The organism is Nocardia sp. NPDC059228, from assembly GCF_042754245.1.
Classification (GTDB): Bacteria; Actinomycetota; Actinomycetes; order Mycobacteriales; family Mycobacteriaceae; genus Nocardia.
Genome location: NZ_JBHZAL010000006.1, coordinates 1 through 57,671 on the forward strand (window position 1 = coordinate 1; position 57,671 = coordinate 57,671).

51 protein-coding genes and 1 pseudogene (1 of these 52 running past the window's edge) are annotated in these 57,671 nt (G+C 66.9%); 27 read left to right on the plus strand and 25 right to left on the minus strand.

The genetic code is table 11. From position 1 onward, the window contains the following. A pseudogene (locus tag ACFXKA_RS12185) lies at nt 1-1,069 on the plus strand (IS630 family transposase); the annotation flags it as partial. Between the two features lie 368 nt (nt 1,070-1,437). On the opposite strand, the gene ACFXKA_RS12190 reads toward ACFXKA_RS12185, so the two are convergent. Together ACFXKA_RS12190 and ACFXKA_RS12195 are read right to left on the minus strand one after the other, a co-directional pair. After that, nucleotides 1,438-2,799, minus strand: coding sequence for a Ca2+-dependent phosphoinositide-specific phospholipase C (locus ACFXKA_RS12190; protein WP_379427223.1), 1,362 nt, complete (start codon nt 2,797-2,799; stop codon nt 1,438-1,440). Continuing rightward, nucleotides 2,742-3,923 carry an NADH:flavin oxidoreductase gene (locus tag ACFXKA_RS12195; protein WP_379427224.1) on the minus strand — a complete coding sequence of 394 codons (1,182 nt, stop codon included), beginning with the start codon at nt 3,921-3,923 and terminating at the stop codon, nt 2,742-2,744. The genes ACFXKA_RS12190 and ACFXKA_RS12195 overlap by 58 nt, the downstream gene beginning before the upstream one ends. Before the next feature lie 89 nt (nt 3,924-4,012). Between ACFXKA_RS12195 and ACFXKA_RS12200 the strand changes: the two genes are divergently transcribed. Then, on the plus strand, nt 4,013-4,984 hold the full coding sequence (locus ACFXKA_RS12200) for an IclR family transcriptional regulator (RefSeq protein ID WP_379427225.1): 972 nt from the start codon (nt 4,013-4,015) through the stop codon (nt 4,982-4,984). A 581-nt stretch (nt 4,985-5,565) separates the two neighbouring features. Here ACFXKA_RS12200 and ACFXKA_RS12205 read toward each other — a convergent pair. The 4 genes from ACFXKA_RS12205 to ACFXKA_RS12220 all read right to left on the minus strand — a co-directional run bounded on the left by ACFXKA_RS12205 (nt 5,566) and on the right by ACFXKA_RS12220 (nt 9,254). Then, nucleotides 5,566-6,666, minus strand: coding sequence for an MCE family protein (locus ACFXKA_RS12205; RefSeq protein WP_379427226.1), 1,101 nt, complete (start codon nt 6,664-6,666; stop codon nt 5,566-5,568). A 638-nt stretch (nt 6,667-7,304) separates the two neighbouring features. Then, entirely contained in the window at nt 7,305-8,444 is a 1,140-nt protein-coding gene (locus ACFXKA_RS12210; RefSeq protein WP_379427227.1) for a serine hydrolase domain-containing protein, read from the minus strand. Next, complete coding sequence (locus tag ACFXKA_RS12215; protein ID WP_379427228.1) at nt 8,441-9,037, minus strand: QsdR family transcriptional regulator; 597 nt, start codon at nt 9,035-9,037, stop codon at nt 8,441-8,443. Before ACFXKA_RS12215 ends, ACFXKA_RS12210 begins: the two co-directional genes overlap by 4 nt. A gap of 13 nt (nt 9,038-9,050) precedes the next feature. Further along, nucleotides 9,051-9,254 carry a hypothetical protein gene (locus ACFXKA_RS12220; RefSeq protein WP_379427229.1) on the minus strand — a complete coding sequence of 68 codons (204 nt, stop codon included), beginning with the start codon at nt 9,252-9,254 and terminating at the stop codon, nt 9,051-9,053. 233 nt (nt 9,255-9,487) lie between these two features. Between ACFXKA_RS12220 and ACFXKA_RS12225 the strand changes: the two genes are divergently transcribed. Continuing rightward, nucleotides 9,488-11,125: a long-chain fatty acid--CoA ligase gene (locus ACFXKA_RS12225; RefSeq protein ID WP_379427230.1), complete on the plus strand. Its 1,638-nt coding sequence runs from the start codon at nt 9,488-9,490 to the stop codon at nt 11,123-11,125. A 100-nt stretch (nt 11,126-11,225) separates the two neighbouring features. Here ACFXKA_RS12225 and ACFXKA_RS12230 read toward each other — a convergent pair whose 3' ends face one another. From ACFXKA_RS12230 to ACFXKA_RS12240, 3 genes are all read right to left on the minus strand, one after another. Beyond that, nucleotides 11,226-11,465 (minus strand): hypothetical protein, encoded by a 240-nt coding sequence (locus ACFXKA_RS12230; RefSeq protein WP_379427231.1) that lies wholly within the window; start codon nt 11,463-11,465, stop codon nt 11,226-11,228. Nucleotides 11,466-11,631: 166 nt separating this feature from the next. Further along, the gene (locus ACFXKA_RS12235) at nt 11,632-12,495 is read right to left on the minus strand and encodes an SDR family NAD(P)-dependent oxidoreductase (protein ID WP_379427232.1); all 864 of its coding nucleotides are present in this window, start codon (nt 12,493-12,495) and stop codon (nt 11,632-11,634) included. Between the two features lie 152 nt (nt 12,496-12,647). Beyond that, nucleotides 12,648-13,664 carry an AraC family transcriptional regulator gene (locus tag ACFXKA_RS12240; protein ID WP_379427233.1) on the minus strand — a complete coding sequence of 339 codons (1,017 nt, stop codon included), beginning with the start codon at nt 13,662-13,664 and terminating at the stop codon, nt 12,648-12,650. 422 nt (nt 13,665-14,086) lie between these two features. On the opposite strand from ACFXKA_RS12240, the gene ACFXKA_RS12245 reads away from it, so the two are divergent. Beyond that, complete coding sequence (locus tag ACFXKA_RS12245; RefSeq protein WP_379427234.1) at nt 14,087-14,317, plus strand: hypothetical protein; 231 nt, start codon at nt 14,087-14,089, stop codon at nt 14,315-14,317. A 65-nt stretch (nt 14,318-14,382) separates the two neighbouring features. Here ACFXKA_RS12245 and ACFXKA_RS12250 read toward each other — a convergent pair whose 3' ends face one another. Then, nucleotides 14,383-15,321: a sterol desaturase family protein gene (locus ACFXKA_RS12250; protein WP_379427235.1), complete on the minus strand. Its 939-nt coding sequence runs from the start codon at nt 15,319-15,321 to the stop codon at nt 14,383-14,385. Between the two features lie 1,406 nt (nt 15,322-16,727). Beyond that, on the minus strand, nt 16,728-17,858 hold the full coding sequence (locus ACFXKA_RS12255) for a serine hydrolase domain-containing protein (protein ID WP_379427236.1): 1,131 nt from the start codon (nt 17,856-17,858) through the stop codon (nt 16,728-16,730). Between the two features lie 514 nt (nt 17,859-18,372). Between ACFXKA_RS12255 and ACFXKA_RS12260 the strand changes: the two genes are divergently transcribed. Continuing rightward, on the plus strand, nt 18,373-20,622 hold the full coding sequence (locus tag ACFXKA_RS12260) for a serine/threonine-protein kinase (RefSeq protein WP_379427237.1): 2,250 nt from the start codon (nt 18,373-18,375) through the stop codon (nt 20,620-20,622). On the opposite strand, the gene ACFXKA_RS12265 is transcribed toward ACFXKA_RS12260, so the two are convergent. Further along, on the minus strand, nt 20,588-21,037 hold the full coding sequence (locus ACFXKA_RS12265; RefSeq protein ID WP_379427238.1) for a TetR/AcrR family transcriptional regulator C-terminal domain-containing protein: 450 nt from the start codon (nt 21,035-21,037) through the stop codon (nt 20,588-20,590). The two genes, ACFXKA_RS12260 and ACFXKA_RS12265, sit on opposite strands and share 35 nt — an antisense overlap. Further along, nucleotides 21,034-21,957, minus strand: coding sequence for an alpha/beta fold hydrolase (locus ACFXKA_RS12270; RefSeq protein WP_379427239.1), 924 nt, complete (start codon nt 21,955-21,957; stop codon nt 21,034-21,036). Before ACFXKA_RS12270 ends, ACFXKA_RS12265 begins: the two co-directional genes overlap by 4 nt. 37 nt (nt 21,958-21,994) lie before the next feature. Here ACFXKA_RS12270 and ACFXKA_RS12275 point away from each other — a divergent pair, with 37 nt between their 5' ends. From ACFXKA_RS12275 to ACFXKA_RS12290, 4 genes are all read left to right on the plus strand, one after another. Beyond that, the gene (locus tag ACFXKA_RS12275) at nt 21,995-22,528 is read left to right on the plus strand and encodes a winged helix-turn-helix transcriptional regulator (RefSeq protein ID WP_379427240.1); all 534 of its coding nucleotides are present in this window, start codon (nt 21,995-21,997) and stop codon (nt 22,526-22,528) included. A 134-nt stretch (nt 22,529-22,662) separates the two neighbouring features. After that, complete coding sequence (locus ACFXKA_RS12280) at nt 22,663-23,094, plus strand: CBS domain-containing protein (protein WP_379427241.1); 432 nt, start codon at nt 22,663-22,665, stop codon at nt 23,092-23,094. 263 nt (nt 23,095-23,357) lie between these two features. Next, nucleotides 23,358-24,062, plus strand: a complete 705-nt coding sequence (gene phoU / locus ACFXKA_RS12285; protein WP_379427242.1) for a phosphate signaling complex protein PhoU — start codon at nt 23,358-23,360, stop codon at nt 24,060-24,062. Nucleotides 24,063-24,488: 426 nt separating this feature from the next. Then, nucleotides 24,489-25,850: a flavin monoamine oxidase family protein gene (locus ACFXKA_RS12290; RefSeq protein ID WP_379427243.1), complete on the plus strand. Its 1,362-nt coding sequence runs from the start codon at nt 24,489-24,491 to the stop codon at nt 25,848-25,850. A gap of 150 nt (nt 25,851-26,000) precedes the next feature. Here ACFXKA_RS12290 and ACFXKA_RS12295 read toward each other — a convergent pair whose 3' ends face one another. The 3 genes from ACFXKA_RS12295 to ACFXKA_RS12305 form a co-directional block, all read right to left on the minus strand. Further along, entirely contained in the window at nt 26,001-26,729 is a 729-nt protein-coding gene (locus ACFXKA_RS12295; protein ID WP_379427244.1) for an SDR family oxidoreductase, read from the minus strand. A 94-nt stretch (nt 26,730-26,823) separates the two neighbouring features. Beyond that, nucleotides 26,824-27,267, minus strand: a complete 444-nt coding sequence (locus ACFXKA_RS12300) for a hypothetical protein (RefSeq protein ID WP_379427245.1) — start codon at nt 27,265-27,267, stop codon at nt 26,824-26,826. 113 nt (nt 27,268-27,380) lie between these two features. After that, nucleotides 27,381-27,563 (minus strand): hypothetical protein, encoded by a 183-nt coding sequence (locus tag ACFXKA_RS12305; RefSeq protein ID WP_379427246.1) that lies wholly within the window; start codon nt 27,561-27,563, stop codon nt 27,381-27,383. Nucleotides 27,564-27,711: 148 nt separating this feature from the next. Between ACFXKA_RS12305 and ACFXKA_RS12310 the strand changes: the two genes are divergently transcribed. After that, the gene (locus tag ACFXKA_RS12310) at nt 27,712-28,308 is read left to right on the plus strand and encodes a TetR/AcrR family transcriptional regulator (RefSeq protein ID WP_354833544.1); all 597 of its coding nucleotides are present in this window, start codon (nt 27,712-27,714) and stop codon (nt 28,306-28,308) included. Here the strand turns inward: ACFXKA_RS12310 and ACFXKA_RS12315 are convergent, their stop codons facing one another. Further along, entirely contained in the window at nt 28,309-29,139 is an 831-nt protein-coding gene (locus tag ACFXKA_RS12315; RefSeq protein WP_379427247.1) for a hypothetical protein, read from the minus strand. It lies immediately after the preceding gene. A gap of 153 nt (nt 29,140-29,292) precedes the next feature. On the opposite strand from ACFXKA_RS12315, the gene ACFXKA_RS12320 reads away from it, so the two are divergent. From ACFXKA_RS12320 to ACFXKA_RS12330, 3 genes are all read left to right on the plus strand, one after another. Next, a complete protein-coding gene (locus tag ACFXKA_RS12320) occupies nt 29,293-29,790 on the plus strand; it encodes a nucleoside deaminase (RefSeq protein WP_379427248.1) in 498 nt (165 codons plus the stop codon). Between the two features lie 306 nt (nt 29,791-30,096). Further along, nucleotides 30,097-30,783 (plus strand): GNAT family N-acetyltransferase, encoded by a 687-nt coding sequence (locus tag ACFXKA_RS12325; RefSeq protein WP_379427249.1) that lies wholly within the window; start codon nt 30,097-30,099, stop codon nt 30,781-30,783. Nucleotides 30,784-30,978: 195 nt separating this feature from the next. Then, complete coding sequence (locus ACFXKA_RS12330) at nt 30,979-31,503, plus strand: hypothetical protein (RefSeq protein ID WP_379427250.1); 525 nt, start codon at nt 30,979-30,981, stop codon at nt 31,501-31,503. Between the two features lie 5 nt (nt 31,504-31,508). Here the strand turns inward: ACFXKA_RS12330 and ACFXKA_RS12335 are convergent, their stop codons facing one another. After that, entirely contained in the window at nt 31,509-31,985 is a 477-nt protein-coding gene (locus ACFXKA_RS12335) for a hypothetical protein (RefSeq protein ID WP_354833554.1), read from the minus strand. A gap of 148 nt (nt 31,986-32,133) precedes the next feature. On the opposite strand from ACFXKA_RS12335, the gene ACFXKA_RS12340 reads away from it, so the two are divergent. From ACFXKA_RS12340 to ACFXKA_RS12355, 4 genes are all read left to right on the plus strand, one after another. Continuing rightward, on the plus strand, nt 32,134-35,901 hold the full coding sequence (locus tag ACFXKA_RS12340; RefSeq protein WP_379427252.1) for a BTAD domain-containing putative transcriptional regulator: 3,768 nt from the start codon (nt 32,134-32,136) through the stop codon (nt 35,899-35,901). A 71-nt stretch (nt 35,902-35,972) separates the two neighbouring features. Next, nucleotides 35,973-36,629 carry a CHAP domain-containing protein gene (locus ACFXKA_RS12345; RefSeq protein ID WP_379427254.1) on the plus strand — a complete coding sequence of 219 codons (657 nt, stop codon included), beginning with the start codon at nt 35,973-35,975 and terminating at the stop codon, nt 36,627-36,629. A gap of 156 nt (nt 36,630-36,785) precedes the next feature. After that, a complete protein-coding gene (locus ACFXKA_RS12350; RefSeq protein WP_379427255.1) occupies nt 36,786-38,018 on the plus strand; it encodes a hypothetical protein in 1,233 nt (410 codons plus the stop codon). Nucleotides 38,019-38,313: 295 nt separating this feature from the next. Continuing rightward, entirely contained in the window at nt 38,314-39,039 is a 726-nt protein-coding gene (locus ACFXKA_RS12355; protein ID WP_379427256.1) for a DUF1906 domain-containing protein, read from the plus strand. Here ACFXKA_RS12355 and ACFXKA_RS12360 read toward each other — a convergent pair whose 3' ends face one another. After that, nucleotides 39,040-39,408, minus strand: a complete 369-nt coding sequence (locus ACFXKA_RS12360; protein ID WP_364606939.1) for a hypothetical protein — start codon at nt 39,406-39,408, stop codon at nt 39,040-39,042. Nucleotides 39,409-39,520: 112 nt separating this feature from the next. Beyond that, nucleotides 39,521-40,273: a hypothetical protein gene (locus tag ACFXKA_RS12365; protein ID WP_354833565.1), complete on the minus strand. Its 753-nt coding sequence runs from the start codon at nt 40,271-40,273 to the stop codon at nt 39,521-39,523. Nucleotides 40,274-40,618: 345 nt separating this feature from the next. Here ACFXKA_RS12365 and ACFXKA_RS12370 point away from each other — a divergent pair, with 345 nt between their 5' ends. After that, nucleotides 40,619-41,851, plus strand: coding sequence for a mannosyltransferase (locus ACFXKA_RS12370; protein ID WP_379427448.1), 1,233 nt, complete (start codon nt 40,619-40,621; stop codon nt 41,849-41,851). A gap of 184 nt (nt 41,852-42,035) precedes the next feature. Continuing rightward, nucleotides 42,036-43,256: a mannosyltransferase gene (locus ACFXKA_RS12375; protein WP_379427257.1), complete on the plus strand. Its 1,221-nt coding sequence runs from the start codon at nt 42,036-42,038 to the stop codon at nt 43,254-43,256. On the opposite strand, the gene ACFXKA_RS12380 is transcribed toward ACFXKA_RS12375, so the two are convergent. Further along, nucleotides 43,198-43,491 (minus strand): 4a-hydroxytetrahydrobiopterin dehydratase, encoded by a 294-nt coding sequence (locus tag ACFXKA_RS12380; RefSeq protein ID WP_379427449.1) that lies wholly within the window; start codon nt 43,489-43,491, stop codon nt 43,198-43,200. The two genes, ACFXKA_RS12375 and ACFXKA_RS12380, sit on opposite strands and share 59 nt — an antisense overlap. A 20-nt stretch (nt 43,492-43,511) precedes the next feature. Beyond that, entirely contained in the window at nt 43,512-43,688 is a 177-nt protein-coding gene (locus ACFXKA_RS12385) for a hypothetical protein (RefSeq protein WP_354833569.1), read from the minus strand. A gap of 170 nt (nt 43,689-43,858) precedes the next feature. Here ACFXKA_RS12385 and typA point away from each other — a divergent pair, with 170 nt between their 5' ends. From typA to ACFXKA_RS12415, 6 genes are all read left to right on the plus strand, one after another. Beyond that, nucleotides 43,859-45,754 (plus strand): translational GTPase TypA, encoded by a 1,896-nt coding sequence (gene typA, locus ACFXKA_RS12390; RefSeq protein ID WP_354833570.1) that lies wholly within the window; start codon nt 43,859-43,861, stop codon nt 45,752-45,754. Between the two features lie 257 nt (nt 45,755-46,011). Continuing rightward, nucleotides 46,012-47,754 carry an ABC transporter family substrate-binding protein gene (locus tag ACFXKA_RS12395; protein WP_379427258.1) on the plus strand — a complete coding sequence of 581 codons (1,743 nt, stop codon included), beginning with the start codon at nt 46,012-46,014 and terminating at the stop codon, nt 47,752-47,754. Beyond that, the gene (gene mshB, locus ACFXKA_RS12400; RefSeq protein WP_354833574.1) at nt 47,751-48,644 is read left to right on the plus strand and encodes an N-acetyl-1-D-myo-inositol-2-amino-2-deoxy-alpha-D-glucopyranoside deacetylase; all 894 of its coding nucleotides are present in this window, start codon (nt 47,751-47,753) and stop codon (nt 48,642-48,644) included. Before ACFXKA_RS12395 ends, mshB begins: the two co-directional genes overlap by 4 nt. A gap of 12 nt (nt 48,645-48,656) precedes the next feature. After that, nucleotides 48,657-48,815, plus strand: coding sequence for a hypothetical protein (locus ACFXKA_RS12405; RefSeq protein ID WP_326306468.1), 159 nt, complete (start codon nt 48,657-48,659; stop codon nt 48,813-48,815). After that, nucleotides 48,812-49,309 carry a hypothetical protein gene (locus tag ACFXKA_RS12410; protein WP_354833576.1) on the plus strand — a complete coding sequence of 166 codons (498 nt, stop codon included), beginning with the start codon at nt 48,812-48,814 and terminating at the stop codon, nt 49,307-49,309. The genes ACFXKA_RS12405 and ACFXKA_RS12410 overlap by 4 nt, the downstream gene beginning before the upstream one ends. A gap of 72 nt (nt 49,310-49,381) precedes the next feature. Continuing rightward, nucleotides 49,382-50,722, plus strand: coding sequence for an FAD-binding oxidoreductase (locus tag ACFXKA_RS12415; protein ID WP_379427259.1), 1,341 nt, complete (start codon nt 49,382-49,384; stop codon nt 50,720-50,722). A gap of 55 nt (nt 50,723-50,777) precedes the next feature. Here ACFXKA_RS12415 and ACFXKA_RS12420 read toward each other — a convergent pair whose 3' ends face one another. The 3 genes from ACFXKA_RS12420 to ACFXKA_RS12430 form a co-directional block, all read right to left on the minus strand. After that, entirely contained in the window at nt 50,778-52,277 is a 1,500-nt protein-coding gene (locus ACFXKA_RS12420) for a PH domain-containing protein (RefSeq protein WP_379427450.1), read from the minus strand. A 137-nt stretch (nt 52,278-52,414) separates the two neighbouring features. Further along, entirely contained in the window at nt 52,415-52,921 is a 507-nt protein-coding gene (locus ACFXKA_RS12425) for a PH domain-containing protein (protein WP_354833582.1), read from the minus strand. A gap of 88 nt (nt 52,922-53,009) precedes the next feature. Continuing rightward, nucleotides 53,010-54,494 carry a hypothetical protein gene (locus ACFXKA_RS12430; protein WP_379427260.1) on the minus strand — a complete coding sequence of 495 codons (1,485 nt, stop codon included), beginning with the start codon at nt 54,492-54,494 and terminating at the stop codon, nt 53,010-53,012. A gap of 171 nt (nt 54,495-54,665) precedes the next feature. Here ACFXKA_RS12430 and ACFXKA_RS12435 point away from each other — a divergent pair, with 171 nt between their 5' ends. Further along, nucleotides 54,666-57,371 (plus strand): bifunctional FO biosynthesis protein CofGH, encoded by a 2,706-nt coding sequence (locus ACFXKA_RS12435; protein ID WP_379427261.1) that lies wholly within the window; start codon nt 54,666-54,668, stop codon nt 57,369-57,371. A gap of 234 nt (nt 57,372-57,605) precedes the next feature. Next, nucleotides 57,606-57,671, plus strand: the beginning of a protein-coding gene (gene fdxA, locus ACFXKA_RS12440) for a ferredoxin (RefSeq protein ID WP_040812194.1). It continues 258 nt past the right edge of the window; 66 of the gene's 324 nt are visible here — the first part of the coding sequence; the start codon lies at nt 57,606-57,608; its stop codon lies beyond the right edge, outside the window.

A 57,671-nucleotide genomic window follows, 5' to 3' on the forward strand; every position in this document is an offset into this window, starting at 1 on the left:
TGGCCGAGATCGTGTTGACCGGTGATGAGCGTGAGACGTTGCAGCGGTGGGCGCGTCGGGCGAAGTCGTCGCAGGTGCTCGCGGAACGATGCCGGATCGTATTGGGTTGTGCGGCAGGAAAATCCAATCAGGATGTGGCAGCCGAGTGGGTATCACGGCCCAGACGGTGGGTAAGTGGCGCACGCGTTTCGTGCAGAAACGTCTCGAGGGTCTGTCCGACGAGCCGCGTCCTGGACGGCCGCCGTCGATCCTGCTGGACAGGGTCGAAGAAGTGGTCACGATGACCCTGGAGCAGAAGCCGGCGGGTGCGACGCATTGGTCGCGGACCTCGATGGCCAAGCGAAGTGGCTTGTCGCCGTCGACGATTGGGCGGATCTGGAGCAAGTTCGAGCTGAAACCGCATGTGGCCGATGGCTTCAAACTCTCGACCGATCCGTTGTTCGTGGACAAGGTCGTCGATGTGGTCGGGCTGTATCACAATCCGCCGGAAAAGGCGGTCGTGTTGTGTGTCGACGAGAAGTCGGGTATTCAGGCACTGGACCGCTCACAACCGGTGCTGCCGATGATGCCCGGCATGCCCGAGCGATACTCCCATGACTACGTCCGCCACGGTGTGACCAGCCTGTTCGCGGCGTTCGACATCGCCGACGGAGCGGTGATCTCCAAGCTGTACTCCCGCCGCCGCGCCGCGGAGTTCAAGAAATTCCTCATTGCGATCGACAAGGCCGTGCCCGAGGAACTGGACGTGCACCTGGTCTGCGACAACTTGTCCACCCACAAGACACCGGCGATCAACGCCTGGCTGGCCAAACATCCACGCTTCCATATGCATTTCACCCCGACGGGCTCGTCCTGGCTCAACCAGGTCGAGCGCTGGTTCGGGTTCCTCACCGACCAACTCCTGCGCCGCGGAGTCCACAAAAGCGTTGCGGCACTGGACAAAGACATCACGACCTGGATCGAGCATTGGAACTCCGACCCGAAACCATTCGTCTGGCGAAAGACCGCGGAGGAGATCCTCGAATCACTCGCTAAATATCTTCAACGGATTTCAGGCGCGACACACTAGGTGGTCGTAACAGAACCGTCGTCAGGATTCCTCTTCGTCAAGGGTGCAATGGAGTCCTCTGCGCGGTCCATCTTCTGTCAACGGATTTGCCGTACCCGAATGCCAAGTCTCCGGTGTCCTCCTCGTCCGTGGATACGGTGAATCGCCTGGGAGTTGGTTCCTCCGTGGCCTCATCGGCGGAGGTTGAGGGAGTGCGGCCTGCATTCGGCTCGTGGGTGGCCGCGGTGAGGCTGTAGCGCAGGCCTTCGGCTTCGCCGACCGAGCCGTCGCGCTCGGCTTCGGCGATCCGGTCGGTTGAGGTTGGTCCGGATCTGTTGGAGCCGGCCCCGACCTGATCGGCGGTCAGGTCGGGGCCGGGCTACTCGAGCTCAGCGTCCGGAGTTCGGCTTGCCGCCGTGGGGACTGCCGCCGAGGTTTGAGAGGTGTTCTGGGTTCTCGATGTCGAGGGAGGTGCATTTCGCGGGCGCGTTGACGGGGTTGCAGCGTGCGGGTGTGCCGCCGGGCACGTCGACCTGGAAGGTGGGATCGTAGCGAGGATCCGGTTCGGGGAAGTCTGTGCTGACGATCTGTGCGCCGGATGCGAATGCCGCGTCGCGGCGGGCGATGTCGCCGGTGACGGCGTTTGCGTCGGCGCGGGTGCGAACGATGTAGCCCTGCCGGACGAGATCGGCGATCTTGGCATAGTCCTTGGGGTTTTCGACGCGCACGACCGCGGCATCGGGGTTGCCGGGTTCCGAAGCAGGGAACATGACCCGGCCTTTGAGACTGCCATCCGGGCGCAGGTAGTCGACCCGGTGCCGGTCGTCGACCAGGCAATTGCAGCTGATGAACATGAACTTCCCGCGAGAGTCGGCGAGGGTCGGCCATGCGTTGTCCTTGACGGCGGCTTCGAGCGTCGGGTGCTTGCCCTGGACATCGTCGGGGGTGATGAGTTTGTTGCCCAGCACGGAACGGATCTCCGCATCGAGACGGTTGTAGTCCGCGGGTCCCCACGGGGTCAGGGGCGGGTGGGGTTCTGTGCCCATCACGTCGATGTCCTTGATCTCGACGACGACCATGAACGGCAGGTGGCCCGGGTTCTGATCAGACCATGTCTTGAGCTCGCCGAGGCACTGTCTGAACTTCACACACGAGGTCTGCTGGTCGACCTGCGGGACGTGAAAGACCTTCAGCCCCGGCTCCTTCCAGGCCGGGTCGGCCATGGTGGTGGGTGCTCCCACCTCGGCGAGCATCGGTGCTTCGGCGTAGCGCCCACCGTCCGGATCGGCATAGACGTCGAACACCAGATGCCGGACACCCTGGTTGCCAAGTTGCTCGCGTAGGGGCTTGTGCCGGTAGTCGAGTGCCTTCGTGATCTGCTCGAGGGTGTATCCCGGGAAATTCGCGGTGACAGAGGATGGCAGACCCTGCGGGATCAGACCGGTGTGGTAGCTGTTGTGCGTACCCATGGTCTGCATCTGGTTCATCCGCAGGGTGTTATCGAGCGGGTACGGATTCTGCCCGGCGTTGCCGGTCGGCGCGGCAGTGCCGGTCGGTGTGACGACACTGGCGAACAGCGAGCACATCGCTGCGGCGATGCCGGCTCTGATGGCCCACCTGTATTTCGATGACGGCCGTGGAATGCGCATGGTTCTCCTTGGATCGGGTTGTTTTTGCTGTTGTTTCGGCTGAATCAGGAGGCGCGCTCGACGAGCACGCAGCGGGTACCGGAGAAGATCGTCGGCATGCACTTGTTGCAGTGGATGCACAGCGACTTCGTGCGGGATTCCGCCTGGATCCGGTTGGGCAGGTCGGGCTCGCGCAGCAGGGCGCGCGCCATCGCGACGAACTCGAACCCTTCGGCCATCGCGGTGTCCATGCCGGCCCTGTCCGTGACGCCACCGAGCAGTACCAACGGCATCTTCACCGCGGCACGGATCTGACGGGCCTCCGCGAGCATGAACAGCGGCTTGTAGGGATACGTCTTGATGAACGCCTTGCCGATCATCTGCACACCGAGCTTGACCGGCTGCGGCATCGCGTTCGCGAATTCGCGCACCGGGGCATCGCCTTTGAACAGGTACATCGGGTTCAGCAGCGAGCTGCCCATCGTGAGCTCGAGCGCGTCGAGGCTGCCGTCGACCTCGAGCCATTGGGCCACCTGGATCGCCTCGTCGATCCAAAAGCCGCCCGGTACACCGTCGTTCATGTTCAGCTTGGCGAGGACTGCGATCCGGTCGCCGACCGCCTCACGGACCGCACGCGCCGTCTCGCGCACGATCCGGGCCCGGTTTTCGAGCGATCCGCCGTAGTTGTCGGTGCGCTTGTTCAGCTTGGGGCTGAGGAACGAGCTGGCGAAGTAGTTGTGGCCGAAGTGGATTTCGACGGCGTCGAAGCCCCCCTCGATCGCGAACCTGGCCGCATCGGCGTGCGCCCGGGTTATGCGCGCGATGTCGGCGGCTGACGCCGCGTGAATCTTCTTCATGCTCATGGGGTTGAACGACATCGACGGCGCCAGTGCCGGCAGCCGGTTCGACTTCTCGTTCGCGACCGGACCTGCGTGCCCGATCTGCGCGGACGCGGCCGCCCCCTCGGCGTGGATAGCATCGGTGAGTCTGCGCAGACCCGGCACCACCTCCGGCCGCATCCACAATTGACCGCGCTCGGTGCGTCCCTCGGGCTGCACCGCGCAGTACGCCACGGTGGTCATGCCGACCCCGCCCGCGGCGGGCTGACGGTGGAACTCGATCAACTCATCGGTGACCAGCGCATCGGGGGTCCGTCCTTCGAACGTCGCGGCCTTGATGATGCGGTTACGCACGGTGATCGGGCCCAACTTGGCTGGTTCCAGTACGTCGGGATTGGTGGGGCTCATGATCGTGTTCTCCGGTTGGCGGTGATCGGGCTCGGTCCGTGCCGGAGGTGGATCTGGTTCCCAGCCGGCCGATGTGTTACAAAATATGAATGCAGAATTCCAATAAGGCGGGTGATTCTAAGCACACTTCGCCTACGGACTCAAGGGCCGGCGGCGGCGAATACGGTGCCCGAACCGCTGTCGACCGGAAGTCGCCGCCGACCGAGCGGGTCGTACAGATCCTCAATCTGCTGGCAGACGCGCCGCGTGAAAGGCTCACGCTCACGCAGGTCGCGGCTGCTCTCGGCCTGAACAAACCCACCTGTCTGGGTATCCTCACCGCGCTGACGGAAGCGGAATTCGTCACGCGAGATGACGCGAAGTCGTACGGACTTGGGCCGGCGCTGCTTCGCCTCGGGTCGGCGGCCGAATCCGGCCTTGCCAACCTCGATCTCGTGCGCCCGATCGTCGCCGAGCTGCACGATCGTCTGGGTGTGAGCTGCGTCCTCAGTACCATTCATGACGGCCAGATCGTGATACTCGACAGACTCGGTGCCGCGATGGCCGGCGACCGCCGCGACCTGGTCGGTGAGAGACTGCCCTTGGCTCCGCCACTCGGGCTGGTGAACATCGCCTGGGAGCCCGACATCGTCGTCGACGCATGGCTGGGCCGGCAGCCGCTGATCCCGCTGGAGGCAGGTCACGAGACCGTTCGCGCCATCATCGACGGCGGCCGCCGGCGCGGCTACATCGTCGAGCGCCTACCGACGTCCATCGCGTCGACCGTCGTCCTCGCGACCGTGCTGGCCTCGGGAATGCCACAGCGAATCATCGACGAGCTATGCCGGAATCTTCCCGCGACAGACTGGTCCGAGTACCTCGCGACAATGCCCGCCGACTCGACCGCCACAGTCTCCGTTGCTCACATCAGCGCGCCCATTTTCGATCAGCACCGCGGTCAGCAGTACACCCTGACCCTCGTTCCCGAGCGCACGGACGCAACCCTGACCCAATGCGAGGAATGGGCCACCGCGCTGACGCATGCAGCCCATAAAGCCACCCTGGCCCTCGGGGGGCGCTAGTAACGCTCGGTCACATCGGTGGACCTCGTACCTGCGGAAACCTGCGAAATCGATCGGCAGGGCAGAGTGCGAGGCCACCCTCGATCGATGCCCGAAATGGAGCCGAGTACTGAGCAGGGGGTTATCGGAGGTCGGTCCTGCGAGCGTGTCTGAGGTTATTCGGTTCCGGAACGCGAGTTGAGGTGTGAACAGGGCGTTTGACGTGCGGATATTCGACTGCATCGCGGTCGAATTCCGAAGCGGATTAGCCTCTGCGAAGAAGTAGGGCAGCGCGCGTATCGCTGCTGGTAGAGACTCTGCTGAGCCCCCACCCGGACACCGGATGGGGGCTCAGTCGATTCCGCCGGCTCCGCGGGCTGGCCGGTTCGGTCAGTGCGGTATGCGGCTAGTTGGAGGGTATCCGCCTGACTGCCAAGGACTGGTAATCATGAGGGCGCGAGCGTCGGCGACGATTTCCTCGAATGCATCCGGATGGCTCTGCGCGGGTCGGAGCGAGCCTCGGAATTCTGCAGACCCCTCGGAGGGCACTCGGTTACGACTGACCAGGTGAGTGCATCGAGCTTCTGCGGTCATCCCGTTCGTCAACGGGTCAGTCCGAGCAGTGCTGCGGTGATTCCGAAATCGGGCCCGAAGTCTTCGATGCGGCCGGTGCGGCAGCCGTCGGAACGCATCTGGATGCGTTCGCAGAAGAGGCTGACCATCTCACCGTTCCCGAAAGTGGTGCCGAGCAGGGCGTGGCCGCGGACGTATTGCTGGTCTCGGTTCACGGATCGGTCGATGTTCTGGAAGAGCAGTGGCGTGATATCGACCATCTCGGTCAGGCCGGTGGCGTTTGCGCGTAGTTGGGCAGTGACGGTGGTGAGTGTGGAAAGGGTTCCCGCGAGCTGATCCTGGTACTGGCTGAATGCTCCGCTGGTGTTGCCGAGTGTCGCGTTGAGTCGGTCGAGGGTGGCCTGCAGGCCCGGGGATTGCTGGGCCACTAGCGTCGAGAGCTGCGTCATCTTGTCGCTGAACTCGCGGACTGATTGGTCGTTGTCGGCCAGCATGGCGGTCAGCTCGTTGAGTTTGCCAATGACGCCGGCGATCGCACCGCCGTTGTCTGTGTTGGCTTTCAGTGCCCCGGACAAGGCTGCGAGGGTGTCCCGGATCTTTTCGCCCTGCCCGTTGACCATCGGGTAGAGCACCCGCCCCGAGAGCGGCCCGTCGTCGGTGCCGTTCTCGGGTTTAAGGGCAGCGGCGAATTGATCGATGGTTTTGATCATCGTATCGAGCTCGACGGGAGTGCGTGTCTGTTCAACGGGCAGGTGCGCGTTGTCCGGCAGTGTCGGGCCGCCGGTGTAGCGGGGTGTGAGTTCGACGTGCCGGTTGGTGATGATCGATGGTGAGACCAGTGCTGCCACAACATGTTCGGGCATCTGAACCGAGGGATCGACGCTTATGTGGACTTCGTTGTAGGCGCCGTGTGGGACGATCTTATCCACGGTCCCGACCTCGAGTCCGAGCACGGTGACGGGGTTTCCTTCGAAAATGCCTGCGGTATTGCGGAAGTCGGCGGACAGGTGGTTCGAGGGCCGGATCGGCCGGTCGCGCGCAGAACCCCAGTACAGCAGTGCCGCGGCAGCGACTGCGGCGACGAGGCCGATACGGAGCAGGAGTGTTCGGACTTGGGGCAGTATGGTCATTGCGCGTGAGCCTCTCGCCGGCCACAGCGCGTGTAGAACTCACCAGGGGCCGGCGATGGTCGGTGGGCTGCGGCTCGCATGGTGTTTCTCCGAATGTCGAATCGATCGATGAAGCCGCTGCTGCGAGATACAACAGCAGTTGTGTGAAACCGTCGGGGTGCGAGCAGATTCGGATACTGAGTGCCGTGTCCGGGACGGTTGGTTCAGTAAGCGGACGGCTGGGCGCTACACCGCGGAGCTCTGTGTGCCGGTGCAGGCCAAGCGCGATCGCGGCTCCCCGGATCCGCCTGACCCACTCGCATCTCGGCGCTACCGATCACGGTCCATAGAACAGTCGTTCGCACGGCAGGCGCGGCAGCACAGGACTGTCGGCGATGGTGTCGTGTATCAATCCGATTGTGCACCAATGCTTTCGCCTCCAATCGTGGATCAAGTTGCGTACTGCCGCCGCAGTGGCCGTGTAGTCGAAGACCACGCCGGCCAGCCAGATTCGCACGTGGACATCACCTTCGGGTGAGAACCATTCCTCGGCAGTCACGGCCGATCGCCTTCCCCAGCCATTAGCGTGTCAACCTTTCCGGGCGAAGCACTAGCCCGGCTCTCGAGGAACGGCGGCCGGGCTGGTTACGGCGGCGGGATCAGGCGTTGGTCACCTGGTAGACGGTGCGCAGGTACGCCTCGCTGCGGGGTGAACCGATGAGGCCGGCGCCCATTTTGTTCATCGCGTAGGTGATGGTCATGCGGCGGTCCAGATCCATCACGACCATTGAGCCGCCCCAGCCTCCCCAGAAGCAGATCCGTTCGTCGGGGATGTACGGGACGAGGCGCTTGTGCGGCAGGCCGTACCCGATGCCGAAGCGCAGCGGGACGCCCAGCACCCTGTCGGGTCCGTTGCTCTGTTCTTCGAAGATCAACTCGATCGTGGCGGGGGTCAGCAAGGTGATGTCGTCGACGGTTCCGCCGCGTGGAATGACGGACATGATGCGCGCGAGGGAGCGCGCGTTGCCGTGACCGTTGTACGCGCCCAGGTCCGCGCGCCGCCACGGCGCGGTGTTCGCGGCGTCCGCATCGAGTGGGGGTGTGCCGAGGGTTTTGCGAAGCAGGTTGTCCTCGGGCAGCGCGGTGAGGTCGAACGGAAGCGGCGGCGGGGCAACGACATCGGCGATGCGGGGCCAATCGGTTTCGCGCGCACCGATCTGGAAATCAGCGTCCAGAGGATCGGCGATTTCCTCGGCGACGAACTGCGCGAGGGTCTTGCCCGTGACCCGGCGAACGACTTCTCCGAGCAACTGGCCGAAGTTCTGCGCGTGGTATCCCGACGCGGTTCCCGGCTCCCACCACGGCGCCTGCGCGGCCAGCTGCGCGCTGGCCAGCTCCCAGTCGTAGAGGTCGTCGAGGCCGAAGGGCGGCTCCCAGCCCGAGACACCGGAGGTGTGCGAGAGCAGGTGGCGCAGTTCGATGTGTTTTTTGCCGTTGGCGGCGAATTCGGGCCAGTACTTCGAGACCGGTGCGCGCACGTCGAGTAGCCCGCGGTCCACCAGCATCAGCACTGCCAGGCTGGTGACCGTTTTGGTGCAGGACCATACGTTGGTGATGGTGTCCTTCTCCCAGGGCCGGGTTCGTTGGCTGTCGCTGTAACCGCCCCACAGGTCGACCACGGTCTCGCCGTCGATGTCGATGACGATCGAGGCACCCAGTTCCTCGCCCGAGGCGATGTTCTGCTCGAATGTTGTTCGTAGCTGGTCGAATTGGGGGCTACATTGCCCGGACGCAGTCATGAGTAGATCCCTTTCGGTGTATAGGTCGGATCACCCAGCAGTGCCGCGACCGCGAGGGCGGCTTTGGCTGCGTCGGGGTCGTCTCCGGTGATCAGGTCGGCGTAGATGAACGATTCGCCGATGCGTGCGATCAGGTAGGCCAGGTCGTGCGCGGACATCGGATGGATGAGGTGCCCGCGGTCCAGTTCCTGCTGTACCACGCGCTCGATGGCGTTGACGATTTCGTGCTGGACCGGGCTGTCCTTGGTGGTGAGCAGCCGCAGCGCTCGTTCGGGTTCGCGGCGCAGGAACGTCCGGAAGAACGGCGCGTCGATCAGCGCCTGCCCGAACATTCGCGTCACGTCCGCGATCCGGGCGACGCCGGTTCGGGTCGTCGCCGCCACCGCGGCGCGGTGAGTCGGTTCGGCCAGCGACCACAGGATCGTCGCGAGCAGCTGGTCACGATTGCCGACCCAGCGGAACAGTGTCGACCGGTCGACGCCCAGTTCGGCGGCAAGCTTCTGCATGTCCAGCCGGTCGCCGTCCAGGAATTTGCGCCGCGCGACGGCGACTGCCTGATTGCCGAGAGCTTTGTTGTGACCGAGACCACTCATGAATGCAACATACTCATATCTGATGCAACGAATCAAGTGTTTGTTGCGCGAGGGTTAACCCTGAGGGCGTAATCGCCTGCTGGCGCGTCCGCCAGGCGGCGCGATCGTCGAGAGTGAGACCGGCCTGATCCACGAATGGATCCAGGAGGGTCACTTCCGCCCGGTGACTGCTGTTGTTTCGGGCGCTGTCGCTCAAGGTCAAATTCTTGTCGCGCACAGACAAGTTCTTGTCGCCTGTGCTGCCAAAACTTGGTGCTCATCACCCCGCCGCGAAGTCCGCGGCCGGGAACGGTACCCGCCGGCGTCGGCCTGGCTGGGCGAGGTCCGCCACCAGCATCGGCGAGGGCCAGGAAGGCAACGGCGCGTTCCTGGGCTCGAGCCGAGCACCGGCTCACCCGCCGCACCGCGGACGACGCGACGCGGCCAATGCACGAAGGAGACGCTGTACCGATGTTGAGCACCATGCATGACGAGCCGCTCTCGCTCGCGACGCTGCTGAAATACGCAGCGACAACCCACGGCGAGAGCACCGTGTCCACCTGGACCGGTTCTGGCGTGCGGACCATGACCTACCGCGAGATGGGTTCCGAGGCGGCACGCCTGGCGAATGCACTGCGCCGCTTGGGTATCGGCGTTGGTGACCGGGTCGGCACCTTCATGTGGAACAACAACGAGCACCTGGTCGCGTACATCGCGGTGCCCGCCATGGGCGCGGTGCTGCACGCGCTCAACATCCGCCTGTTCCCCGAGCAGTTGGTGTATGTGGCCAACCATGCCGAGGATCGGGTCGTGATCGTGGACGGCTCGCTGGTGCCGATGTTCGCGCAGTACCTGCCCAACTTGAAGACGGTGCGCCACGTGATCGTCGTCAACGGGGATGCTGCCGCGCTCGCGGCCCTCGAGGGTGTGCAGGTGCATTCCTACACCGACTTGCTCGCCGCCGCGGCCGGAACGTTCGACTACCCGATCCTGGACGAAAAGTCCGCCGCAGCAATGTGTTACACCTCCGGCACGACAGGGGATCCGAAGGGTGTCGTGTATTCGCATCGCTCCAACTGGCTGCACGCGATGCAGGTGTGCTCTCCGATGGGCATGGGCTGCAACGATTCCGATCTCGTGTTGGCGATCGTGCCGATGTTCCACGCCAACGCCTGGGGCCTGCCGTATGCGGCGTTGATGTCGGGCGCGAACCTGCTCATGCCCGACCGCTTCCTGCAACCAGGACCGCTGCTCGAGCTCATTGCCGACCAGAAACCGAATTTCGCGGCGGCCGTACCGACCATCTGGGGTGGTGTGCTGGCCGCGCTGGCGGCCGCGCCGCAGGACATCTCGCACCTGCACAGCGCGGTGGTGGGCGGATCAGCTGTGCCGCCATCGATGATGCGCACCTTCCAGGAACAGCACGGCGTGCGCATCCTGCAGGCCTGGGGCATGACCGAAACCTCACCGCTGGGTAGTGTCGCCCACCCGCCTGCCGAGGCCCGCGGCGAGCGCGAGTGGGAATTCCGCTACACCCAGGGCCGTTTTCCCGCCGGCGTGCAGGCGCGTCTGGTCGGCGACGACGGCACCGTGCTGCCTCATGACGGACAAGCAGTGGGCGAGTTACAGGTTCGCGGACCGTGGATCACCGCGTCCTACTACTCACCCGAGGGCGTGGTCGTCGACGCGGATAAATTCGATGACGGCTGGCTGTGCACCGGCGACGTCGGCACGATCAGCCCCCGCGGGTTCCTCACCTTGGTCGATCGCGCCAAGGACGTGATCAAGTCCGGCGGGGAGTGGATCTCTTCGGTCGACCTGGAAAACGCCGTCATGGCGCACCCGGGCGTCGCCGAGGCCGCGGTCATCGGCGTGCCGGACGACAAATGGGACGAGCGGCCATTGGTCGTGATCGTGCTCGAGGAAAACACCGACGCCACCGCCGAACAACTGCGGGAATTCCTCGCCGACAAGTTCGCCAAGTGGCAGCTCCCCGAGCGATGGACATTCCTGGCCGAGGTTCCCAAGACCAGCGTCGGCAAGTTCGACAAGAAGCGTCTGCGCGCCCAGTACGCCGACGGTGACCTGACTGTCACCACCCTGCCCTGACCCCAGGTCTTCGACCTGCTGACCCCGATCAACCCAAGCTGGTCGGGGTCGAGGGCGAATCCGGCGATCACCCCGACGACTCGCCGGACCCTGCTCGAAATCACCACAGTGAATGGCCCCTGCTCGAAACCACCACGCGCGGAACGGAGTTCACATGTCTCAGGTACACCAGGATCGCGAAGACAACCGGTGCCAGCACAGAAGCGACGTCGAAATCGTCGCTCAGCTCAGCCATCCCGCCCTGCGCCGGCTCGCCGCAGCGGCCGAAGGGCTCTCCGATACCGCGCTCGATCAGATCATCGCGATCGTGGATATCATCCGGGTCATCGAAGGCGTCCATACCTGCGTCTGCGATATCTGACGAACGCGCGGACCATCGCAGGCAATCGGCCACAGCATCGGACCAGTCGCAGCGGCGAGATCACCGCTCAGCGAAACCGCCCGGCCTGCAAGACCATCACGGCGATGATGCCGCTCGTGTCGCGGGCGGCAACATCGCCAGAACTTCAGAGCATTCGTGCGGGGCGGCGTTTGCCTTTGCGTCCGGGGCTCAAGCGTTGCAGCACCGACAGATACGAGGCCGGGAACAGCCTGGCTACGACATCGGCCGTGACGGCGGAGGAAGCGATCAGCACGCGGGGTTTGCGACGCTCGACGCCGTCGAGAATCTGCTCGGCGGCCTTGTCTGCTGGATAGGTGAGGAGTTTGGTGAACGCCGCCCGCCCGGCCCGTATCTGATCGTCGTTGGCTGCTCCGGCGATGCGGGCGGTTTCGGCGATCCGAGTGCGGATTCCGCCGGGATGCACAGTGGTGACGCCGACGTCTTGATTGGCGAGTTCGTGTCGCAGTGCCTCGCTGAACCCGCGCAAGGCGAACTTACTTGCGGCGTAGGCGCTTTGCCCCGGTGGGGCGATGAGCCCGAACAGGCTCGAGACATTGACGATGTGGCTGCCCGGTGCCGCGAGCAGGGTCGGGAGCAGCAGCCGGGTCAAGACGACCGGGGCGCGGAAGTTGATGTCTTGAACCCATTCGAATTCGTCGGCCGCGAGATCTGTGAATCCACCCCCCAATGCCACTCCGGCGTTGTTGATCAACAAGGTGATTCCCCGATGCCGGGCCAGGATCGTCGCGACCATCACCTCCACGCCTTCGCGATCGGCCAGGTCGACCACGTAGGTGTCCACCACCCGGTCCGGGTAGGCCTGCCCGAGCACGTCTTCGACGTCAGCGAGGCGGTCGGCGTCACGGTCGACCAGGACCAGGTTGCTCCCACGTTCGGCCAGCCGGTATGCCATCTGTTCGCCCATGCCGCTCGCGGCGCCGGTGACCAACGCGGTGGCCCCCTCGAATGCGTAGGGGGGAAGAGACATCGGTTCTCCTTCAACAGTGGCGCGAGGGTTGCTTGGCCCCCAGTCTGTTGCGGCGAACCTGCTGTTACTTGATTGGAGATGACAACTATTTAGCCCTGAGCGACAGCACAGGGCTCAGTCTGACCAGCCATAAGAACCGCGATAACGCCAGTTCAGCGTGCTTGAGCGCTGCGGCGCACTTCGCGCGGCGTGGCGTTCCACCATCGTCGGCAGCATCGAGTCAGGGTGGCTTGTTCGGTCAGCCCGACCATGGCGGCCACCTGGCTCATCGGCATATCAGTGGTGGTGAGGTAGCGGCGGGTCTGGTTGCGGCGGACCTCGTCGAGAATGGCGGCGAACGAGGTGTCCTCCGCGGACAGCCGCCGTTGCAGCGTGCGCGGATGCACCGCCAAAACCTTTGCTACGACACCGATCTCTGTCGGCGCGGTGCCCAGCGACTGCTGCAGCACGTGCTGTACCTGTGCCGCGACCGACGGTGCGGGACGGAACGGAGCCTGTTCGGCCAAGAAGGTCAACGCCGAGCGCATCAGTGTCTCGTCCGCACCAGACAGAGGAAGGGTCGTGATGCTGCGCGGCACCCGCAACATGGCCGCCGGACGCGCGATCTGTACCGGTGCGCCGAAGAACCGCTCGTACCGGTCGATCGGTGCGCGCGGCCGATACGGCAGGTCCACCGACCGCAGCCCGTACCGGCCTCCCAGCAGGAATTCGAGGGCGCGATGAACGAAGCCGAGTCCCAGATCCACCCCTTGCACCGAGACGACCCGCTCATCCGGCGCGACCCTGTATCGCAGAGCCAACACCCCTCGTGCCCCGTTCGGATCTGCCTCCGCCGCGATGCTCATTCCCCGGGCATGCAGGAACAGGTACCGCGACGTGCATTCGAGCACGGTGGCGACAGTCGGTGCGTTCCGGATCGCCAAAGCCAGCGGGCCCAGCGATCCCAGATCCTGGCGCATGGCCACCCGCAATCCGAGATCCGGGCAGTCCAGCACCTGTGCGGCGGACTCGAGGACCCTGGCAACGGTGAGGTCCGAGACGAGCACGTCGTCACTGTCGAGAGCGACCGGCGAGAGCCCTGCCCTCGCAGCCAGCTCGTCCGCGTCACCACCAAGCTCGGCCACGGTGGCGCGGAACCCCCGCAGCGCGGCGGAACGGATCGTCGACATGTCGGCCAGTATTAAATCTCAGTCATCACAGGGCAAGGAAGCCAATCTCGGTCAGCATGCAATTGGAGCCATCTCAGTGTGTTGCTGGGTGCCGGCGTCAGCTGCCCGATTGTTTCAAGAGGTTATTCGGCTCCGGAACTCGAGGTACTCCGCTCGTGAACCGGCCCTGCGACGTGGCCATCTACGGAAGATGCTGTGTAACAGCACATTCGAGATGGTGGGTTTCAGATCATGCTGATCATCGATGCACATTTGGGATTCAACGTCAATGGGGTCGAGTTCAGATTCAACGTCTGAGCCTCTGCGAAGAAGTAGGGCGGCGCGTGTATCGCTGCTGGTAGAGACTCTGCTGAGCCCCCGTCCGGTTCCCGGGTGGGGGCTCGGCCGTTCCGTCGGAGCAGGCGTCAGCGCAGGAGAAGGGGATGATCCTCGACGTGACCGCTCTCGGCCGCCACGATCCCCTCGGTGCCGACATCCCGTACGTGCGCGCCACCGACGGCTGGATGTTCGAGCTGCCCGAAGAGTTGCGGGAGTGGGCGAGGTTCGTCATCGGAGGCAATCCGCACAACCTCCAGCCCGGATACTCGTCGGAGTTCCCGTGTCGGATCGAATTCGGGGTGCGCGACGGCCGCATGTACGCCGAGATGCTGTAGCCCGCATGGGGGCCGAAGACCGGGAGACCGGGTGAGAGAGCAGTTCGCCGAGCTCAACGCCATCCTCACGCGCCAGCGCGGGATCCCCGAACAAGAGGACCTGATGGCGGTCTGGGACCGCGTTCATCGCCGCCGGCTCCCGCGCCGACCGCAGGCAACCCAGCCGAGGTGCCGGGCGGGCCGAAGATGGCACGCAGGACGGGGCGGGTGCCGCGGGCCTCGCCGATGTCGGTGAGCATGGCCAGCAATTCGTGGAAGTTGGTTTTGATCGGGTTGAAGGTGTTGATGTTCTTCGTGAGGCCGTAGGTGACGGGCGCGGATTCGTGGGCGTAGGTGCCGAACAGGCGATCCCAGATGATCAGGATCCCGCCGTAGTTCTTGTCCAGGTAGGGGTTGTCGGCGCCGTGATGGACCCGGTGATGGGAGGGGGAGTTGAAGAGGTATTCGACGGGTTCGGGGAGGAAGCCGATGCGTTGGGTGTGCAAGGGCCACTGGAACATCGAGGTGACCATCAGCCAGAACATGATGATCAGCGGGGGGACACCGATCAGGGCGGCGGGGATGTAGGCCGCGTTGTAGAGGAAGGTCGCGAACGGCATCAGCGCCGGCATTCGCACGGCCGTCGACATATTGAACTGCTCGCTGGAATGGTGCACGCTGTGCGCGGTCCAGAGGATGCGGACGCGGTGTTCGGCGCGGTGGCCCCAGTAGTAGCAGAAATCGGTGGCCAGTACACCGATCACCCAAGTCCACCAGCGGTCGACGGGGAGGTGGACCGGGGTCAGCGCGGCGGTGACCAGGAGGAAGGAGAACGGGACGAACAAGTTCTCCAGTGGCACGGTTATTTTGCTGACCAGGCCGATTACCAAGCTGTTCGCGGTATCCGGAGCATAGAACCCACGCTTCCGATCCCCGCCCGCGCTGCGCCGCCAGGCCACCCATTCGACGATCATGGCCAGCAGGTTCACGGGTACCGCGAAGAGGAGAATGCGACTGAAATCCACCGTGAGTCCTAGTCCGAATTCATCTGACAGGGTCGGGGGGTTCGACTATGAGACGCCGCCTCCGTGCAGGTTGCACGCGTTGTATCTCGGGTCCCAGTACATATTTCCGGTGCATCCGTGCAGTAGGTTGGCGAGCCAGCCTGACTCCGCCGACCCAGTTCCCGATCCTGTTGATGTCCCCGGCGTGGCCGTAGTGGTCGCCGCGACTGGTGCGGCGGTGAGGGGTGTGGCAACGGCCGCGCCCTTGGCCACGGCCAGTCCAGCGAAAAGCGCAGCCGCGGCGAGAGATCCGCGAAGCAGTGTTCGATTGTCGTTCTTGGACACCATAAGTCCCCCGATCCTGAAGAGATAACGCCCCGACCCTAGCGATTCCGAATCGCGCATATTTCACATCAGATGCCCCCACTTCCATGGGCAACGCTCGTCGAGCGGCGCAAATTGGAGGCCAAATCGGGCAATCCCGTCCAGGGTGGCGTACCTGACCCCCCTTAAGCTGCCGCCGCGATCGTCGGCCTCCTTGACCGCGAATAGGGGTCATCGAGCTGTGGTTGTAGCACCACACCGCGCGGCGTGGCGCCCCGACCGTGGGCAGGAGTGCACCTACGATGATCAGCGGTTTCCAGGTCGGCCACGTCCTGGTGACCGCTCTGGAGATTGCCCGCCCCGCCCGGTCTGTTCCAGCAGGTCCCTGCCCGGGCGGGCACCCGTGGTGAGAACGCCCGCGGATCATCTCGTCATCGAGATCTACGACAGCCCCGACATCAGGTTCGACGTCAGCAGACAGGCCGATGTTGTCGCTGATCGCGCCGAACGACACGAAGCGATGAGTCCAGGCAGTGCCGTGCTCTTCTGGGTGCATGTCGCGCCAGGTCACGAGTGAAAGCTCCGTCTGCGTGTGACGGCCGGCCTCGCGGGTAGAGAGTGGCAACCTACGCTGCTCCCCGAACTTGATGTGGTTGTCTGACTTCAATGAGGAATCCCAGGTGTCCCTAGAGCCACCCGAACCGGCCGCATCTGACCTCCCGATAGGCCCAAGTTCCAGCGGGTAATTCAGGGCGTTCGTTGTCGGCGACGGGCGTGGCGCCGCAACACGAGAGGTTATTTGGCTTCGGAATGCGACCCACCTTGGAAAGGGCCGCGCTGCTGCTGCGGCTGGGTCGGCTGAAGATGTTGGACAGCATGATGTTTCATGGCCCGGCCAGTATGCGCGGGGCTTGTGTGGGTGGCTGGCGATGCGTATCTCCTCGTGGAGGTCAAGGGGGTCGAGTTCAGATTCAACGTCTGAGCCTCTGCGAAGAAGTAGGGCAGCGCGTGTATCGCTGCTGGTAGAGACTCTGCTGAGCCCCCGTCCGGTTCCCGGGTGGGGGCTCAGCCCTGTCGGCGGTCCGCGCGAAGACCCGGCTCGGTCAGCGGATACCGGGCGTGCGCGGGTCCGGACCGAGGCAGGCTTGAATGACGCAGCCCGGCGCGGTATCCGCGAACGGCGGTGCCAACGGGTAGTTCAGGCAGCTGAAGACATTGCAGCCCGGATATGCCGCGGGCCCGACGCCGAAGACCGCGATCAGCAGATTCGTATCCACGGACGGGCTCGAATCCGCGCGCGGCGGCGGTTCGACATACGGACCGGGATCGGGCACCAGGGGGTCTTGGAATGCCGCGAACAATCTGCGCAAGAATTCGTGCGCCAGCTCCGTGGTGTCCTCCAGAGCCTCCTCGATGCCCTGGCTGCTGACACTTCCGAAGAGTCCGGTCCACACCACCGTCAAATCCAGACTCGGCACGATGAAGATGTTCTGCATGCCGAGTCCGACCATGAAATACACGTCGGCGGGCTTGAAGTCCTGGGACTCTTCGCATCCGAGGCCGATCCAGAGCAGGTAGCCAAAACACTTGTTCGCTGGTGACGGCTGGCGTGCCATGCGCAGATAAGTCTCGGAGACGAGTTGCTGCGTGCCCCAACGCCCGTTATTGCTCATCAGCAGACCGAGCTTCGCGAAATCGTTCGGCGGGATCATCAGATGGGCATAACCGTAGGTGTGCCCGGCGCGATCGCGCGCCCAGTAATAATCACCGCGTTCGATGCCGAGCGGATCGAAAAGCTCACGCTGCGCGAACTGCTGCAATGGCTCGCCCATGGCCAACTCGATGACATAGGCGAGCAGATCGACATCGCGCTCGCTGTAGCTGAATACCGCACCCGGCGGATTGTCCAACGGCACCCCGAGCGCCTGCACGGCACCATTCGGATCGATCGGAATCACCCCGGTGACACCCTCGGTAAGTATATCGGCCGCCAGGCCGGACGATTCGGTCAGCAGATTCTCCACGGTGATCGACCGATGCTGCTCATCACCGAGTCCGGGCGGCAGGTACCGATCGATCGGTGCCTCGAGATCGAGTTTCCCCTGATCCCATGCTATTCCGGCGAGCAGGGAGATAACGCTCTTCGTCGCACTCCAGATATTCCACGCGACATTGCCGGTCTCGTCGTTCGTCGGCCCCTCGCCGATCAGGCAGTTGTGCCGGAACACCTGCATATTCAACCGATTACGCCCACTGGCGAACGTCAAGGCGTCCGCGAGCAGTCCCGAATCCAGTCCAACCTGTTCCGGAGCCGCCCGTTCCGGGTCCCGCCCGGACGACACCTCACACGACCGCTGCTCGGCGGGCGCGGCCTGCGCACCCCCGGCGAAAACGCTCCCAGCGACCATCGATATCGCCGCAATTCCGGCCAGGAATCTGTACATGCGACCCATAGCTCGAGGCTATCGCCCCCGGCAGCGCCAGAGCGGACAACAGGCTGAATAAAGTTCAGCCGAATGCAAACCGGGTGTGCCGCTCAACGTCGAATATTCCAAGATTCCTCTTCGAGGACATCAGCGGCGTGTTCGTGCCGTGAACCATCCGGTGCCCATAGGAAGGCTTCTTGGGAGGGGGTGGACAGCTGGGGAGCAACGGTGTATCGCTATTGATGAAGTGCCGATCATCCACCTGAGGGATCCAATACCCCTTGTTGGGGAGGCGGGATCAACCGCTTCGAGGCGAGCGACGATGGATAAGGACCTCGGCGCGAGCGCATTCGACCCCGGTGCCGCCCGCGCGACTGCAACGCAGACCGCGTTGACGACTCTGGTTGCCCAGTTCGCCGAGGACTGGCATTCATCGAGCGAACCACCTGATCTGTCGATCCACCTGCCGGTCGAGCCGGCGCTGCGGCGGACCACGTTGATCGAACTGATCAAAGTGGATCTGCACGAACGGTGGCGGCGCAGCGACGACGCGCTGCGCCTTGCCGATTATCGCGAACAGTTCCCGGAACTGGGCACTGCCCCGCTGCCGCCGGATCTCATCTACGAGGAGATCAGTGCCCGCAGCTGTCGCAACGACATCGACCTCACCGAGTACGAACACGACTATCCGGCCCAAATGGCCCGCATCGCCGAGACTTTCAATGTCGGCGGCGTGCGCAGCACGCTGCTGGCCGACCCCACGGCAGTCGATGCTCTCGACTCCATCAACACGGGCACATCCCTCGACGATTTCGATCTGCTGCTGCCGCTGGGCAGCGGCGCGTTCGCGCGCGTATTCCTGGCTCGGCAGCGATCGCTGAGCCGACTGGTAGCTGTGAAGATCTCCCGCGACCACGGCGCCGAACCGCAGACGCTGGCCCAGCTCGACCACGACCATATCGTCCGCGTCTTCGATCAGCGTCAGATCACTGAACAGCATCTGAAGTTGATGTACATGCAGTACGTGCCCGGCGGCACCCTGCTGGGCGTGCTGCGACTGCTGCGGCGCACTCCACCGGCCGGACGCAGTGGCAAGCTGCTGCTGGCGGCCATCGACGCCGCCACCACGACCACGGGCGTGCTCGCGCCGCAGCCCTCGCCCGCACGCGCGGAACTGGAACAGCTCACCTGGCCGGAAACCGTGGCCTGGCTGGGCGCCCGGCTGGCCGCCGCGCTCGACTACGCCAATCGCCACGGTGTGCTGCACCGCGACATCAAACCCGCAAATGTGCTGTTGACCGCCGACGGTCAGCCCAAGCTGGCCGATTTCAACATCAGCTTCAGCCGGCATCTGCCCGGTGCGAATCCCGTCGCGTACTTCGGCGGCTCCCTGCGCTACATGTCCCCCGAACAGCTCGAGGCCTGCCACCCCAACGTGGCCACCACTGCCGCCGATCTGGACACCCGCAGCGACCTCTACGCACTGGCGGTGGTCCTGTGGGAACTGCTCACCGGACTGCGACCGTTCGACGACGGAGACCGGGCCGGCGAATCGGAGCAATCGCTGCAGGCGATGATCGATCGCCGCCGCCGGCCCGTCGACGCGACTCTGGAGGCCGAGCTGCCCCCTGACTGCCCGGCCCTACTGCGTCACGCACTGCTCACCTGCCTTGCGCCCGACCCCGCCGACCGCTACCCCAGCGGTGCCGAGCTGGCCCAGCGGCTCGAATTGAGCCAGGACCGGGCCGCCCGTGACCTGGTCGACCCACCCGCACACACCCTGCGGGCACGGCTGCGCATGCGGCCGATTCCGGTGGTGCTTCCAACAGGCATGTTCGGCCAGGTCGCGGCCGGACTGTACCTTTCGGCGCACAATGTCCGGCTGATCCAACTCGAACTGGGCTCCGAGGCTGCCGGGCGGCTGACCCACCTGGGTTACGTGGTGATCGCGATCTCCTATCCGATCGCCATCGCCGGACTGCTGTACTGGTGTCGCAACGTCTTCTTGGTGCCCGACGGTCTGCGCCGCGGCAAACAATTCGACGAGACCACCCTCGCCCGTGCGCGCGCCGAAGCCCTCGCCTGCGGCGACCGGATCGCGGCAGTCGCGTTCAGCGGATGGATCCTGGCCATGGGCATCTTCCTGGTGAAACTGCTGTCACTGGGGCCGCTGCCGGGCGGGCTGCTGGCTAATCTGATCGCCTCGAGCCTCGTCGCAGCCACGGTAGCGGTCGTGTACACGTACTTTCCGGCCACCTTCTTCGTGCTGCGCTGGTACTACCCGGGTTTGGTCGCCGCCGGGCACTTGTCCCCCGACGACGCCACCCGGCTGCATCGGCTGATCCAACGCAGCCGTGTGTACCTCGGTGTGGCGGCATCGGTTCCGCTGATCGGCGTGCCGTCAGGGCTGATGTTCTTGACTCCGCAACAGCAGCACACGGTGATCGGCTCGATGGTAGCCCTCTGTGTCGGTGGGCTTATCGCCTTCGCCGTCGCCCTGCGCACCTTCTACGCCCTGCAATCGGATCTGACGGCTCTCAATCGCATCGTGAATCCCCATTCTCACGCCTGACGGATGGATGGCCATACAACCGAGATCGGCTGATCTCGAGCCGGTGTGAAGGACATTCACATGCGACCAGCGGCGCGCTGGCGTAGGCGGGAGCCGCCGCCGTACTACCACTTTCGGTACTGACGTATCCCGCGTTCCTACAGCCACCTGGCATGTCGATGGTGACAGCGCATCGGCGGGAGCGTTCTTCGATGAGCTGGGCCAGACCATCGAGCACTCGCGCCAGGCCGAATTCGTAGGCGCTGTCGTGATTTTGGCCGACGGCGGTGCCGACGTCGGCGGACAACGGATATTGCTCCGGGTCGAAGACCGATTCCAGGACCGGGGCGGCGCGCTGCCACCACTCGTGTTCGGACGTGTTGCTGTCGGCGGCGGCCCGCTGGGTGTCGATGGCGATGCGGGCGACGGAGTTCACGAAACCGAGGTCGTGTCGAGGAACAGTTTCAGCAGCGCGGTGATAGTGGCCGGATTGTCCTCGAGGCTGTAGTGGCCGGTGTCGGGGAGCTCGTTGACCTGGCCGTTGGGGAAGGCTGCCCGGAACAGCGGTAGGAAATGGTCGGCGGCGAGGGTGTCGTCGGCCATTCCCCAGATGGCCAGTGCTGGGCAGGATTTCAGATGTTCACGGGCGTGGTCGGAGGGAGTCTCGAAGGTGTGGGCGCCTTGCGCGAAGCCCTCGGCCCAGCCGAGAGCTCCGAGCGTGTCCGCGGCTGTCGGGAACGGGGAGCCGTAGGCGCGCAGCCAGGTCGGTGTGATGATCGAATTGTTCTGGAAGCCATTGAGTTTCAAGGTACTCAGGATGTTGTAGCCGAGCTGTCCCAGCGTGCTGCGCAGACTGTCGCGGTCGTGGGCCTCGGCGATCCAGCGGAACCATGGCGACCGGGACGCGTTGGCGGTGAGGGTGTCGAGGAGATCGGGTTGGCCGAAGGGTGTCGGCCCATTGACGCTGACGACGCGGGCGATGAGTTCCGGATGTCGGGATGCGAGGCCCATACCGACAGGGCCGCCGAAATCGTGCATGACGAGTGTGATGTCGCGCAGTCCGAGCTCGAGGACGAGGGCTTCGAGATTGTCGATGTGGTCCTGCAGTAGGTAGGAACGGTCGGCCGGGGTCGCGCTCTTGCCGAAACCCATGTGATCGGGCACGACCACGCGATGCCCGGGCGCGAGCGCGGTGATGACGTGGCGGAACAGGTAACCCCAGGTTGGCTCGCCGTGCAGGCACAGGATCACCGGACCGGATCCCTCGTCCACGTAGTGCATGCGGAACCCTGTCGTGGCGGTGAAATGCGGTGGGAAGGGAAAGGTTTCGTCGAAGGTTTCGGCGGCGGGGATCATCGGGTAAAGCCCTCCATGGTTTTGATTTGAAACCATCATGGACGGTGATGGTCTCGATTTGCAACCATGGAGGATGTGGGGCACCGAGACACTTCGAGCCGGGAGGATCATGAGCCGCGCAATGCCGCAGAGCGACTGGACGGATCCCGCGTGCCCGATCGCACGCACCATCGATTTGGTCGGCGACAGATGGTCGCTGTTGATCCTTCGCGATGCCTTCGACGGCAAACGGCGCTTCGGCGAGTTCCAGCGTAGCCTCGGCATCGCCAAGAACATCCTCAGTGCTCGCCTGCGCGGGCTGACCGACGCCGGGATACTCCGTGCCGAACCCGCCTCCGACGGAAGCCGATTCGAGGGATACGTCCTCACCGATCGCGGCCGCGACCTGTTCGACCTGATCCTCGGGCTCGGTCAGTGGGGGCGCGATCACGCCTTCTCGCCCGGCGAGCGGCATTCGGAACTGGTCGACATCGACTCCGGTGAGCCACTGCCGAGGCTGGCAGTCATGACGCCCGAGGGACGACGGGTTGCTCCTGATCGCGTGCGGGTACGCAGACCCGATCAGTGTTGACCAGGTCCTACGCGAACTTCGTCGAATCAGCGGTCAGCGGCAGGACTGGACATTCAGCGATCGATTCTGCTGCGCCGTTGACCACGACGTCGTTACCGTTGGAGAGGTCCGTAGCTCCCTATCTGGAGGTGACCATGACTACCGCTCGCGACATCATGCACCCGGGTGCGCATTGGATGACCAGCACAGACACCGTTCAGCGCGCGGCGCAGGTAATGCGCCAACTAGGCGTTGGAGCCTTGCCGATCGGCGACAAGAACGAGCGCATGATCGGAATCATCACAGACCGCGACATTGTCGTGAAATGCACTGCCGACGGCCGTGATCCAGCGAAGATGTCTTGCGCCGAGCTGTGCGAGGGCACGCCACGCTGGATCGATGCCGATGCCGACGTGCAGGATGTACTGCACGAGATGGTGAGCCATCGAATCCGGCGACTGCCCGTGATCGAGAACAAGAGGATGGTCGGCATGATCAGCGAGGCTGATCTGGCCAGGCATCTGCCTGACAATCAACTCGCCGAATTTGCCGGACACATCTACTCAGCGTCCCCCGGGCAGCGCTGAAGTACGCCGGCAAGTCAGTGTGGTCTCAACGGGTCGGACACACGCAGGCCCGTTGAGACCACAGGCATCTTCGTGCGTTGCCCGGTGGCCGCACTGCCTGCGGTTGGTCAGCCGCCCCGACCATTGATTTCCCTAGGGTCCGCGTTGTCCGGTTGGATCCGCGCGGTATGCGGTATGTCCGGTGGGGTGCGCGGTTCGTGTCGGCGGGCAGTGGAGACATTCACCGAGCCCGGTCGTCAGCTTATTTCTGCTGGTCAGCGCAATTGTCGTGGTTCGACGAAGATGGAGCCATGCGGACTGAGTATCACGCGAATCTCGCTCGTCTCGCCACCCTGCTCGTGTCGATGAGTCTGCGTGATCGCGACGCGGTGGCGTCGGCGACGAACGCGTTGCTCAACGCTGACATCGAACAGGCCGAGCGCGCTATCGACGTGTGCGCGGAGATCGAGACCATGCGTGATCACTGTGAACAGGCCGCCGTCGATCTTCTGGCCCGGCAAGCCCCGGTGGCCAGTGAACTGCGCCAGGTCGTGACCGCCCTCCAGCTCGTCGGCGACCTCGCCCGCATGGGCACCCTGGCGAGCCACATCGCCAGAACCGCCCGGCGCCGGCACCCCGGCCATGCCGTCCCGGACTCGGTCCGCCCGATTGTCGCGAGCATGGGTGCGGCTGCGGTTGCCATAGTCACCAGCGCCGCAGCGGTTTTGGAGTCCCGCGATCCTGAAGACGCCGCGCGACTCGATCAGCAGGACGACGTGATGGACGAACTGCACCGCGAACTGTTCGCCAGGGTGCTCGGTCCGGACTGGCGCGACGGGGTCACTGCCGCTGTCGATCTCGCTCTGCTCGCCCGCTACTACGAGCGGTTCGCCGATCACGCCGTGCAAGTCGGACGCCGCACCATCTTTCTGGCCACCGGCGAAAACCCACAGACCTGGCTCGCCGATCGGCAATCACTCGACACCTGACCGAGCGCGAGACCTCTGACACGGAATGCTTGTCCAACATCGCACAATTGGCAGAAGAGGATGTCCTGGGCCGCAGTCGGTCTCGCTGCCGGCCACGTCCACTCTGGCCGATTCGAACCGCGCGGGATGCGGCATTATCGTGCGTTCGCGGCTTGAAGATTGTCGCGGTAGCAGTGGAAGCCCGTGCCGTGCTCCGGCCTGCTCAACTCTGTTCAACTGCGATCGGCGAATGTTGATGTCCCGGCAAGCTCATGCGCGATTGTCATGACCTTCGTTGGCCCGATCCGCCTATGTAGTTTGCTATAGAATTGCTGACTTGGGTGTGGGTCTGATCGGAGGCGGTTCGCATCCGTGAAGTCGTGGGTGCGGGCAGCGCCGTGGCCCAGCCGTGGCCAGGAGCACTTCGAGACGAAGGCGGTTCTCTCGATGACGGACTTCGACTATTGCGTGATCGGTGGCGGATTCGCGGGATTGACGGCTGCGTTGCGGCTGAAGCAGGCGGAGCGATCGGTGGTGGTGCTGGAAGCCCGCGACCGGCTCGGCGGGCGCACATTCACCGAGGTGCGCGCGGACGGTTGCTGGATCGACCGCGGTGGTGCCTGGATAGGGCCGGGACAGGACCGCATCCGGGCCTTGATGAACGAGTTCGGGGTACGGAGTTACCAGCAGTACACCGACGGTGAGGCCATGATGGTCGTCGACGGCAAGCAGTACCGCTACAGCGGCACGATCCCGTGGACGATGAGCCCCTGGGCGTCGATGAATCTCGGCGCGAGCTTTGTCGAGCTGGGGCACATGTGCAAGTCGATCCCGCTCGAGGCGCCGTGGGAGGCGAAGAAGGCCGACAAGTGGGATCGGATGAGCCTGGCGCAGTGGCTGGATCGCACCGTCTGGTCCAAGCCCGCCCACGATCTGCTCGAGACCGCCATCGCGGGCAGTTACACCTCGGCCGCCTCGGAAGTGTCGATGCTTTTCGCACTGCATCAGATGGCATCGGGAGGTGGGCCCAACTTCGTATTCGGCGTCAAGGGCGGCGCCCAGGACGCCCGGCCGATCGGGGGCATGGGTGCGATCTACGGGCCGATGGCGGCCCAGCTCGGCGACTCGATCCACCTGTCGCAGCCGGTGCGCAGTATCGAGCAGGACGCCGCCGGGGTGAGTGTGCATGCGGATGGATCGACGGTGCGCGCCCGTCGGGCGATCGTGGCCGTCCCTCTGGCGATCGCCGGTCAGATCCGGTACGAGCCGATGTTGCCGGTCGATCGCTCGCTCCTGCATCAGCGGGTGCCCAGTGGCTCGGTCATCAAGATTTCCGTCCTGTACGACGAGCCGTTCTGGCGGCGCGACGGATTGTCGGGTCAGTCGGCCGCGCCGGGATCGCCGGCCACCGTCACCATCGACGGCTCTACCGACGCCGGGCGGCCCGGGGTCCTGTGCGTCATTTCCGAGGGGCCCATCGCACGGCAGATCGGTCGGCTCGATCCCGCCGAACGCAGGACGGCGATACTCCACGAATTGGTCACGCGATTCGGCGAAAAAGCCGGTGTCCCGGTCGACTACATCGAGCAGGACTGGAGTTCCGAGCGCTATTCCGGTGGCGGGATGCTCAGTCACACGCCGACCGGTGTGCTCACCCAGTTCGGCCGTACGCTGCGCGAACCGTGCGGCCGTATCCACTGGGCCGGAACCGAGAGCTCGGCCGTCATGTGCGGTTGGGTCGACGGAGCCATTCGCTCGGGTGAACGCGCCGCGAGCGAAGTGCTGCAGCACGAACTCGCCGCGGTCTGAGGCCGGCCGACCGGAAGCTCTTGTGCGGCACAGGCGTTCCCGCGTTCGCCGGCCACAGCGTCGACCCCAACTGTGCCGCAGCGGGCGCGGTCGGTCACGGGTAGTTTGCTACCTGATCCGCTGGGTGTTGCTGTTCGTCGCGTACGTGAGTCAGGAGAGCCAGTCGGCGTAGTGGGTGGGGGCGAGTTGGGCGTTTTCATCGGTGAGGACGTCGCCTTTGACCACGGCGAACATGCCGGCGGTGGGGTCGGTGACTACGGTTCGGCTGTCGCCTTTGCGGGCCAGGGTGATTCGGCCCAGTTCGTCGAGGGGGAAGATGTCGGGTCCGGCGATGTGGCGGGCGCCGTTCAGCGGGGCGCCGGTCGCGACTTCTGCCACCGCGGCGGCGACGTCCTTCGCGGCGATCGGCTGGATCGGTGTCGTGGGCAGTCGGACGGTGTCGCCGTCGGTGGTCCATGACAGCACGGCGTCGATGAACTCCATGAACTGTGTGGCCCGGACGATGGAATAGGGGATCGACCCGGCCGCCAGGATGTTCTCCTGCAGCACTTTTGCCCGGTAGTAGTCCAGGTCCTGTACCTGGTCCGCGCCGATGATCGACAGGATGACGAAATGGCCCACGCCCTGGCTGCGGGCAGCGGTCAGGAGGTTGTCCATGGAGGTCTGGAAGAAGGCCGGAGAGGCCTCGTCGAAGGTCGGGGAATTGGTCAGGTTGACGACGACGTCGGCACCGGCCAGGGCTTCGTTCAATCCGTTGCCGCTGATGACGTCGACACCGGTGGAATGCGAGTGCGGTATCGCCTGGTGTCCGGCGGCGTTCAGATCCTCGACGACCTGCGATCCGATCAGTCCGGTGCCGCCGATGACTGCGAGTTTCATGAGATGTCCTTCCGGGCGGTGTATCGACCTGTCTGGTTTCGTGAAACCTGTTGTGGTTCCGCCGAATACGTCTCGACGTCGCCGCTTCCGGCTGCTAGGTGGCGCGGTAGAAGTCGGCCGCGGTGACGGTGACGGGCACCCCGTGTTCGTTGGCTACCGCAGTGATCGCGGTATCGCCGACGGTGAGGTCGGCGCGGCCGTCGGTGGTGAAATACGGCGCGATGAAAGTCTCCCTGGGCGAGGTAACGAGCGAACTGCGCGAGTGCGGCTTTGGCGGTGCCCAGCGCTGCCGGCCCCTGTCGCCAATGTCACTCGCCGCGTACCCGTGATCACGGTGCGACCTCCTTGTGATCCGCTCCTTCGAGCACGATGTCGACGTGACCCGCGGCAAATCGGTGGCGGTGCGGTCGAGTTCGTGTGATGCCGCGAGGCGAGCAGACGCTCCAGCCTGCCGCGGGTAGATCACCGGGCCGCGTTCCACGGTCGTGAAAGGTCGATCCAGCTTCGGAATGCCACTCGGCTCGGATCCGATGTGCATCGGTCGCAGAGGCGTTGTGCGACAGTTTTTTCGGAGACCGGCGAGAAATGGCCGCGTCCGAGCGAGCGGCCCACCGCGCGGTGCGCGGTTGGGCCGTGACCTCGCTCTGCGCGTCAGATGCAGATGTTGAAGGTGATGAAGCCCAGCGGAACGCCGAAGCAGAACGTGACCGAGCCCACGGTGTCGGTGACCGGCACGGGTGCGGGCGGGGCGGCCGATGCGGTGGGAGCGGCCAGCCCGGCGAGCGACATGGCGATGCCGGTCGCGGCGATTATCGAGGCAATTGTGGTCTTCATTTCCGAGCTCCGTTCCTTGGATGAGCGATGGTGGTTCAGACCCCGACCCGGAACAGCTGCCCAATCGATCTTCCGCCGATGATCTCCCGGCGACAACCCCCCGGCCTACACTGCTAACGCCAGTTCGGCTTGTGTTTGTGGAGGTTCAGTGACGGAGGGTGAGGTTCGGCGGCGGCCCGGCGGCAGATCCGCCCGGGTGCGGGAGGCCGTGCTCGAAGCGGCATTGAATGTGCTGGCGGACAAGGGGGTTGGCGAGTTCGCGGTATCGGATGTGGTCGCGTCGTCGGGGGTGCACGAGACGACGATCTATCGGCGTTGGGGCAGCCGGGACGAGCTGATCATCGACACCCTGCTGAGCTACAGCGAGCAGCGGATACCGGTGCCCGATACCGGGGCGATCCGGACCGACCTCTACGCACTGCTCGATGCCGTCGCGGCCTACCTCGGCACGCCGCACGGCCGGGCGCTCAATCAGGCGCTGTCGTTCAGCGGCGGCGAACCGCGGTGGGCGCGCGTGCGGGAGACGTTCTGGACCACGCGGCTCGACCTGACCCGGCCGATCGTCGAGCGCGGCGTCGACCGCGGCGAGCTGCCCGCCGGGACCGACCCGCGGCTGCTGCTCGAAACCTTGATCGCGCCACTGCAATTCCGCACGCTGGTCACCCGGGAACCGATCGACCCGCAACTGTGCGTCCGCCTCGTCGACCTGGTGCTCGACGGTGCGCTCGCCGGTCCGCGGCCGTGATCACCGCATCGGCGACGATCCGGCCGCGACCGGGGCCGCCGCGATCATCCAATTACTGAACTCCGTGGCCAGGTGCCACTGGTGTTCGCGAATCAGCCGGGCGGGAAACACCCCCGGGAACTGCACGGTCAGCAGGGCCTCCATCCCGCCGTCCCGATCCCGGAATTGATGGCGCACACCACCGATGATCAGGCCGTCGTCGAGTACCGCGTGCCCCGCGATCTGGATCGGATAGCCGCGGTCGGCCGGAATGGTCAGCGCGTCCGTCGAGGTGTAATCGACCAGGAATCTGGTGACCGTCGGTGAGCCGCCGGTGGTTTCGACGACTTCCTGCCGGCCATCGGGCAACCCGCGCAGCAGGTAGTGGTCCGGGCACGCGTCGACCATGTCGGCCTCGGCATTGCTCGCGGTCAGGGTGTCGAACCAGGCCGCGAAACGTGCGGCGGAGTAGTTCGGCACTTCGACCCGGACGGCACTGTGCCTGGTCCGGCCCCGGCTCGCCGCGACGCCGATCCGGGCAGCTCGCTCGGAGAACGCCAGCTCCCGCCCGAGCATGGCGTAGATCCCCGCGTGCCCCAGTCGCATCTTCAATGTCGTGAGTGCCGCCCGCTGCCGGTCGAGCGTCGCGTGCCGCAGGTCGGCGGCGGTGCGCGCGGGCGCGAGTTCGGCGAATCCCCGCGGCCCGAGCCGGGTCTCGAATTTCGCGAGCACCGCGCGGGTGCGGCGTGACTCCCATGCCAGTACCCGGTCGCGGGTCATCCTTTCGCCGCCGATGACCACCTGGATCGCGAGGGGATCCGCCGTGCTCCGCTGTTCCTCCACGTCCGCCATGTCGCCTCCCTAAAGCTAGTCAAACTAGCGTTAAGCATGGGTGGCGCGCCTGCTAAAAGCAAGAGGTACCCGCGTTTGTGGCCGCGACCCGCCTCCCGGCCATCTTCGAACCCCTCCGGTGGCGCCGAAGTAGTTGTGTGGCAAGGTGTTCGGGTGGTCGAATCGCTCAGCGAGCGGGATATGGAAAATCTGCTGACGGCTGTCGGCATTGCGCGGCGGTCGCGCGAGCACGGCAATCATCCATTCGGGGCGGTGCTGGCCGAGCCCGGGGGAAGGGTGTTGCTGGAGGCGGAGAACACGGTGATCACCGGGCGTGACGCGACGGGACATGCGGAAACGAATCTGGTGCGGCTGGCGAGCGCCGGCTATGACGCCGAGTTTCTGCGCGGCTGCACGCTTTACACCGGTACCGAACCCTGCGCAATGTGCGCGGGGGCGATCTACTGGGGAAATATCGGGCGGGTGGTTTATGCACTCGGCGAGGACGAGCTCTTGGCCCTGACCGGTGCGGATCCCGAGAACCCGACCATGGCGCTGCCCTGCCGTGCGGTATTCGCCGCCGGTCAGCGCGCACTGTCGGTCATCGGTCCGATCGAGCTCGCGGAGGCCAGGGCGGTACACGACGGTTTCTGGCGGGGAAGACCGGCGTAGTAATACCTTCCACCGCATAGGTATTCGCATTTCCGGCAGCCCGAAAGGGGGTCGCCGGCAGGTAGCGGATGGCCGTGCCGGAAAAGGCTGTAAGACACCTGTGAAATAGCCCGCGCGACGCGCGGTAGAGCGCATGAAATTTACATGCCGCCTGCAGCGCCGTGCGCTGGTGTTCCGCTATCGTTCATCCCACTATCCGATGCTGCTACTGGCGCGCCAGGGCTGGTTCGTCGATTCCGGAGTGTGTGGCCGGGGCGGCCATTGCCTGACGCGAGCCCCCGACCCCTTCCGAAAGATCGAGGGAACGTGCCCGTACCCGTAACTCTGACCGGCCGTCTGGTACGGCTGGAACCCCTTGCGCCGCAGCATGCTTCGGGTATTGCGGAGGCTGCTGCGGGGAATCGCGATGCGTACGCGTTCACGCCTGTCCCACACGGTGTGGACGAGGCGCTGGAATACATCGCTCAGGCCCTTTCCGGGCATGCCGCGGGAACCTCACTGGCCTTCGCCATCATTGCCGTCGCCAGTGGACGGGTGCTGGGCTCGACCCGATTCACCCGTTTCGACTACTGGCAGGGCCCGGTGGTGTGGCCGTTGGTGCACGGCATGCCGACAGGAGATCCCCTGCTCGCAGTGCCCGACGCCGCCGAGATCGGGAACACCTGGCTGTCTCCGCAGGCGCGCGGCGCCGGCATCAATCTGGAGTCCAAGCTGCTGTTGCTGCAGCACGCCTTCGACGTGTGGCGGGTGCGGCGCATCGCCATGCGGGCCGATGTCCGGAATCTGCGGTCCCGCTTGGCGATCGAGCGCCTCGGCGCCACCAGCGACGGAGTGCGCCGGGCGCACTCGCGCGGGCTGGACGGCGAGGTGCGCAGCACCGCCTTCTACTCCATCCTGGACGAGGAGTGGCCGACTGTCCGGGCCACCATCGAGGGTCAGCTGGCGGCGCTGCCGGCCCGAGAGGGCACGCGCAGCCGTCTGGTGGGCGCGTAACCGGGCCGTACGGCAACCGGGTGACCGATCGGATCGACCGTCAGACCGGTCGGTCTGATCGGTGTCCGGAGACTATAATTCCGGGTGTTGCACCGGTCGGGCGTCGAGGAGAGATCTGTCCGAGTCTGGTAACTCGGCGAGCCGGCACGATTCGGATGACGAAGCCAGCAACCCCTCCCGTGTAAGGAGTGGCGCATGACCGACCCCATGCGCACCAAGGTCTGCCTCTGCGACAGTCTGTCCGGATCCCCCGTGCTCAGCCTCTTCCTCGTCCCCGAACCCCGCGTGCCCGGCGCCAGCATCCTGCACCTGGTGGAGCAGACCCCGTTGTCCGCGAGGTCGATTCCGCGCCCCAACGCGCATCTCATCGAGTGGCTGCAGGAGCACGGCTCGCCCGCCATCCGCACCCGCTTCCTCGCCTTAGCGGCCGGGCAGCACGACCCGCACGATGTGCACGCGGTGCTACACGATCACTTCATCGTCGACCCCGGCCCCATCGGCCTGGACATGGACGATCCGGACGAGATGACCCGGCTCGCACTGCTCCCGGAGCACTGGCTCGGCCCGCGGCGCATCGACGACTTCCATGACTACGCCGTGCGCAGCACGATGCTGGCGGTCTATCGGCACTTCGGCGTGGACCGGCGCATACCGCTCATGTACCACGGCTATGCCGAACCCGAGGACGGCTGGTTCGAGGTCCCGGCCGCCGAGGCCTGACCGGGCTAGTCGAACGGCACCACCGTCAGCAGCCACCACGGTCGCTGCGGTGACTGGAACTCGAAGGTCTGCACGTACATCCGGCGTTCCCGGCGGGTCACCGGATCGTTCATCAGCACCGTGCGCTCGCGCGGCTCCGGGGGGACGACGTGGCTGTGCCACAAGCGATCCCAGTCGGGGGAGCGGCGCGCCAGATTGACGATCTCCTCGACCCGGTCCGGCCGCAGGCCGGGGGCGGCGGACCGGAAGGCCGACACCATGACCTGCGCCTCGGCCTCCCAGTCGCCCAGCCGGTAGCGGGCCATGGGTTCCAGCAGGATCGCCGTCATCAGATTCGCGCCCGGACCGGTGCCCGGAAACAGGTTCCGGAAGGGTTCGTTCGCGGCCACCACGTCGTAGCAGCCGTCGTGCAGGCAGGCCGGATGCGGAAGGCTGTGCAGGACCGCGAGATCGGCGTCCGGCGGCGGGGAGGGGTCGAACACCCTAGGCAGTGTGCGGGACAACTCTTCGGAGCGTCTTCGTATCGAGTTAAGCCCCGTCACAAGACTGGGTACTGTCGCAGAATTTCTGTCATATTGAGAGGATCCTGTTTGGTTTTATTCGAAGTGGGTACGGGGGTCGCACTGCGACATGGCGCTCATACGCATCGGGGTGCTGGGCCCACTGCACATCAGCATCGACGGTCAGCGCGTGCCTCCGGGCGCGCCCATGCAGTGCGCGGTGCTGGGACGACTGGTCGCCGCAGGTGGCCGGGTGGTGCCCACCGAACGGCTCATCGACGACCTCTGGCACGGTGACCCGCCCGCCAAAGCCGTTGCCGCGCTGCAGGTGTACATCCACAATCTGCGCCGGGTCTTCGAGCCGGACCGGCCGCGCCGGGCGCACTCGCGCGTCATCGTGTCCGAATCACACGGGTATGCGCTCAATCTCGAGCCGTCCCAAGTGGATTCCTGGCAGTTCGAACAACTGCTGCACGGGCACGAGGCCGCCATGCGCGACCCCGCCGGGCGACCCGACCCGCTGGAGCAGGTGCGGGTGCTGGACGCCGCCCTGGCGTGCTGGCACGGCGGCGCCTTCGAATCCTTCCCCGGAATGCCCTGGGCGGCACAGGAAGCCGCCCGCCTGCAGGCCCTGCGGCTGACCGCCGCCGAACTGCGAGCCCAGGCGGCGCTGGAACTGAACCGGCCCGCCGAGGTGGTGCTGGCGCTGCGGCCCATCCTGGAGGAGCATCCCGGACGCGAGGAATGCGCCCGGCTGCTGGCCGTCGCCCAGTACCGACTGGGACAGTCGCTGGACGCACTCGCCACGGTGCGCCGCAGCCGCGAATTCCTCACCCTGGAATTCGGGGTGGATCCCGGTCCGGGACTGCGGGATCTGGAGACCGCCATCCTCACCCACTCGGTGGACACCGAGACGGTCACCCCGCCCGTACCCGTGCGGCCCGCCGAACCCGAACCGCTGCCCGATCCGGAACCCTTGCCGGACAGCGGATATGCCGCACAGCGCGCCGCCGTGCTGGCCGCCGCCGACGCCGCGTCCGCCGGGCACGTCCGGCTGGTCTGGCTCTCCGGTGAGGCCGGCGCGGGGAAGACCACCCTCGCCGCCGCCCTCACCACACACCTGGGCGACCGCAGCTGGACCACCGTGTTCGGCCGCTGCCCCGAGGTCGAGTCCGCGCCGCCCGCCTGGGCCTGGGCCGAGGTACTCACCGGCCTCGACGCCGCTGACCCCGAAACCTTCACCGCCGCCGATGCTTTCACGCTGGCTCGGCGCGTGGTCCGCTCCTGCCGCGAACGCTCGGCCGGGAGACCGATCGCCATCGTGCTCGAGGACGTGCACGGCGCCGACACCGCCACCCTGCAGGTGCTGCGGCAGGTGGTGAACTGGCTGCGGGACCGCCCGATCCTCATCGTCGCCACCCTGCGCGGCACCGAGGCGGGCGCGGGCGTCCGCGACACCGCCGCCGCCCTGGCCCTGTTCACCGCCGACCGCCTCGAACTCGACGGCCTCGACATGGCGGGCACCCGTCGCGCCGCGGCCGCCGCCGGGCTCGCCGCCCCCGACGACCGCACCGTGGAACTGCTACGCCGCCGCACCGGCGGCAACCCGCTGTTCGTGCGCGAACTCGCCAAACTCGTTGCCACCCAGGGCACCACCGACGGCCTGCCCGACAGTGTGCGCGACCTGCTGGGCCGGCGCATCGGTCAGCTGCCCGCCGACGTCGTGGACCTGCTGCGCCACCTCTCGGTCTGGGGCGAGGACAGCGACATCACCACCCTCGCCGCCTCCGCCGGCCGCCCCGCCGACACCGTCATCGACCTGATCGCCACCGCCGAATCCGCGCGCCTGCTACGCACTGACCGGGCCGGCCGCGTCACCTTCGACCACGCCCTGGTCCGCGAAACCGTCTACTACGACCTCCCCACCCTGCGCCGCACCCGAATGCACTGGGCCGCCTTCGAATACCTGCGCAGCGACCCGGAACCGGGACCGGCAGTGCCGGGCTCGACCCGCGCGGTGGTCGCGCCGGGCCAGGACGAGCGCCGATCCGACGCCCAGGCCGGGACGGAAGTCCTTCCGGGCATGGGGAATCGAGTGCTCAGCGCGCTGTGGGGAGCCGATCACCTGGTCGCGGCGCTCCTCGGGTCGCCACGGCCCAGGGCTGCGCGTCGCACCGACCGGACGCTCGCGGCCCTCCGCGGGGCCGACGAGGTGGCCACGGACTCGTCGACCGGGGAGACGGAACCGGACGCCGCGAGCATCGCGGACCCCGGCACGGCGGCACCGCCCGGCCGTAGCCGAATCACCGAGTTTGCTTACGCCGGAACAAGTTCCGCGCACGATGCGGTATACGTACCGCGCGGGCGGGACATCGACGCGCTGGCACATCACGCGGCGCTGGGGGCGGATGCCGAAACCGCCACGGTGGCTCTGCCATACGTGCGCGCGGCGGCGCGGCGGTGCGTGGAGCGGCGGATGCGCGCCGATGCCGTGCGGCGCTGGCGATCTGTACTCGCGCTGCACGATCTGGCCGGGCACACCGGCGCGGGAGCCGCGCGCGCGGATCGGCTCGCGGTGCTCGAGGCGCGCTGCGAGCTGGTGGTGGCACTGGCCTACGACGGGCAGCACATCGCCGCGCGGGCGGCCCGCGAGCAGGCGCTCGATCTGGCCGAATCACTCGGCGGCACAGCGTCATCGCCGGACGGGACGGAGTTGCTCGCGCACGCGGTCACCTGCTGGCCGACGCCGCTCATCTGGTCGGTGCACGACTGGCACACCCCGGACCCGCGCATTCGCGAACCGCTGCGCCTGGCCTGTGCCGATACCGGGCTGCCGGTGCGCACGCGAATTCTGTTGCATGTCACCGCCGTTTTCGATCGCGCCGTCGAGGAACCCTCGGCGGCCCGCATCCTGGCCGGTTCGGCCATGGCCCTGGCCGAACCGCTCGACGACCCGGACCTGCTGTGCACGGTGCTCAACGCGCAGGCGTTCGCGGCTTTCGCGGCGGGCGGCTTCCTGCGCGCCCACGACCTCGAACGGTATGCGACCCGGCTGCTCGAGGTGTCCACCGCGGCCGAACTCACCGAATTCCGCGCGCTCGCACACTATCTGCTGTTCCGCGCCACCCTGGCCGACGCCGACCTGGTGGCCGCCGCCGAACACGCCGGGCGGGCCGGCGAATACGCCACCGACGGACAGCTGCGGCACCTGCTGGACGCCATCGCGCCCTTCGGGATGGTGCTGGAACTGTTGCGCGGCAATACCGATGAGGTGCTGCGCCTGCTCGGCGAGGGCTCCGGTGAACTGGACCACCTGGTGGCGCACTCCGGCGAGGGCGCGGCCGAACCGACCCGCGACGGCAATGCGCTGCACGTCGGCATCGCCGTCTCCATCGGCTGGCTGCGCAACGACATGTCCGTCTACCTGAACGATCTGCGCGAGCGCACCGCCCTCAAACCGGAGCTGTTCATCCACGGTTACGCACTGGCCCTGGTGCATTCGGGCCGCCCGGAGGAGGCCCGTCGCGTGCTGGCCGCCGCACCTCCACTGGCCCCGCAGTTCTGGTCCACCTTCACCGGAGTGAAGGCCCGCCTCGCCATCGCCCTCGAGGATCCGGTCATGGCGCTGGGCGTGTACCAGCAGCTGCTGCCGTACTCGGGCACCGTCTGCGGTCTGGAGACCGGCGCCTCGGTGCTCGGGCCCATGGATTGCATCCTCGCCGAGCTGGCCACCTACCTCGACGACCACGAGCGGGCCGCCGGTCACCGCGCCGCCGCCGAGGAACTGCAGGACAGACTGCAATCCGAGCTGGCCGAACTCGCACCCCGGGGCGTCGGGCTCATGCAGGCCGGCCGCCTCGGACCGATGGGCCGCAGCCGGCTGGTGCGCCGACCCTGAGGGAACTCCGCGGCCGGGTGGAACGTCCTTACCGGTAAGGCCGACGGCCGGCCGGAACGGGGGAGGTCCGTATGACAGTCGAGTTCGAGCGCCCGCAGCGCAGACGGCGGCGCTGGCTGGTGGTGAGCACCGTTGCGCTGGTGGTGATTTCGGCGCTGAGTGCCGGGGGAGTGCTCGGCGTGCGGTGGTGGCAGCAGCACCGGCACGAGGAGCCCTACGGCCCGCCGGAGCTGGACGGGCGTCTGCTGCACGACTTTCCGCAGGTCGATTTCGCCGGGTTGAGTCCCGGGCAGGCGCAGGTGGTCGATGTTCTGCGACAGCAATTCGACGAACAGAGCGGTAGGGACAAATACTCCGAGGGCATTGCCGAACCCTGGTGCGCCGACTTCGTCAGCTGGGTGATGCGCGCGGCCGGACAACCGTTGAGCAATCCGAATTCCGGATCCTGGCGGATTCCCGGCGTGTACACCCTGGAGGAGTACTACCGGGGACAGCACCGTTTCGAGCAGGCGAACAACGGATATCTACCGCGGGTCGGCGATGTGGTGATGTACTCGGATTCCAGTGTGTTCCATCAGCACACGAATATCGTTATCGCGGCGGATTCGGATACCATCACCACGGTGGGCGGCAATGAGGCCGGTGAATCCGGCGGTGTCGCCATCCACAAATTCCGACCGTCCGGCACATCAGGGCTGGTCGGCTTCGGGCGATTGGGAACACGCTGATTCCACATTCTGGAAACACGCGGGGCGGGGTGTACTACTGAGCGCATCTTCCGCTTACGATGGGTTTCGGCGGCGCCCGGCAGCGTCGTCGATTGATCCCTGTCCTGCTGCCCCCTCATCGGCAGGACAGGGGTCCCCGCCCGACGAAAGTAGCTGATGACGTCGTCCGACCAACCGACCTGGATCGATTACGCCGAATTCGGCGAACGTTTCGTGGCGGCGGCGGTGACGGAAACCCGGATCGAATCGGCGGTCTCCAGCGTGGCCGGGCGCGGAATCACCATCGGCCCCTTCGGAATCGGGCCCGCCGGGCTCGCCCGGTTCGTGGCCAAGGGCAGCATCGGCAAACCCACCGTCATCCGGCGCGGGCCGCACGTGCACTTCGACGTCATGCTCCCGGTGAAACTGCGGGTCGACGTCACCCTCGGCGGGCAGCGGCTGCGGCTGGAGGCGGTGGTGGAGATCGACCTCAGCATGCACGCCCGCACCGCCGATCCGCTGCTCATCGTCATCGACATCCCCCCGGTCACCGGGCGCGACGTCAGCTTCGTCATGCGCGCGCAGGCCATCGGCACCGCCTGGGAACTGCTGCTGGACCCGATCGCCAAACTGGTGCAGCGCGAGGTCGCCAATCGCATCAATGCCATTCTGGCCGACCCGGATTCGCAGCGCGGCCGCACCTTCGACGTGCAGGCCATCATGGACGGCACCCGCTCGGCCTACCGCGGGCGGCCCACCCACGAGTGGATCGGCTACGACGAATTCGGCCGCCGGTTCTTCGCGCGCATCGTGACCGCGGAACGGGTGCGGCAGGTGGTGGAATCGATGGCGGGCAAGCCCATCGAGGTCGGCCCGCTGCGCACCGGCCCGGGCAACAAGGCCGAGGTCTGGGTGCAGGGCAGTGTGCGACTACCGAGGGTCGCCGCCGCCGGTCCGGTCACCGTTACGCCCGTGCCCGAGCCGCGGATCGCCGAATTGCCCCATGCCGCGGCCGAATCCGCGGCGGCAGCGGCCGCGGCGGCCGAGGCACATGCGAATTCCCACGATCCGGCGCTCGTGCGCTTCGACCTCACCATTCCGGTGAGCCTGGACATCTCCGTGGACGTGCTCAAGACCAACCGCTATCGGGCCGAGGTGCAGGTGCCGGTGGCCCTCACCGCGCGTGCCGCCGAGCCGTTGCTGATCGTCATCGACGCGGTGCCGCCGCGCGCCCGTGACATCGATCTGGAGATGACCGCCGAAGGCTGGCGGGCGGCCGCGCTGGGCAAGCTGGCCGGCATGCGCAAGCAGATCGCTGCCCAGGTCGCGAAGGTCGTGCGCGCCGAGGTGGCCGACGTGTCGCGCCGGACCATCGATGTGGGCGCCCGGCTGGACTCGACGCGCGTCTGAGGTCCCAGCCCCGCGGCAATTCGATAGCTGTTGATTCGCCACCGGCCGGTCGTTGCCTGGTTTCGCCCCGATGTGACATATGGTGCCGATGTGCTCGATGAGCCTGGCGATTCCAATGTGAATATGGTGAAATGAGGGCACGTTCAGGGCTCCCGGCGCACGGATGATCTTGTTTCATCGGGGAAGGTGCGCCGGGCACGCCGCAAGTAGTTCCAACCGGTCACCGGTGAGACGCCGTCTCCCCATCGTCACGACTGGAATGTTCGACCAGCGAGTGTGTGCGAAGGAGCCCGTGATGCGTCCTGCCCATGTCAATCGACGGAAATTCCTCTCCGGGGCCACGGCTCTCGCCGCCGGAGTCACCCCCGGACTGACCCTCCCACCCGCCGCCGCGGCAGCCAGGCAACAGCTCGGCACCCTCCTCGACTACGCCGGCGGTGTCCCCTCCGCCCAATCCATCAGCGACGACGGCCATATCGGCGTCATCCGCTACGTCTCCGACCGGCGGCCCGGCGCCGAATGGATGGCGGGCAAACCGCTGCTCGCCCGCGAGGTCGACGCCCTGCGCGACGCGGGCCTGTCGGTGGTCTCCTGCTACCAGTTCGGCAAGGGGCCGACCGCCGACTGGCGCGGCGGTTACGCGGCCGGATTGCAGCACGCCGCACGGGGATTGATCCTGCACAAGGCCGCGGGCGGGCCCGACACCGCGCCCATCTACGCCTCCATCGACGACAACCCCGGCGACGACGATTTCGAGCAGTTCATCGAGCCGTACCTGCGCGGCTGGGAGACCGTCATCGGGCACGGCCGCACCGGCGTCTACGCGAACTCGCCGACCATCGACAACATTCGGGACGCGGGCCTGTGCTCCTTCTTCTGGCAACACAATTGGGGCACCCCGAAGGGCTACGTCCACCCTGCCGCCACCCTGCACCAGTTCGAGATCGACAAGCGCGAGGTCGACGGCGTCTCCGTGGACGTCAATGCCGTACTCGCCCCGCAGTACGGCCAATGGTGGTAACTAGGTCTGGCAGTGGCAGGTCGGGTCGGTCGCCAGGTCCGGCTCCTCGGGGACGACCCGGAGCATGAGGTGGGGGTCGGTGTGTTCGTCCTCGCCGCTGCCGTCGGCGAAGACCTCACCGTTCCCGTTCCAGGAGAACAGGGACCAGCGGGACAGCGCCGAGAAGGCGGAGCCGAGGCTGCCGAAGGAAGCCGAGGAGATGAGAGAGCCGAACGAGCCCACCGACCCGATCGACAGCACCGAGCCCACGCTGCCGATGGACAGGATCGAATAGGCCGAGCCGATCGACAGGATCGATCCCTCGGAACGAATCGAGAGGATCGACCGGCGCGAATGCAGTCCCCGTACGGGGTTGGTCACAGCGGCCATAGTTGTCGGTCTACCACAGGAAACCCGCCGTGCAAACGATTTCGCCCCCGTCCCTTCCGTGTGGCTACGGAGGAGAACAGGGGCGAAATTCTCGGCTACGTCGGGGTGTCCGTCAGGCGACCGTGAAGAATCCGATGGTCGGCAGGAACGAGCAGGTGATCGGCTGCGACTCCGGATCGGCCTGAGTCGTCAGCGAACCCGAGACGATGGCGACCACGCGACCGGAACCGGTGTTCGCGATGGCCGACAGGGTGGCCGGGCCGTCCGGGTTGATGTGCGCGTCATTGGTCAGGTTCTGGGTCGCGGTGGCGCGCGTGTCGAGGTTCAGCCACTGCACCGTCATCGGGGCGGGCTGCACATCGGTGGGCTGCTTGGTGCCCAGCGCGGTGAACACGAAACCGGCCTGGCCCTGCGCCGGTCCGGGCGGGGGCAGCTGCGCCGGACCGCCGACGGCCAGCGCGGTGCCCACCGAGTCGGCGGAGGGGGAGATGCAGCCCTTACCGATGGTCGGCCACAGGAACTGCGAGATGACCGGGCCATCCTTCGGGATGTCCGGGCCGCCACCGCCACTGCCGTCGAGGAACGTGATGACGGCGAGCAGCGTGGTCTTCACCTGCGCCGGCAGGTTGCTGCTCTCCAGCAGCTGCTTGGCCTGGGCGAGAATGGCGTTCTTGGGGCCCGCGTCCGCGATATCGGCGGGACCGGTGGCCGCGCCGATGATGGCGGGGACCAGCGAGGCCAGCGCGTCGACCGGAACCCCTTCGGGGATCATCGGAATCGACGCGCTCTTGGGTGCCGGCGCGGGGTTCGCGTAGGCCGTCGGCACGGCGACGGTGGCGCAGGCCGCCAGGGCCAATGCGGACATTGCGAACCGCGATCCTCGGGTGCGAAGCACTGGTGTAGCCGTCCTTACCTTCAGGGACATCTAGCAGCGATGGAGCCATCGCTCCGCGCCACTCTAGGGACCGGGCTGCCGTGTTGTACAGCCGCGGTGTGATCTTGGCGAACTCGATCAGCTGACGCTATCGAACGGGCGACCAGAGTGCCTGTTACAGATGGGGTCGGTGATGCAAATGTTACAGCGAAGGGTCCGCGCTGCACGAGACATTCTGCTGGGCGACTACGCTTACCGGGGCCACCGCAACGCCGCATTCGCGAGGCCCGCAAGCCGCATTCGCCAGCCGTGCACTCGGCCGGTGACCCGCCCGAGCTGAAAGACAGTGCCGTGAATCGACACTTCCACATGGCCGCCGCGGCACTGGGTATTTCGGTGCTGGCCCGTCTCGTGTGGGTTCTGTTCCTGCCCAATGGCATGAACTTCGTGGACCTGCACGTCTATGTGGACGGCTCCGCGAATCTGTTCGGCGGGAATCTCTACGACTACACCGATTCCAGTAAGACGCCGGACTTTCCGCTGCCGTTCACCTATCCGCCGTTCGCGGCGCTGGTGTTCTATCCGCTGCATTTCCTGCCCTTCGCGGTGGTAGCCATCGGATGGCTGCTCGCCACGGTGGCGGCGCTGTTCGGCGTGGTGTGGTTGGCGCTGGAGATGATGGTCGGCCGCGAGGCCATGCGGGAACGGTCCTGGCGCACCGCCGCGGTGGCGTGGACGGCGATCGGCATGTGGCTGGAGCCGGTGCGCTCGACCTTCGACTACGGCCAGGTCAATGTGTTCCTGGTGCTGCTCGCCATGATCGCGGTCCGCAGCGCGCGCTGGTGGGTGTCGGGCACGCTGGTCGGCGTGGCCGCCGGCATCAAGCTGACGCCGGCCGTCACCGGGCTGTATTTCGCGGCCCGCAAACGCTGGTTGACGGCGATCTGGTCGGCGGTGGTCTTCTTCGGGACCATTCTGCTGACCTATCTTTTCGCTCCCGGCGAGACCGACAAGTACTTCCGCGAATTGCTCGGCGACGCGCATCGCATCGGGCCGGTCGGATCGGCGACCAATCAGTCGCTGCGCGGCGCGCTCAGCCGGCTGCTCGGTCACGACGTGGTGTCCGGGCCGGTGTGGATCGCGGCCGCGCTGGTGACGGCCGTGCTCGCGTTCTTCGCTTGGCGCGCACTGGATTCCGACGATCGGCTGGGCACGCTGATCATCGTGCAGCTGTTCGGGTTGATGGTGTCGCCGATCTCCTGGTCGCACCACTGGATCTGGCTCCTGCCGGTCATCCTGTGGCTGTGCTACGGCCCGCTGCGGCAGGCGGCGGGCGCCCGGGTGCTGGCCGGTTACTGGCTGGTGGTGACGCTGATCGGCGTGCCCTGGGTACTGGGCTTCTTCCAGGATTCGATCTGGACCATCTCGCGTCGGGGCATCCTGTCGTGGCTGGGCGCGGTGGACGTGCTCGGCGTGCTGGCGCTCTATGCCTGGATCATCCGGGCGGGCCGGCTCAGCCCCGGACATCCGGTCGATCGAACTCGTGAGCAAGAGCTGTCCGACCGGTGAGGTGAGATTTTCAGCGCGAGATCCGCGTCCCGAATATCTCGGGCGCCTCGAATGTCGGTGGTGCCCTTAATATTTGGGGTGCGCGGGATGATCGTTGGTCCGGCTACGCTCATCGAGCGCCGAAAAGGCCTGCTCGCCAGCCGTGAATTCCGGTCGGTGATCCACCCGACCGAAAGCCCGTGCCGTGAATCGACGTTTCCGCCTGGCTGCCGCCGCCCTCGGCATCTCGGTGCTGGTCCGCCTGCTGTGGGCGCTGTTCTGGCCCAGCAATCTGATCCTCGTGGACCTGCACGTCTATGTCGAAGGGGCCGCGAATCTATTCCGCGGGAACCTCTACGACTGGACCGATTCCAGCCGGTCACCACAATTTCCGCTGCCGTTCACCTATCCACCGTTCGCGGCGCTCGTCCTGTATCCGCTGCATTTCCTGCCCTTCGACGTGGTGGCCGTCGGCTGGCTGCTGGCCACGGCGGCGGCGCTGTTCGGCATCGTGTGGATCTCGCTGGAGATGATCGTGGGCCGGGAGGCCATGCACGAACAGTCCTGGCGCACCACCGCGGTGGCGTGGACCGCGGGTGGCATGTGGCTGGAACCGGTGCGGTCCACCCTCGATTACGGCCAGGTCAATGTGTTCCTGGTGCTGCTCGCCATGGTCGCGGCGCGCAGTGCCCGGTGGTGGGTGTCGGGTGCGCTGGTCGGCCTGGGTGCGGGGGTCAAGCTGACCCCGGCGGTGACCGGGCTGTATTTCGTGGCCCGCCGGCAGTGGCTCGCGGTGATCTGGTCGGCGGTGGCCTTCGCCGGGACCATCGGCCTGACCTTCCTGCTCACGCCGGGGGAAACCAGGAGGTACTTCGGGGACCTGGTCGGCGATCCGGGCCGCATCGGGCCGGTCGGTTCGGTGATCAATCAGTCGCTGCGCGGGGCGCTCAGCCGCCTGGCCGGCCACGACATCGGGTCCGGGCTGCTGTGGAAGACATCCGTGGTGGTGACGGCCGTGCTCGCGTTCTTCGCCTGGCGCGCACTGCGTTCCGATGATCGGCTGGGCACGCTGATCATCGTGCAGTTGTTCGGTTTGATGGCGTCGCCGATCTCCTGGTCACACCACTGGGTCTGCCTGGTCCCGCTGATTCTGTGGCTCCTCCACGGTCCGCTGCGCGAGGCCGCCGGTGCGCGCCTGATGGCCGCGTACTGGCTGTTCACAACGGTGATCGGGGTGCCCTGGATGCTGGGAACCCTGCAGAAGTCGATGTGGGATATCTCGCGTCCGGGTTATCTGGCCTGGCTGGGCGCGGCGAACGCGATCGGGGTGCTGGCCCTCTATGCGTGGATGATCCGGGCCGGGCGGCTCAGCTCTGAGCGTGCAGTTGATCGATCTCGTGAGCGAGAGCCATATCGCGTTTCGTGAGACCGCCCGCGGAGTGGGTGGACAGCGTGAAAGTGACCCGCCGCCAGCGGATATCGATATCGGGATGGTGGTCGGCGGCCTCGGCCGCGGCGGCCACCCGGCGCACCAGTTCGATGCCGGCCAGGAATGAGGGGGCCTGGATGGTGCGCGTGATGCTGTTGCCCTCACGGGTCCATTCGGGCAGTTCGGTGAGGGCCTTGGCGATGTCGTCGTCGGAGAGCAGCGCAGGACTCATGACTCCGGTGTACTCCGGTTTCAGGCCGCCCGCGCGAGTTTCAGGCACTTCTTGAGTTCCTTGCCGCAGCAGCCTGCGGCTTCGGCCTTTTTCATCCGCGTAATCACAACCGGGCATTTCAGGCATCGCGTCTTCTTGCGGCAGCATTTCTTCTTCGGCTTCAGACCGGATACGTGTTTGGCCTTCACCTTGCCCATGGTTGGTTAGCTTAACCTAACCTCTGCCCATTGACCATGTGGCCTAGTACGCCCGGTAGTCTGTAGCTCGCCGCATGCCCGGTGGAGTTCGCCATGTCTCGTCGTAGGCAGCCCCACGCATGAGACCCATCCGGGTCGGCAACAGACTTTTTCACCAGGAGGAATCAAACGTGTCGTCTGTCGAGTTCCGCAACGTCGCCATCGTGGCGCACGTCGACCACGGCAAGACAACACTGGTCGACGCCATGCTCCGGCAATCCGGTGCGTTCGCCGAACGTGCCGAACTCGTCGACCGAGTGATGGACTCCGGTGACCTCGAGCGCGAGAAGGGCATCACCATTCTCGCCAAGAACACCGCTGTTCACCGGCATAACGCCGACGGATCGGTCACCGTCATCAATGTCATCGACACCCCCGGCCACGCCGACTTCGGTGGTGAGGTGGAGCGCGGCCTGTCCATGGTGGACGGCGTCGTGCTGCTCGTCGACGCGTCCGAGGGTCCGCTGCCGCAGACCCGCTTCGTGCTGCGCAAGGCCCTCGCGGCCTCGCTGCCGGTGATCCTGGTGGTCAACAAGACCGACCGCCCGGACGCCCGCATCGAGGAGGTCGTCGAGGAATCCCACGACCTGCTGCTGGACCTGGCCTCCGACCTCGACGACGAGGCCTCCGAGGCCGCCGAGCTGGCCCTCGACCTGCCGGTGCTCTACGCCTCCGGCCGTGCGGGCGTGGCGTCCACCAGCCGCCCCGACAATGGCCAGGTGCCGGCCGCGGAGAACCTCGACGAGCTGTTCGAGGTCCTGATGAAGTACGTTCCCGCCCCCAAGGGAGACCCGAAGGCCACCCTGCAGGCGCACGTCACCAACCTCGACGCGTCCCCGTTCCTGGGCCGAATCGGCCTGGTGCGCATCCACAACGGCACCCTGAAGAAGGGCCAGAACGTCGCGTGGATGCACGGCGACGGCGTCAAGACCGTCAAGATCACCGAGCTGCTCAAGACCATCGGCGTCGAGCGCCAGCCCGGCGAGGAGGCCGTGGCCGGTGACATCGTCGCCATCGCGGGCATTCCGGACATCATGATCGGCGACACCCTCGCCGACGTCGACAACCCGGTCGCGCTGCCGCGCATCACCGTCGACGAGCCGGCCATCTCGGTGACCATCGGCACCAACACCTCGCCGCTGGTCGGCCGGGTGCAGGGCCACAAGCTGACCGCCCGCATGGTGAAGTCGCGCCTGGACCAGGAGCTGGTCGGCAACGTGTCGCTGCGGGTGCTCGACATCGGCCGCCCGGACGCCTGGGAGGTGCAGGGCCGTGGTGAACTCGCGCTGGCCATCCTGGTCGAGCAGATGCGCCGCGAGGGCTTCGAGCTGACCGTCGGCAAGCCGCAGGTGGTCACCAAGACCGTCGACGGCAAGGTGCACGAGCCCTTCGAAGAGCTGACCATCGACTGCCCGGACGAGTACCTGGGCGCCGTCACCCAGCTGCTGGCCGCCCGCAAGGGCAAGATGGTCCAGATGAGCAACCACTCGGCCGGGTGGGTGCGCATGGAGTTCATCGTCCCGTCGCGTGGCCTGATCGGTTTCCGCACCGACTTCCTCACCGAGACCCGCGGCACCGGTATCGCCAACGCCGTGTTCGACGGCTACGCGCCGTGGGCCGGTGAGATCCGCGCCCGCCACACCGGTTCGCTGGTCTCCGACCGCAATGGTTCGGTCACCCCGTTCGCCATGATCCAGCTGGCCGACCGTGGCCAGTTCTTCGTGGAGCCGGGCGCCGACACCTACGAGGGCCACGTGGTCGGCATCAACCCGCGTGCGGAGGATCTCGACATCAACGTCACCCGCGAGAAGAAGCTGACCAATATGCGGTCCGCCACCGGTGACGTGCTCGAGACCCTGGCCAAGCCGCTGCAGCTGGATCTCGAGGGCGCCATGGAGTTCTGTGCCGCCGACGAGTGCGTCGAGGTGACCCCGGAGATCGTGCGTGTGCGCAAGGTCATCCTGAACGCCAACGACCGTCAGCGCGAGATCTCCCGCCGCAAGGCCCGCGACCGCGCGGCGCAGTAACCAGTCGATCAGCACGGGGCCGGGCAGGAGTCGTTGCCCGGCCCTTGGGGTGCTCGCCTAGGATCTCTTGCGCACTCAGTTCGCGGCGCTCCGCGCCGCGAACTGTGCAGGCAACCCGGCACCGCGAATCATCGCGCGATGATTCGCGGCCGTCTCGATTCTGGACTGACGGAGCGGGGGAGCGAAGCGGAGGAGCGGAGGAGGGAAGAATTCAGACCTCGGGGCCGCGAATCCGCCCGGAGCGAAGCGGAGGGCAAATGACACAGCTGCGCGCGGTGCTGTTGATGGTGGCGACCCTGTTGGCGGTCGCGACCGGATGCACCGCGAATCCGCCACCGCCCATCGAATCCACCGACAGTCCGAAGACGCAGCCGGCCAAGCCGGGGAAGAACTCCGTCGTGGTCGCGGTCGACGACATCGGGATCGGGTTCAATCCGCATCTGCGGTCGCAGCAGTCGCCGGCGACGGCGGCGGTCGCTTCGATGGTGTTGCCGAGCCCGTTCCGGCCCGGTCCGACGCCGGGGGTGCCGGGCGGCACGGACTGGATACTGGATCCGGCGCTCATGGTGTCGGCGGATGTGACGGCGCAGGAGCCGTTCACCATCACCTACCAGCTCAAGAACGAGGCGTCCTGGTCCGACGGCGCGCCAATCGCGGCCGAGGACTTCAAATATCTCTGGCAGCAGATGATCACGCAGCCGGGCACGGTGGATCCCGCGGGCTATCGGCTGATCTCGGATGTCAGTTCGTCGGCGGGCGGCAAGACGGTGGCGGTCACCATGACGCAGCCGTATCCCGCCTGGCGGCAGCTGTTCTCGGATCTGCTGCCCCAGCATCTGGTCAAGGACTCGGGTTTCGAGCAGGGGTTGATCGACACCATCCGGATATCCGGCGGCCAGTTCCGGATCAAGCAGGCCGACCGCGGCCGCGAGGAGATCCTGCTGGAACGCAACGACCGGTACTGGGGTCAGCCCGCGGTGCCGGATCAGATTCTGTTGCGGCGCGGCGGAACTCCCGCGCAGGTGGCGGAGTCGCTGCGGGTCGGGGACGCGCAGATGGCGCTGGTGCACGGCGGTGTGGCGTTGCAGGCGCAGCTGGCGGCGATTCCGTCGGTGCGTACGGCCACCATGCCGCAGTCGCGGGAGATGCAGCTGGCGCTCAACGGTCGCAGCGGCGACCTGGCGGATGTCCGGGTGCGGCGCGCGGTGCTGGCGCTGCTGGACCCGGTGCTGCTGGCCACGGTCGGCGCGCAGACCGGCAGCTGGGTGGAACCGGCTCGGGCGCAAGTACTTTCGCCCTCGGATCCGGGTTATGTCGCGACCCAGCCGCCGCGCCTGAGCCAGGAGGAGGCGTTCGGGCTGCTGGCCGAGGCCGGATTCGCGCGGGCCGCGGAGACGCCGGCCACGCAGTCGGCGACCTCGCCCGCCCCGCAGCCGCGGTCGCTGGCCAAGAACGGTAAATCGCTGACGGTGCGGATCGGCGCGGTGGACGGCGACACCACCACGCTGGCGGTGGCCAATACCGCCGCCGACCAATTGCGCAGTGCCGGAATCGATGTCGTCGTGCGTAGTGTCACGGCCTCGCAGCTGTACGGCAAGGAGCTGACCGACGTCGGGGTCGACGCCGTGGTCGGCTGGGAACGCACCGGTGAGGATCCGGCCACGGTGCTGGCGTCGCGGTACGGATGCACGCCGGTGGCGCCGCCGGGTGACACCGCCGACACCACCGTCGCGGACGGGGCGAAGAAGTCCCCGTCGAATGTGTCCGGCGTATGCGATCCGACCCTGCAGCCCGCCATCGACGCGGCCCTGCGCGGCGTCGATGTGGGCAAGGTGATCGGCGAGACCGAGCCCAAGCTGTGGGAACTGGCGACGGTGCTGCCCATCGTGCAGGACACCCAGGTCGCCGCGGCGGGCCCGCGGGTGGACGGGGCCTCGCTGAGCGGCGCCATTCAGACCGGCATCTTCGGTGATGCCGCCAACTGGCGGAGGCTGCCGTGAATCCTCTCGATGCTTCCCGGCACGGCCTGCTGCTGGTGCACGCGCATCCGGACGACGAGTCCATCACCACCGGCGGCACCATCGCCCACTATCGCAAGCGCGGCCTCCCCGTCACCGTGGTGACCTGCACGCTCGGCGAGGAGGGCGAGGTCATCGGCGACGACTACGCGCATCTGGTGGCCGGGCAGGCCGACCAGCTGGGCGGTTACCGCATTCTCGAATTGACCAGGGCGCTGGCCGAATTGGATGCCGGGGTGCCGCATTTCCTGGGCGGCGCGGGCCGCTGGCGGGATTCCGGCATGGCCGGGACGCCGTCGGCGCGCAATCCCCGTGCCTTCGTGAACTCCGGCACCGCCGCGACCGACGCGCTGGTGCAGGTGATCCTGGAGCTGCGTCCGCGCGTGGTGATCGGCTACGACCCGCGCGGCGGCTACGGGCATCCGGATCACGTTCGCGCGCACCAGATCACCATGGCGGCCGTCGACGCCGCCTCGGACTGGGGTTGGACGGTCCCGAAGGTGTACTGGACGGTCACCGACCGCACCGTGCTGGCCATGCACACCGAGTCGTTGAAGCGCCGCACGGTGGATCAGCTGCCGGGTGCGCTGCCGCGCGGCTGGCGGCTGCCGCACGTGGGCGAATTGGCTTGTGTGCCAGCGGAATCCGTGACCACGACGGTGGATGTCTCGGATGTGCTGGCGGCCAAGCGCGCGGCCCTGCGGGCACACGCGACCCAGGTGACGGTGGCCCCCTCGGGCCGGGAGTTCGCACTGTCGAACGATGTCGCTCAGCCGGTGCTGCCGGAGGAGCATTACATTCTGGTGCGTGGCGAGCGCGGCCCGCTGGGCCCCGACGGCCGCGAACATGATCTTCTCGGTGGCCTGGAATGAGAGACTGAGGCTATGTACAACTGGGACCTGCAGAACGCGATCGCGGCGTTCGTCGAGAGCCAGCGCCCCTACTTCGAGTGGCAGCACGAGCTGTACCTCTCGGTGCTCTACGGCTTCGTGGACATGCAGAGTCAGCTGCTGACGCTGCTCGGATTCCCGCCGGTGCCGTGACGGCGGCGGTCGGTGCCCGGACGGGCGATGCGGTGCTGGCGGCGGGACCGGTGCGCGGGGTGCTGACCGCGTTGATCGGCACGCTGCTGCTGGCCGACGCGGTGATCACGCTCGGGTTCGAGGTGCTGTTCCTGCCGATCTACGCCGGCCGGGCCCACATCCCGGAGCCGACGCCGGTGCTGGCCGCGGGCACCCTGGCCTCGAGCATGACCGATGGCGCGATCGCGGTGCCGCTCACGGCCCTGGCCGCCGCGGTGGTGAACGTGCTGCTGGTGATGGGCATGGGTGTGATCACCAAGCGGATCGGGGTGATGGCCCTGCCGATCCTGGTGTGGGTCCTGGGTTTCCTGATCTGCGCGGGTTTCAGTCCGAGCGGGTACGCCCTGCTCATGGGTGACTGGCCGACCATGCTGCTGCTCATCTGCGGTCTGCTGCCCGCGGGCATGTACCTCTACTACCGGGCGACCGTCCGCCTGGCCCGGACCGGAGCCTGACCGCACCGTGCTGCGGTTTTCCGACTTCTTTCGCCGCGCTGTCACACTTCGGCGGCCTGTCTCGTCCCCCTCGTGAATCGCAATCACGAGCGGGAACGAGGGAAGACGATGGGATTCGACGAGCTGCGCAATGCTGTCCGAGGCCGCGTCCTGGAGTCCGGTGACGCGGACTTCGAGCAGGCCGCGCGGCCGTGGAGCCTGGCCGTGACGCAGCCGGTGGCGGCGGTCGCCGAGGTCACCGACGCCGCGGACGTGGCGGCCGTGGTCCGCTACGCGGGTGCCGCGGGCCGCCCGGTGGTGACCCAGCCGACCGGGCACGGCGCGGCAGGCGGCGTCGACAGCGCGATCCTGCTACGGACCGGCGCGCTGAACCGGCTCGAGATCGATCCGGTCGCGCGGGTGGCCCGCGTCGGTGCGGGCGTGCGGTGGGGGCAGGTGCAGGAGGCCGCGGCCGGGCACGGTCTGACCGGGCTCGCGGGCAGCAATCCGGTGGTCGGCGTGACGGGTTACACGCTGGGCGGCGGCAAGAGCTGGTTCGGCCGTAAGTACGGCTGGGCGTCGAACGCGGTGCGCGCCTTCGAGATCGTGGACGCCGAGGGCCGCCCGGCCCGGGTGACCCCGGACGGTGATCCGGACCTGTTCTGGGCATTGTCCGGTGGCGGTGGCGATTTCGCCGTGGTGACGGGTCTCGAGTTCGAGCTCTTCCCGGCGCCGGGGCTGTACGGCGGCCGCATCACCTGGACCGCCGATCGGCTGCCCGAGGTGTGGGAAGCCTTCCGCGAGTTGGCTTCTCGAGCTCCCGATGAGTTGTCGGTGTGGTTCAACCGCTTCCGGTTCCCGCAGGCGCCGGAGATGGTGGGCGTGGACCTCGCCTATCTGGGCGATCCGGAGCAGGGCCGGACCCTGGTGTCCGCGCTGGACCGGATCGGCGGCGCGCTCACCGACACGCGGGCCGCCCGGTCGGTGGCCGACCTCGGCGACATCACCCAGGAGCCGGTCGATCCCAGCCCGGCCATCACCCGCGGCGAGCTGCTCGACGACCTGTCCCCGGCGGCGGAGAAGATCATTCTCGGCGAACCCCTCGCACCGCTGGTCAGCGTTCAGGTCCGCCATCTGGGCGGCGCGCTGGCCCGCCCGGCCGCGGGTGCGCGCGGTGCGCTCTCCGACCGCTACCTCGTCTCCACCCTCGGCCTCGGTCTGCCCCACCTGCGAGAGGCAGTGCACGCCAGGACGAATGCGCTGGTGGCGGAGTTCGGCGCGCTGGTGACGGGCAAGAAGCCCTTCACCTTCCTTGCCCCCGGTGAGTCGGCCGCCGCGGCCTTCGACGCGGCGACCTTGGACCGCCTGCGCACGATCAAGCGTGAGCGAGACCCGCAGAACGTGATTCGCTCGAACTACCCGGTGCTCGGCTGACCGCGCTGAATTCGGCTCGGCGGTGGAACATTCGATGCGCCGCCGAGCCGTTCGGTCACCGCCCGGCGGGGGTGCCCAGCTGTCCGGGGGTGACCGCGTCGATGAGGGACCACGCCTGGTCGATCGGCAGGTCGATGACGCGGTAGCGCTTCTTGCCCGCGGCGGAGGCGGCCACGACCGTGGCCACACCGGCGCGGCGCTGGAAGAGGGTCTGGCGGACGGTCCAGCCGATGACGCCGGGTGCCTCCAGGCAGTCGCGGTCGCGATCCAGGCAGCCGCTGCGGGTGATGAGCCAGGCCGGTTTGCCGTCGGCGGCGGGGAGCACGGCGTGGCCGAGTCCGCGGTAGCGGTCCCAGGCGAGGGCGGCGGCGATGGGGGTGGCGATGGCGAGGGTGATCCACATCCAGAGCGGGACGTGGCCGCCCGCAAGGGAAATGACGAGCAGCAGCACCGCGATGGCCGCGAGCGGGCCCAGCGTGCGGGTGTAGCGGCGGCGGTGGGCGGCCGGGCCGTGGGGGACCAGCGGCACGGTCACCAGCGGGGGTACCGGCAGGGTGGCTTCGGCCGGAAGGGTGGACGTGCCCAGCAGATGGGCGAGGGTGCGGTGCACGGCGGCGCGGGGAGCCTGCGGCAGGATCTTCTGCCGCGGGCTGGTGCCGGTCATGATGGCTTCGAGTTCGGCGGCTCCGGCCAGGCGCAGCAGCAGGGGCTCGTTGACGGTAGCGCCGCGCAGGCGGGCCAGGTCGAGGGTGGTCTGGCGGGTGGTGAACAGCCCGTGCCGCACGGTGAGGGTCTTGCCGTCGTCCAGCACGTTCAGGCCGAACCAGGTCATGAGGTAGCGCGCGCAGGCGGCGAGGCTGACCACGACGACCAGGATCACGACGAGCAGCGCGATCACCCCCGCGATGACGGTCGCGCTGCGGTGCCCGACATCCTGGACCGTGCCGGATCTCAGGAAGAGCTGGGCGAACCCGTACTGGAACGCCAGACCGACGACCGGCGCGATGATTGCGAAGCCGGTCAACGAGAGTGGCGCGTACCGCACCCAATCCGGTTGCCAGTGCGCGATTTCCACGACGGGATGGCCGGGCGTCGCGTCCGGTGTTTCGCCGTCGGTCGTAACCGTCTGGGCGTCAATGGATTCCGTGCCCGCCCGGGTGTGCGCCAGCAGTGCGAGCCGCAGTTCCGGCACCAGTTTGGCATCCAGCGAGTCCAGTTTGAACTGTTCCCGCTTCTCCGCGTGCTGCCCGGTGCCGATGGACAGCACCGCCAGTCCGAGTACCCGGTGCAGCAGGTCGGCCTGCACATCGACCGATCGGACCCGGTTGCGCGGCACCGACAGTCGTTTGCGCTGGATCAGTCCGGTGCGCAGCTCCACATTGTCGGGGGTGATGCGATAGGTGGTGGTGAACCAGCGGGTGAGCGCGAAGCCGACGATGATCGCCACCACGGCCAGGCTCCACCCGGGATTGTCCCGGCTCGCGCCCGCCACCAGCGTGGCGATCAGCACCGGAATGAAGCGGATGAGCTCGGTGACCGGGTGGACCAAAAGCATGCGCTTGTCGAGCCGCTGCCAGTGCTCGGCGTCCGGGCCGAGGGGCGTCCCCGGTCCCGATCCCGCGGTGATCGGTGAAAGCACTTCCGTCGGATAGGAATCCGGGAACACGTCCGGATCCGGCGGTGGCGGCTGGGTCATGTGGCGTCCCCCCGGTGCTGTGCGGCGATGGCGGTGAGCTGGGCGACGGTGTCGCGCGCGTCGGCCAGGGCGAGCGCGCTGATGTGCACGGCCCCGGCCGAGGAGGCGGTGGTGACGGTGACGGTGGCCAGCCCGAGCAGCCGTTCCAGCGGTCCGCGGTAGGTGTCCACGGTCTGCACGCGGGTGATGGGCGCGACCCTGCTTTCCTGGGTGAACCAGCCGGTCCGGGTGTAGACGGCCTCGTCGGTGATCTCCCACCGGTGCACGGCGTAGCGCCACAGCGGGATGGCCACGATGCTGAATATCGCTGCCAGCAGCACGATTCCGAATACCAGCGCCTGCAGGCCGCGCCGGTGTGTGTCGAACAGCGCCCAGACCCCCACTCCGAGGATCGGCACCACCCACGACAGCGCGGCGCTCAGCGCCCACAGCAGTTTGGCGCGTGGGCTGGGACGCCGCGACGGGCCGGCCAGGATGCCGCCGGGAGCGAGGGGCTGGGACATGCTGCCCATGCTTGCATGAATCCGGCCGCGGAGGCGGTTGTTACTAGAGAGGACCGGACGGTCGGTTTGTCGCGGCGGCGTCGGTCCGCTACTTGGGCGTAATGCGGAACAGTCCGGTCGTGGCGCCCTGGTATTGGATTCGGCCGGGCGCGATGGTGCCGACCATTTCCAGGGTGTCGTTCACGGTGGTCGCGCCGACGAACTGCTCGATGTCGACCTTGCCGGTATCGGCGTCGATCACCGCGAAGCTGTAGTTGTCGGTCACTCCCGCGCTGCCGCTGCCCAGGCCACTGCTGCCGCTGCTGCTGCCACTGCCGAGTGCGCCGCTGCCGCTGCCGAGCAGGGAGTGCCGGGTGAAGGTGTAGATCTTGCCGTCCGCGACCGACAGCCGCGGCACCGCCGAGGAGGGCACGGTGTTGGTCCAGACCACGGTGCAGCCGGAGCCGGTGACATCGATGCGGGTCATGCCGCCCGAAATCGGCGCGCTCGCGGGCTGACTGGTGCCGGCGTTGGGCGGCAGCGCCGGGTAGGGGTAGCCGTAGGTGCTGGCCACGAACACGCTGTTGCCCGAGCCGATGGGGGAGTTCTCGGTGCCGTCGATGGCGGGCACCGAGCACACCGGGCGGCCGGTGGCGGTGTCGAAGACGAGCAGGTTCTCCTTGGTGGCCGCGTTGTCGGTGATGGCCAGGTATTCGGTGCCGTCGCCGGGTCCGAAGAAGGTCGGCGTCGCGCCGGTGCCCCAGCTCAATTGGCCGGGCTTGCGGGCCGGGCCGCGGTCGTAGGCCTGCCGCCACACGATCTGCGGGTTGCCGCTGCCGTCCACGTTCAGCAGGTACAGCGCGTGGTCGGTGGCCACGGCCATGCCCTGGGGCGCGGTGGCGATGCTGTTGGCCACGTTCTCGCCGGGCGCGAGCACGATCGAGTGCGCGGTGCCGTCGGTGCTGACGAATCCGGCGGCGGCGCTGTCGGTGGCGAACCACACCCGGCCCTGGTAGTCGGGGGACACCGAACTGACCGCATCGCAGGTGCCGCCGCCGCAGTGTCCGGTGACCGCCTGTGTCACATCGGTTTTCGAGGCGATCGACAGTGACCAGGAGCCGTCGGAGCCGCGCTGGTGCCCGATCCGCAGCAGGCTGCCCGAGCCGTCCACGGTGACCATCTGGTCGTGGTTGTCCAGGTAGGCGTAGACCCCGCCGAGCAGGCTGCCCTTGGTCAGGTCGAGGTGCGCGAGGGTGTTGCCGTTGTTCGGGTCCAGCAGCAGCACTTCCGGCGCGCGATCGGTGACCTTCGTGCACAGCGCCTGCGGGAAGCCGTCCGCGCCCTGCAGGATCGTCGGGCAGGCAGCGCCCTCCTCGTGGAAGTCCGCGTTGACGCCGCCGGTGCCGACGCCGGGCAGTGGCGTGGTATCGGAGGCCTCGGCGTCGCCGTGCATGGTCGCGGTGCCCACCGGTCCCAGATACGGATTGGCGGGCGGCACCGGTCCGAATGCGGAGGCGGTGCTGGTGGCGATCGTCAGCAGGGCGGCGGCGCCCAGGCCGGCGACGACGGCGGCGCGGCGGATTTTCGCGAGCACGAAGGTCTCCCTCTTCTTCTGCGAAGTGGACGCCCGCGAGGCTATTTCATCGGAACCGAGATTTGAATAGATGAACTCGAGGATACGAATAATCAACTCGGAATACCGGACGTGGGTGGCAGGTTGGCTCGTTCCATGGCACCCGAGTCGGAACAGCCGGATGGATGGCGCATGATCGAGACCGTGACGGATCTACCGAACCCGAGCCTGCCGCCGAGGCCCACCAGCAGTTCGGCTGCGCCCACGGGTTCCGCCATGCCCGATGGTTCCGCTGTGCGCACCGATACTGCCGTGCCCACCGCCGCTGTGCCCACCGATTCCGCGATGCGCCGTGCGCTGCGCCGCGCCCGGGACGGTGCGACCCTCAATCTCGACGAGGCCGTGGTGCTGTTGCACGCCCGCGGCGCCGATCTGGAGGATCTGTGCGCGTCGGCCGCGCGGGTGCGCGATGCCGGGCTGCGGGAGTCCGGCTACACGGGTGAGGTGCTGCCGATCACCTACTCCCGCAAGGTGTTCATCCCCATCACGCATCTGTGTCGCGACCGCTGCCACTACTGCACCTTCGTCACCGTGCCCGGCAAGCTGCGCGCGCAGGGCAAGGGCATGTACATGGAGCCGGACGAGATTCTCGAGGTCGCCCGGCAGGGCGTCGAACTCGGTTGCAAGGAAGCGCTTTTCACCCTGGGTGACCGCCCGGAGGAGCGCTGGCCCGAGGCGCGGCAGTGGCTCGACGAGCGCGGCTACGACTCCACCCTGGATTACGTGCGCGCCATGGCGATTCGCGTGCTGGAGGAGACCGGCCTGCTGCCGCATCTGAATCCGGGCGTGATGAGCTGGGAGGAGCTGTCGCGGCTCAAGCCGGTGTCGCCGTCCATGGGCATGATGCTGGAGACCACCTCGACGCGGCTGTTCACCGAACCCGGTCAGGCGCACTACGGTTCGCCGGACAAGGACCCGGCGGTGCGGCTGCGCGCGCTCACCGACGCCGGACGCCTGTCGGTGCCGTTCACCACCGGCATCCTGGTGGGCATCGGCGAGACGGTGGTCGAGCGCGCCGAGTCGATTCTCGCGATTCGCAAGGTGCACAAGGCTTTCGGGCACGTGCAGGAAGTCATCGTGCAGAACTTCCTGGCCAAGCAGAACACCGCCATGCGCCACAGCCCGGATGCCGGGATGGAGGAGTTCCGGGCCGCCATCGCCGTGACCCGGCTGCTGATGGGGCCGAAGATGCGGATCCAGGCGCCGCCGAATCTGGTGTCGCTGGAGGAATGCCGGGCACTGCTGGCGGCGGGTATCGACGACTGGGGCGGGGTGTCGCCGCTCACCCCCGACCATGTGAATCCGGAACGGCCGTGGCCGAATCTGGAGACCCTCGCGCAGATCACCGCCGACTGCGGCTATGTCCTCACCGAGCGCATCACCGCCCACCCGAAGTATGTGCTGGCGGGCCATCCGTGGATCGATCCGCGGATTTCCGAACATGTTGCGGCACTGATGGATCCGAAGACCGGCCTGGCCGCCGACGTGAAGCCGTCCGGCCTGCCCTGGCAGGAGCCCGACCAGGATTGGGAATCGGTCGGCCGCATCGACCTGCACACCGCCATCGACGCCGAGGGCCGCCGGACCGAATCCCGCAGCGACGCTGGGATTGCTGATGATTCACTAGGAGCGTTCGGCGACTGGGAGAGCATCCGTGAGCAGGTGCTCGAGCTGGCTGGTTCCTCCGCCCCGGAGCGTGTCGACGCCGACGTGATGGCCGCCTTGCGCGCCGCCGAGCGGGACCCCGCGGGCCTGACCGACGACCAGTACCTGTCCCTGGCCACCGCCGACGGCCCGGCCCTGGAGGCCGTGACCGCGCTGGCCGACCAGCTGCGCCGCGATGCCGTGGGCGACGAGGTCACCTACATCGTCAACCGGAACATCAACTTCACCAATATCTGCTACACCGGCTGCCGCTTCTGCGCGTTCGCGCAGCGCAAGGGCGATGCCGACGCCTTCAGCCTGAGCCCGGCCGAGGTCGCCGACCGCGCCTGGGAGGCCTGGGTCGAGGGCGCGACCGAGATCTGCATGCAGGGCGGCATCGATCCGGAGCTGCCGGTCACCGGCTACGCGGATCTGGTGCGCGCCATCAAGGCTCGCGTCCCCGGGATGCATGTGCACGCGTTCAGCCCGATGGAGATCGTCAATGGCGCGTCCCGCAGTGGGCAGTCGGTGCACGACTGGCTGTCGGCGCTGAAAGAGGCCGGGCTGGACAGCATTCCGGGCACCGCCGCCGAGATCCTGGACGACGAGGTGCGCTGGGTGCTGACCAAGGGCAAGCTGCCCGCCTCGGCCTGGGTGGATGTCGTCACCACCGCGCACCGGCTGGGCCTGCGCTCCAGCTCGACCATGATGTACGGCCACGTGGACAATCCCGAGCACTGGGTGGGTCACCTGCGCGTGCTGCGCGGAATCCAGGACGAGACCGGTGGTTTCACCGAATTCGTGCTGCTGCCGTTCGTGCACCAGAGCGCCCCGCTCTACCTCGCGGGCGCCTCCCGGCCCGGCCCGACCGTGCGGGAGAATCGGGCCGCGCACGCGCTGGCGCGGATCATGCTGCACGGCCGGATCGAGAATATTCAGACCAGCTGGGTCAAACTTGGTATCACGGGTACCCGGCTCATGTTGAACGGCGGCGCCAACGACCTCGGCGGCACGCTGATGGAGGAAACCATCTCCCGCATGGCCGGTTCCGAACATGGATCAGCCAAGACGGTCGAGGAACTGACGGAGATCGCGTCGGGTATCGGCCGCCCGGTCCGGCAGCGCACCACCACCTACGGTGTGCCACGGACCCGCTCGCTCGCCCGCCTCTCCGCGACGTCGGCGGACGGCTGAGAGCCGTTGGAGTCGCGCACCCGCGCCGGCGGTCAGGTGGGTGTCTGAATTTTGGACGTGCCCGACGAGGTACCGCTGGCGCAACGAGATCGGTTGTCGCGTTCGGAACGCCTGCCCGGGGTGTTGCCGAGGGCGAAAGTTAGGGCAGGCTGTGCAGTAGTAATGTTGGCTGGCCGGGATAGGGTTTCGCCGGGCGGAGTATCCCGCATGTGAGGACAGACTAGGAGAGCGGCAGTGCCGTACATCATCGCTGAACCGTGCGTTGACGTGAAGGACAAGGCGTGCATCGAGGAATGCCCC

Coding starts and splice junctions, on each gene's coding strand:
- ACFXKA_RS12280 (WP_379427241.1), top strand. CDS start 22,663: ATGACTACCGCTCGCGACATCATGCACCCGGGTGCGCATTGGATGACC.
- ACFXKA_RS12365 (WP_354833565.1), bottom strand. CDS start 40,273: ATGTCCGCATTGGCCCTGGCGGCCTGCGCCACCGTCGCCGTGCCGACG.
- ACFXKA_RS12225 (WP_379427230.1), top strand. CDS start 9,488: ATGTTGAGCACCATGCATGACGAGCCGCTCTCGCTCGCGACGCTGCTG.
- ACFXKA_RS12345 (WP_379427254.1), top strand. CDS start 35,973: ATGACAGTCGAGTTCGAGCGCCCGCAGCGCAGACGGCGGCGCTGGCTG.
- ACFXKA_RS12340 (WP_379427252.1), top strand. CDS start 32,134: ATGGCGCTCATACGCATCGGGGTGCTGGGCCCACTGCACATCAGCATC.
- ACFXKA_RS12290 (WP_379427243.1), top strand. CDS start 24,489: ATGACGGACTTCGACTATTGCGTGATCGGTGGCGGATTCGCGGGATTG.
- ACFXKA_RS12275 (WP_379427240.1), top strand. CDS start 21,995: ATGGACGGTGATGGTCTCGATTTGCAACCATGGAGGATGTGGGGCACC.
- ACFXKA_RS12210 (WP_379427227.1), bottom strand. CDS start 8,444: ATGACTGCGTCCGGGCAATGTAGCCCCCAATTCGACCAGCTACGAACA.
- ACFXKA_RS12300 (WP_379427245.1), bottom strand. CDS start 27,267: ATGCACATCGGATCCGAGCCGAGTGGCATTCCGAAGCTGGATCGACCT.
- ACFXKA_RS12435 (WP_379427261.1), top strand. CDS start 54,666: ATGATCGAGACCGTGACGGATCTACCGAACCCGAGCCTGCCGCCGAGG.
- ACFXKA_RS12355 (WP_379427256.1), top strand. CDS start 38,314: ATGCGTCCTGCCCATGTCAATCGACGGAAATTCCTCTCCGGGGCCACG.
- ACFXKA_RS12270 (WP_379427239.1), bottom strand. CDS start 21,957: ATGATCCCCGCCGCCGAAACCTTCGACGAAACCTTTCCCTTCCCACCG.
- ACFXKA_RS12425 (WP_354833582.1), bottom strand. CDS start 52,921: ATGTCCCAGCCCCTCGCTCCCGGCGGCATCCTGGCCGGCCCGTCGCGG.
- ACFXKA_RS12240 (WP_379427233.1), bottom strand. CDS start 13,664: ATGTCGACGATCCGTTCCGCCGCGCTGCGGGGGTTCCGCGCCACCGTG.
- ACFXKA_RS12235 (WP_379427232.1), bottom strand. CDS start 12,495: ATGTCTCTTCCCCCCTACGCATTCGAGGGGGCCACCGCGTTGGTCACC.
- ACFXKA_RS12255 (WP_379427236.1), bottom strand. CDS start 17,858: ATGCAGGTGTTCCGGCACAACTGCCTGATCGGCGAGGGGCCGACGAAC.
- ACFXKA_RS12385 (WP_354833569.1), bottom strand. CDS start 43,688: ATGGGCAAGGTGAAGGCCAAACACGTATCCGGTCTGAAGCCGAAGAAG.
- ACFXKA_RS12380 (WP_379427449.1), bottom strand. CDS start 43,491: ATGAGTCCTGCGCTGCTCTCCGACGACGACATCGCCAAGGCCCTCACC.
- ACFXKA_RS12215 (WP_379427228.1), bottom strand. CDS start 9,037: ATGAGTGGTCTCGGTCACAACAAAGCTCTCGGCAATCAGGCAGTCGCC.
- ACFXKA_RS12395 (WP_379427258.1), top strand. CDS start 46,012: ATGACACAGCTGCGCGCGGTGCTGTTGATGGTGGCGACCCTGTTGGCG.
- ACFXKA_RS12245 (WP_379427234.1), top strand. CDS start 14,087: ATGATCCTCGACGTGACCGCTCTCGGCCGCCACGATCCCCTCGGTGCC.
- ACFXKA_RS12295 (WP_379427244.1), bottom strand. CDS start 26,729: ATGAAACTCGCAGTCATCGGCGGCACCGGACTGATCGGATCGCAGGTC.
- ACFXKA_RS12405 (WP_326306468.1), top strand. CDS start 48,657: ATGTACAACTGGGACCTGCAGAACGCGATCGCGGCGTTCGTCGAGAGC.
- ACFXKA_RS12305 (WP_379427246.1), bottom strand. CDS start 27,563: ATGAAGACCACAATTGCCTCGATAATCGCCGCGACCGGCATCGCCATG.
- ACFXKA_RS12260 (WP_379427237.1), top strand. CDS start 18,373: ATGGATAAGGACCTCGGCGCGAGCGCATTCGACCCCGGTGCCGCCCGC.
- ACFXKA_RS12350 (WP_379427255.1), top strand. CDS start 36,786: ATGACGTCGTCCGACCAACCGACCTGGATCGATTACGCCGAATTCGGC.
- ACFXKA_RS12315 (WP_379427247.1), bottom strand. CDS start 29,139: ATGGCGGACGTGGAGGAACAGCGGAGCACGGCGGATCCCCTCGCGATC.
- ACFXKA_RS12205 (WP_379427226.1), bottom strand. CDS start 6,666: ATGACCATACTGCCCCAAGTCCGAACACTCCTGCTCCGTATCGGCCTC.
- ACFXKA_RS12200 (WP_379427225.1), top strand. CDS start 4,013: ATGCAGAATTCCAATAAGGCGGGTGATTCTAAGCACACTTCGCCTACG.
- ACFXKA_RS12360 (WP_364606939.1), bottom strand. CDS start 39,408: ATGGCCGCTGTGACCAACCCCGTACGGGGACTGCATTCGCGCCGGTCG.
- ACFXKA_RS12420 (WP_379427450.1), bottom strand. CDS start 52,277: ATGCTTTTGGTCCACCCGGTCACCGAGCTCATCCGCTTCATTCCGGTG.
- ACFXKA_RS12195 (WP_379427224.1), bottom strand. CDS start 3,923: ATGAGCCCCACCAATCCCGACGTACTGGAACCAGCCAAGTTGGGCCCG.
- ACFXKA_RS12330 (WP_379427250.1), top strand. CDS start 30,979: ATGACCGACCCCATGCGCACCAAGGTCTGCCTCTGCGACAGTCTGTCC.
- ACFXKA_RS12230 (WP_379427231.1), bottom strand. CDS start 11,465: ATGGACGCCTTCGATGACCCGGATGATATCCACGATCGCGATGATCTG.